Source organism: Gulosibacter hominis, from assembly GCF_904842695.1.
GTDB lineage: Bacteria > Actinomycetota > Actinomycetes > Actinomycetales > Microbacteriaceae > Gulosibacter > Gulosibacter hominis.
This window is the reverse complement of the sequence record NZ_CAJGWQ010000013.1, coordinates 1-57,671: the sequence shown is the minus strand read 5'-3', so window position 1 is coordinate 57,671 and position 57,671 is coordinate 1. Positions and strand designations below refer to the sequence as shown.

Below are 57,671 nucleotides of genomic sequence, written 5' to 3'. Positions count from 1 at the left end.
AGACACCGTTTGCGAGTGCCCACTCACCGATGGCGCGGGTCTCTTCGGGAGTGTAGACGGCGCCGGTGGGGTTCGAAGGCGAGACGAACAGCATGGCCTTCGTGGCCGGGGTGCGAGCGGCTTCGAGCTGCTCGACGGTGACCTTGTAGTCCTGGTCGGCGCCAGCAAACACCTCGACGGTGGTGCCGCCAGCGAGCTTGATGACCTCGGGGTAGCTAGTCCAGGCCGGGGTGGGGAGGAGTACCTCGTCGCCCTCACCAACGATGGCGTTAATGGCCTGGAACACCGACTGCTTACCGCCGTTGGTCACGATGATGCGGTTGATCGGTACCTCAAGACCCGAGTCACGAGCGGTCTTGGCTGCGATCGCTTCGCGCAGCTCGGGCAGGCCGGTGTTCGCGGTGTACTTGTGGTTCTTCGGGTCGCGTACGGCTTCGAGCGCCGCGTCAATCACGTGGGCCGGGGTGGCGAAGTCGGGCTCACCGGCGGCGTACGAGATCACGGGGCGCCCCTCGGCTTTGAGGGCTTTGGCTTTGCCGTCAACTTTCAGGGTTGCGGAGGGGGCAATGGCCGCGATGCGCGGCGAGAGTCGGTTAGCAGACATGCCACCAGATTAACCCCTTATGAATGTGATTCGCAGGGATGCTGCCGGTTAGCCAGACAGTTTTCAGGCCATTGGTAATTGGTGCCTGGATGCGCGGCCGGTCCGTAGCGGCGTGGCCGGCCCGTAATTGCGCGGGCTGGCTCAGAATGGCGAGATTGCCAGAAAGCGACTAAACTAGGCGAGTCGCTGACTGCGTTAAGCTGATCGGCAGACCTAGGGCGGTAGCTCAATTGGCAGAGCAGCGGTCTCCAAAACCGCAGGTTGCAGGTTCGATTCCTGTCCGCCCTGCAGCTGACAAGAACCCCGTGGCAAGTTCCACGGGGTTCTTGTTTTGGTGTCGTGACCGTTTGGTTTCGGTGCGGCCACGCAAGCATCCCGGATGCTCTGCTCAATGCATCCATTGGCGGGAATGAGTAGACGCATTCGTGCCGGTGAAGTAACCTGGTGGAGTTGCCCAACGGCATCATGTGGCGTGCCCAAAAACAATTGCACCCACACCCAACGACAGGGGCATCCAACGACAGGGGGAAATCGCGTGGCTACTGACGAGCGTGATGACGAGCAGATCGACTCGACGAGCGACGAGCTGACGAGCCGTGAAGCCGACGACGCTGCCAGCGAAAAGCCAAGCGACGCTGACGCCGAAACGGCGACCGACGACGCTGCTGACGATGCAGAATCGGGTTCGACCGATGCTGATGACGCCGCTGAGGTGGCCGGGGCAGCCAAAAAAAAGTCGAAAAAGGTGAAGGCTGCGTCGACCGAGCCGAAGGGCAAGCGCACCCCCAAGCGCAGTGAAAAGCGCGACAAAGACGACACCGAGGGTGAGCGTCGCGGCATCAAGAAGTTTTTCCAAGAGGTCGGGGCCGAGCTCAAGAAGGTGGTCACTCCCACCAGAAAAGAGCTGTGGCGCTATGTGGGCGTGGTGCTCGGCTTCCTCGTGGTGATGATGCTGATCGTCACGCTGCTCGACTTTGCCTTCGGTATTGGGTCGAGCTGGCTTTTCGGTAACGGAACACAACTGTTCCCGGAAGCACCAGCAACCCCTGACCCGACCGCTATCCCAACTCCCGCGCCGACGGGACAGTAATTCCGTTCCGCGCTAGCCAACGGTGCTGGTGCGATGACTTCACTTCACAACGATCGAAACGAGAAGAGTTCAAGTGTCTGACCGCAACCTATCCGACCCCAATAACCTGTTTGAGTCGGCCGAAGAGCAGGACTCGGAAGTTCAGGAGGCCCAGGAGGGCGACCGCGTCGACGAGTTTTCGGCTGACGAGGTTGTCGCGGCCATCGATCAGGAAGACGCCGACTTCGACGATGATAGCGACGAGGCCGAGCTCACCAGCGAGCTGAGCGACCCCGAGGTGGACGAGCAGGTTAACGACGTGCTCGATGTCGACAACGACGAAGAGGCAGCCGCCCAGGCTGCCGCTACCACAGACGAAGCTGAGGCTGCCGAGCAGGTTGACCCGCTCGTTGCCTTCAAAAAAGACCTGCGCCGCCGCCCCGGCAAGTGGTACGTCATCCACACCTATGCCGGTTTTGAGCGCAAGGTGCGTGAAAACCTCAACCAGCGCGCCCAGACCATGGATGTTGAAGACGACATCTATGAGATCCAGGTGCCGATGGAAGACGTCGTTGAGATCAAAAAGGGTCAGCGCAAGATGGTCTCGCGCGTACGCATCCCCGGCTATGTCATGGTGCGGATGAACCTCAACGAAGACACCTGGTCGGTTGTGCGCCACACTCCCGGCGTGACCGGGTTCGTTGGCAACGCCCACAACCCCGTGCCGCTGCGCCTGAACGAGGCGTTTGAGATGCTCAAGTCGACCGTCGAGATGCCCTCGGATGCTGCCGGTGCTGCCGCCACCAAGGGTGGTGCTGATAAGCAGCCGATCACCGAGGTTGAGTTCGAGATCGGCGAGACCATCACCATCAAGGAGGGCTCGTTCGAGGGCCTCAACGGTACGATCACCGAAATCAACACCGCCAGCGGCAAGCTCACGGTGCTGGTTTCGCTGTTCGGTCGCGAGACTCCGGTTGAGCTCGCCTTCAACCAGGTCATCAAGCTCTAAATTTCACTGGCGTGCCGTGCTCGAGCGCGGTACCCTGTAAAGGTTGCGCACTCGCCTGGGCGGGTGTGTGAAACAAGCACCGCGCGCGGGATCGGCCCGCGAGGCGGGAGAGGGATGCTTGCGGCATCCACTCGATGAAAGGAAAACACATGGCACCGAAGAAGAAGGTCGCGGGTCTGATCAAGCTGCAGATCCAGGCTGGCGCCGCTAACCCGGCACCCCCGGTTGGTCCGGCTCTGGGTCAGCACGGCGTCAACATCATGGAGTTCTGCAAGGCGTACAACGCCGCCACCGAGTCGCAGCGCGGCAACGTGGTTCCGGTTGAGATCACCGTGTACGAAGACCGTTCGTTCACGTTCACGCTCAAGACTCCGCCGGCAGCTGAACTCATCAAGAAGGCAGCCGGTGTGAAGAAGGGCTCGGGTGTGCCCCACACCAACAAGGTCGGCAAGATGACGCTCGACCAGTGCCGCGAAATCGGCCAGACCAAGATGGCCGACCTCAACGCCAACGACGTTGAAGCCGCTGCGAAGATCATCGCCGGTACTGCCCGTTCGATGGGCATCGAGGTCACCGGCAACTAGCCGCACCCGCGTGGGTTCGCATCCTGCACCGAGTGCACGGGGCATGAACGCCGCGCATCCCAACTTTTAGCGGGAGAGCCAGCCTGGCTCGTTCGACCGCACACTCTCGTAAGGAGCACAACATGGCAAAGAAGTCGAAGGCGTACCGCGCCGCGGCCGAAAAGATCGAAGAGGGCAAGCTCTACACCGTTGATGCGGCTGCCGTGCTTGCTAAAGAAACCGCCTCGCAGAAGTTTGACTCGACCGTCGAGGTTTCGATGCGTCTGGGCGTCGACCCCCGCAAGGCCGACCAGATGGTGCGCGGCACCGTCAACCTGCCGCACGGCACCGGTAAGACCGCTCGCGTGATCGTGTTCGCGCAGGGCCCCGCCGCTGAAGCCGCCCTCGCAGCCGGCGCCGACGAGGTCGGTAGCGACGAGCTCATCGCCAAGGTTGCTGACGGCTGGACCGACTTCGACTCGGCCGTTGCCACCCCCGACATGATGGGTAAGGTCGGTCGTCTCGGTAAGGTTCTCGGTCCCCGTGGCCTCATGCCGAACCCCAAGACCGGCACCGTGACCCCGGATGCAGCGAAGGCTGTTACCGAGATCAAGGGCGGCAAGATCGAGTTCCGCGTTGACAAGCACTCGAACCTCCACTTCATCGTGGGCAAGGCTTCGTTCGACACCGACAAGCTCGAAGCGAACCTGCGCGCCGCGATCGAAGAGGTCGTCCGCCTCAAGCCGTCGTCGTCGAAGGGCCGCTACATCATGAAGGCCAACGTTTCGACCACGTTCGGCCCGAGCATCCCGCTCGACGTTTCGGCACTGTCGTAACCGTCAAAATCAACGACCGGTTCAGAGGGGTTCAGCATTAGCTGAGCCCCTCTGGCGTTTCCTGGTTGCAGATCAAGCGCTGAGCTACGGGCGCAAATCAAACACGAGTTTGCCGCGCGTGTGTCCCTGCTCAATACGCTCGTGTGCGGCAGCAGCCTCGTCGAGACCAAATACCGCATCAACGTGCACGCGCAGATCGCCCTGATCAAACAGCTGCGCGAGCGTACGCAAAATGCGCCCCTCGGGCGAGAGCTTCAACACCGACGCCCGCAGTCCGCGACCGGCCGCCGCGACCTCTTCGTGCATCGTTGGCCACGATCCGGTGGGCACATTGATGATCAGGCCGCCATTGCGCAGCACCGAAAGCGAACGCGTACCAGTGTTGTCGTGCACGTTGCCGATCAAATCAATGACCACATCCACCGGTTCATCAATTGCCTCTTCAAATCGCTCATTGCGATAGTCGATCACCCGGTCGGCACCCAGCTCACGCAGCCACTCATGGTTGCGGGCGGATGCGGTGGTCACCACGTGCGCGCCGTAAAACTTCGCCAGCTGCACCGCAAAATGGCCCACGCCGCCGGCGCCGGCGTGGATGAGCATCCGCTGCCCGCTGTGCACGCGGGCTGCTTCAACAACTGCCCACCACGCGGTGAGTGCCGCCAGGGGCACCGCGCCGGCCGCGGTCCAGTCGAGCGAACGCGGCTTATGGGCCAGCGACATCATCGGCACCGAAACATACTCGGCCTGCGCGCCTTGATAGTGGGGCGTGAGCAGCATCCCCCACACCTCGTCACCCGGCTGAAATTCGGCCAGTTCAAACGGTGCTTTTACGACCACACCGGCAAACTCGCCGCCGAGCACAAACGGGTGATCAACCACCGCGGCCATCCCTGAACCCGCGCGAGTCTTCGTCTCAATCGGGTTGATTCCGGATGCAAACACCCGCACTAGCACATCGCTATGCACCACGATCGGCAGTGGCATCTCGCGTACTTCGAGGCACTCGGTGCCGCCAATCCCGGTGGCAACCAGCGCGCGCATCCGATCGCCGGTGGGAAGCAGTGACGAAACATCCTTGGCAGTTGAGTCGTTCATCCCTCAAGTGTGCCCGAGTCGCGCTTGAGAAACCGTGACCGGGACGGCCGGATGCGGAGCGACAATTTACACAGAGGGGTTAGTTTGGATGCACTTAGTGGAAGGAACTCGTAATGGCCGCAGTGGTTTCGCTCACCCCCGCACCCGTGATCGACCGCACCTACTTTGTGGACGTGTTTGACGCCGGCAAAGTCAACCGTGCAACCGAAATTCAGGAGTTCCTCTCGGGAAAGGGCATCAACGTTTCACGCACGCTGCGTGTTGCGGGTGTGCCAACCTCGGCGGTGCTGCCGATTGGCCGCGAAGACGAACACCTACTTTTCCGCACCCCGCACCCGCAGATTTTGCGCATCCTGCCAATTCCCGGCCGGATGCGTGTAAACACCGCGATTCTCGAAACGAACGGGCGCACCACCAACGTCAACCAGCAGGCGGTGCCGATTCCGCAGCGCGCGTGGGATGACGTGATTGAAATGACGGTCAACGAAATTCAGTCGCTGCGCGCCGACTGGCTGGTGGTTTCGGGATCGATTCCGCGCCACCCCGAAACCGACGAAAAGGTTGATCTGGGTGAGCTGTTCAGCGAGGCGCGACGGCTGGGCACCCGCGTGGCGTTCGATTCATCCGGTTCATCGCTCGAAAAATGGGCGAACTCGGGTCTGGTCGACCTCATTAAGCCCAACGCTGATGAGATCGCCACGCTGGTGGGCCGTCATCTCGAAACCGTCGGTGATGTGCTCGAGGCCGGTCGGGAAGTGGTTGAAAACAGTGGCCTCGAGGTGGCACTGGTGTCGATGGGCGGCGACGGTGCGCTGGCCATCACCCGTGACGAGGCGTGGTGGGGATACGCTCCGGCGCGCGAGGTCGTGAACACTACCGGTGCCGGGGATGCATCGCTCGCCGGATTTGTTGGGCACTCGATTCAGGGGCGCGGCCAGGCAGGCGGCCGGGTTGATTTCGGCACGCTGCCGAAGCTGTCGCTGCAGAAGGGGCTGCGTCACGCGGTGATGTACGGTGCGCTCGCCGTTGAGGTGCCCACCACGATCATCGAATCGATGGATACGCTGCCGCAGGCAACTGTTGAACGGCCCGACCCCGACAAGCCGCTGTCGGAGCCCACCAAGTTTTTTGAGACGCCGTCGGCCTAGAGCCGTTCGGTGCATCCTCGGCGGGGGAGGCCGCCCGAACGAGGATGCGGTGGCACAATGGCCGGCATGGTCTTTTTCCGTCCCACGCAGCCGGAATCGGCCGGGGCGCGGAGTCCAGAACCTGGAGATTTCAGCCCGCTCGCGCTCGCGCTGGCCGAACCCGAGCAGCGCCCTAATGAGCTCGCCGAAACCGCTGCCGTCGATATCGCCAAAGCCAGGCTGCAGCCGGCGAGCTTTGTGGTACCCGAAACCCGGCCGGCCGACTCGGCACTCGCGCCGAGTGTGGGCACGGTCTGGCGCGCGGGAATCCTCGACGAACTCAAACAGCCGCGAGTGAGCGGTGAGCTGGCAGACCGCATCGTGTGTGCCGCCGAAGATACCAACCGCTGGTTGCAGGCGCGGCGTCGGGGAGTGACCGCAACCGATGCGGCACGACTGGCAAGCGCGAAATCGGTGCGTTCAGTGGTGATCGACAAGGTGCAGGGCGGCGGTTTCGTTGGGAATGCCTATACCGAACACGGGCGCAAGCGCGAGCCGCAGATTGTCGAATGGATGCGACAGCGGCACGATATCGCTGGCTGCGGGCTGCTGATTCGCGCGACCGATAATGAACGGCATCTTGCCACGCCCGACGGCTTGGCGCAGTGGGGCGATGAGGTGGTGCTCGCCGAAATTAAGACCACCAATAAAGACTGGAACCGCATCCCACCGAAATATCTGCGGCAGGTGTGGTGGCAGCAATATGTGGTCGGGGTTGAGCGCACGCTTTTTGTGTGGGAGGTGCACCACAATTTTGTGGTGCAGGATGCTGAGCCTCGCGCCGTGTGGATTGAGCGCGACGATGCGCAAATCGAGAAGCTCGTGCGGCTCGCCGACCACGTGCTTGAACAGCTCGACTCGCTGTAGGCAGAGTGCCCGCGGCTTTGCCGTGGATGCGCTGTGCAGGGTCGAGTCAAAATTGCTGTCATGACTGGCCTGGGCAGCGTAAAAGCATCACTTTTGCCCGCTGGTGCACAGTTTGGTTCGGCTAGAGTGTCCACACTCTTCTATCAATGACGCTAGTCGGGGTGAACCATGCCTTTTCGTTTTCGAGCCGCTTCGCTGATTGCAACAGCCGCCTGCACTCTGCTCTTTGTTTCCGCCTGTAGTGCTGGCGACGTTGCCCCGGGAACGACAGCGGCGGAATCCAATGACACCGGAACCGAGGCCGACGCTCGCGAGACTCTCGACCTCGCCCCGGTCGCTGACGGAGTGCTGCACACGTGCCTGACCGGCGACTACCGTCCCTTCAGCTATGCAGCCGGTGGTGCTGATGAGTTTGAAGGAATCGACATTGAGATGGTCGAGGCGTTCGCGGCAGACCTCTCGGAGCAGACGGGCCGTGACATCACAGTTGAGTACGTCAAGACCTCGTGGAAGGAACTCATGCCGACCTTCCTTTCGAGCTGCGACATCGCTGTTGGCGGTATCAGTGTCACCGACGAACGTAAGGAACAGGTGGCGTTTTCAATTCCGGTTATCCACGGCGGCAAGGCTGCGATCACCACGTGCGGCGACGAGGAGGACTTCGACACCATCGCAGAGATCAACCAGCCGACGACAGTGGTGATTACCCCGGTCGGTGGCACCAATGAAGAATTCGCGAATGAGCACTTCAGCGACGCCGAGATCATCCGCTTCGATGACAACAATTCGATTTTCGAAGAGATCGTTTCCGGGAACGCAAACGTGATGGTCACCGACGCCCCCGAGGTGGTTTGGGCCGCACACGAGCACCCCGAACTGTGCCAGGTGAATGCGGATGAACCCTTCAATACACAGGAACTCGCATACATGCTGCCCAAAGACGACGAAGAGTTTCGGGATGCGGTGAACACCTGGCTCGAGCGAGCCTTCGAAGATGGCACCTGGGACGAAGCCACCCGCGACTGGTTCGGCGAAGACTCGGTGTTTTCTTCCGAGAACCGGCCCGCAAGCTAACCAGATTACGGATGCCCGTGGCGTAGGCCGGTGCTGGCTAGTGAACGGTGATGCTCGGCGTCACGCCGAGCAGCCCCTGGCTGGCACCGATTGGTTCGAGCCAGACCTTGCCGGCATAGTCGGGGCCGTCGCCCTGCAAGAGTCCGGCTTTGATGCCGATGAAGGTGACGGTCAGGTGAGCTGCAAGCACCGCATCCGGTTCGATAACTTGGCCGCTATCGGGGTCGAGTCCGCTAGGAATATCCACCGCCACCACGAGCGGGCCGTTGCCGATCGCGGCCTTAACCGAGGCAACCACTTCGCGAGCGTTTCCGCGTAGGGCGGGCGATCCGCCCGAGGCCACGCCGCCCGAACCGATGCCGAGTACGCCGTCAATCACAACATCGGCAGCTGCTGCGCTCTTTGCAGCAGCACTCGGGCTGGCGGGGTCTGCCAGCAGCTGTGCGCCAGCGGCGAGGGCGGCTTCAGATGCGGCCGCGGGGAGTTTGCCCATCGCCGCGACGATCTCGACTGAAACACCAGCGCGTGCCAGCTCGGCCACAGCGTAGAGCGCATCCCCGCCGTTGTCTCCGGCGCCGGCGAGCACGGTGACCCCGGCCGTTTTTGGCGTCGGTAGGAGACTCAACACGTGATCGGCGAGCGCTGCCGATGCGCGCTGCATGAGCGGCACATTGCGTGCGAGCAGGGGCGCTTCGGCGGCGCGGATTTGCGCGGCGGTGTATCCGAGTTTCGGCATGTCACCCAGTATCTCGCGCCAATTCACGACCGAACTCAGACTTGTGCTTGCGCACGCATAACGTCTTTGGCTACTATTGACGACAGCCTTAGACCGCTGGTGACTGGCGTGTGCGCAAGCAGATGTCAGACGAAGGTTTCGATGAGACGGCCCGCGCAGGTGACCACGAGCATTTTCGCATGCGCATTCGCGCGTTCGCGCTCCGGCCATCTGCCGGAGCGTTTTTTCGTGGACTTGGTGCCTCAGAGAAGCGCACCGGCGGTGCGTCCGGCGCATCCGTGTCGGGCGTGCAACAGCATTGAGAGGAGACCCATGGCGAACAAGGACGCAGCTATCGCCGAACTCACGGACAAGTTCCGCGAGTCGTCGGCGATTGTGCTGACCGAGTACCGCGGTCTCACCGTGACGCAGCTGAAGACGCTGCGCCGTTCACTCGGTGAGCACGCAACCTACGCCGTGGCAAAGAACACGCTCGCCAAGATCGCGGCCAAGAACGCCGAGATCGAAGGCATCGACGACTACCTGAGCGGTCCGACCGCAATCACGTTTGTGACCGGTGAAGTTGTCGACGCTGCCAAGGCACTGCGCGACTTTGCCAAGGACAACCCTCTCCTGGTGATCAAGGGCGGCTACTTCGACAGCAAGCCGCTCACCCCGGAAGAGGTCAACAAGCTCGCCGACCTCGAGTCCCGCGAAACGCTGCTCGGCAAGCTTGCCGGCGCGTTCAAGGCCTCGATGTTCGGTGCCGCATACATGTTCACCGCGCCTGCGTCGAAGGCGGTTCGCACTATCGACGCGCTGCGCGAAAAGCAGGAATCCGCGAACTAGTCCAACCGGACCCGCGGCGTAATTTCACCATCTAAGGAGATACAAAATGGCAAAGCTCACCGCTGAAGAGCTCATCGAGCAGTTCAAGGAGCTCACCCTCATCGAGCTCAGCGACTTCGTGAAGCTCTTCGAAGAGACCTTCGACGTTACCGCTGCTGCTCCGGTTGCAGTTGCTGCTGCGGGCGCCCCCGCTGCCGGTGGCGACGCTCCGGCTGCTGAGGAGAAGGACGAGTTCGACGTCATCCTCGAAGCCGCTGGCGACAAGAAGATCGCCGTCATCAAGGAGGTGCGTGGTCTGACCTCGCTCGGCCTGGGTGAGGCTAAGGCTCTCGTTGACGGTGCCCCCAAGGCTGTGCTCGAGGGTGTCAACAAGGAAACCGCCGAGAAGGCCAAGGAAGCCCTCGAGGGCGCTGGTGCAACCGTGACCCTCAAGTAGTCACGTTTTTCTCGCGGCTCAGCCGCAAACCTGGTGCGGGTCCAACTGAAAGGTTGGGCCCGCATCGTTTTTTTCCTGAGCGTGCCGGGCGAGGGGTCAGTCTTTAGGTAGATCTTTAGAGATGCGGTCGGAATTGCCGCACTGTGACGGTAGTATCTCTATCAGATTGTTATTTTTCGTGGCCGGTGGCCTGACTCAGGGGGATGGGGCATGCTTCGCTCACCAGCATCGAGCTGGCACAAGCTGGTCGGCACCTCGCTTGTTGTTGCCGGTCTAGTCCTGGTCGCTCCCGCGCTCACCGCAGCGGCCGACGTTCCCGATAGCACCGACGGCATTTTTTCAGTGGATCAAGACGGCCGCGTCGATCAGCCCGGCGAGCTCGTGACTGACCCACCCCAGCCCGAACCGACCGCAACTGAAATTCACGAACCGCCGGCGGATCCGACGACGACGCCCGAACCGACTGAAACCGGTGCACCGACAGAAACTGCACAGCCCACTCCGACTCAGAAACCCAGTGAAACCGTCGGCGACCCGACGCTCACGTCGGGCGAGACGCCCGAACCGGATGCCACCACCACTGAACCTGCTCCGGATGAGTCTACGACGCCACCCTCGCCGACGGAGCGCCCGGAGGCCACTGAAACTGCGCCCGCGACCGATGAGGACGGCAGTGACAATGCCGGTAGCGGCGGTGGGGCAGTGGTGCCTGCCGAGCCTGGTAATGGCGGTGCTGTGCAGCCGCGGGTGACTTCGACGCATGCTTCTGTTGAGGGGTACGAAAGCGTGCCTGCCGGTGCGTTCGAGGATGCATTAAAGACTTCGGCTGATAAAGCCGGTCAGCAAGAGGATGCAGCCAAAAAACAGAAGATCGTCGGCACCGGTGTTGATGGCAAATTTGGCGTGTTTGGCTGGTTTGCTGTTGCGCTCGGAGTTGCGGGGCTACTGCTGCGGCTGCGTCTGCGTCGCAACGCCTAGTGCACAATTGGCCGATACGGCCCGCTGCCGGCTAGGATGTCAAGATGTGTCCTTGCGGCACCCTGGAGGATTCGCCTAGTGGCCTATGGCGCACGCTTGGAAAGCGTGTTGGGTTAACGCCCTCAGGGGTTCGAATCCCCTATCCTCCGCGTTGGCTTGCTCCCCGGCCTTTTGCCGGGGAGCAAGCCATTTTGGTGGGGTATGAGAACCCCTGGGTTTGGGCCCCCGCTGCCAGAGGCTCGTCGTTTCGTTTGCGGAACGATGAGGGGCAGTAGGGGACTATCCTCCGCGTTGGCTTGTTCCCCGGCCGTGCGCCGGGGAACAAGCCATTTTGGTGGGGTATGAGAACCCCGGGGTTGTGGGCCCCCGCTGCTGGAGGCTCGTCGTCGAATCAACCAGCGTTTTCGATAGCCCTCATCCTCGAGGATGAGGGCCCTCAGCCTGTTAACCGAACTTTTACTAGGAGTAGATGGCGGGGCTGTCTGTGTGGGCTAGGCTCACCGACATGAGCGACCAGATGAACTCAAACCAGCCTCCGGCGAACCAGAATTTCGGAGGCCAGCACCAGGACTTCGGTGCGAATGCTCAGCATCCGCCGCAGGGTGCTCCCGCGCAGCAGCAGTACGGCAATATGAACCCGCAGCAGCCGCACTACGGCGCCCAGCAGCAGCCGCACTATGGTGGCCAGCGGCAGCCGCACCATGGTGGCCAGCAGCAGGGGCAGTTCGGTGCAATGGGTGCCAACCCCTATGCTGCCGCCTCCGGCCACAGCGAGACCAAGCAGCTTCCTCAGCAGCTGCGCAGCATCGGCATGTCAGCCATCGGTATCGGTGTACTGCTCGCGATCTGGAACATTGTCAATGGTCTGAGCCTGCTCCCGTACATGAGCTTCTTTGAAGCCTTTTTCGTTGTCGAAAGCCCGATCCACTTCATTCAGGCCTACGGCAGCATCATCTGCATCGTCGTTGGTATTGGTCTGCTTATTGCGAGCGCATCCATCAAAAAGAAGTAACACCACCAGCCTCTCGCAAACTAGTGCGCGATACCATCGTGGTATCAGTGGACTAGTTTGCGAGAGCACCCAAAACGAAGGGGTTCGATCATGGGTTTTATCCAGGCAGCAGTAGGTGCGATTGGCGGAACGCTCGCGGATCAGTGGGTTGACTTCCTGGCGCCGCCCGAGCAGCTCGCTCCTACGGCCGCGATCTTCCCCGCCGTGGCATACGGCCAGAATCAGGGACGCGGGTCGAACACTCGCGGCTCTGCCAACATCATTACCGATGGCAGCAAAATCATCGTGCCCGAGGGATACGCTCTGCTCACGTTCCAGGAAGGGCGTATTACCGGCATTGTTACCGAGCCGGGTGCCTATGTGTTCGCACCGAACGATGCGAACTCGAAGTCGATTTTCACCGGCGGCGGTTTTGTCGACTCGCTCGTTAAGCAGTCGTGGGATCGTTTTAAGCACGGCGGCCAGCCGGCAGCGCAGCACCTGGCTTTTTACGTGAACCTGAAAGAGATTCCGAACAACCGTTTCGGTACGCAGTCGGAAATTTATTGGGATGACGCTTACCTGGGCGCGCAGGTTGGTGCGCTTACTCGCGGTACCTATTCGCTGCGCATCGTGAACCCCATCCTGTTCACTCAGCAGTTCGTGCCCTACACCTATCTCGGCCCGAACGCTTCAGTGTTTGATTTCTCCGACCTCGACAATGATGCGGCCTCACAGCTGTTCAACGAGGTTGTTTCGAGCCTCGCACCGGCGTTCTCGAACTACACGAATGACCCCAGTAAGGGCAACCGTATGGCCCGCATCCAGGGCGATTCGATCGGGTTCGCCCAGTCGCTTTCGAAGGCTGTCGAGGATGCCTACCAGTGGAATAGTGCTCGCGGTCTCGAAATTGTGAGCGTGGCGATCCAGTCGATCGAGTACGACGAAGACACTCGCGCGCTGCTCAGCGATGCCAAGAAGGCGGATGCACTTTCGGGCAGCCGTGGTCAGTCGTTCTTGCAGCAGTCGATGGCACGCGGCTTTGAAGCTGCCGGCGAGCACGGCGGTAGCGGTATTGCCATGATGGGAATGGGCGTCAACTCGGCCGGGTCGGCAGTGAACTTCCAGCAGCAGGGTCAGAACGCGCCCTACCAGAATCCGTTCCAGCAGCAGGCGCCTCAGCAGCAACAGCAGCAGGCGCCTCAGCAGCAGGCGCCGCAGCAGCAAGCGCCCGAGTCAAACGGTGTGGCGAAGCTCGCCGAGTTTAAGCAGATGCTTGACCAGGGGCTGATCACGCAGGAAGACTACGACGCTGCCAAGCGTCGCGCGCTCGGCCTCGAATAGGAGCGGCCATGTTTCCCGGAGCAAATGAACTGGGACGCTACATACGCCGCTTCGCGCAGGAACAGTTTGAACGTGGTGGGGTGACCAATAATCAGGGGTCACAGCAGCCGTACGGCAACCAGCCTTTACCGCCGTATGGCGTACCCGAGGCCGCGGGCGGGATCCCGCCGCAAGGCGGGCCCGACACTCAGAAGGCAGGTCCTCAACCGTCGCCGTTTGTAGAGGGCGGCGAGGTGAAATACATCGACACCTCGTCCGATAAAGCGCAGGGCATCAGCCGGTGCCCGCGCTGTGGCTCCACTGAAATATCGATGCGCGCTGCCACCGGCAAGCTCATTTGCCACTATTGCCGACACGAATGGCATGAGGGCTCGATGGAGCAGAGCTTTGGCCTCGACACCCCTGTCAGCGAGCTGCGCGGCACGGTGATCGCCTCGGGTGCCTCGAACATTCACGAATCAACCGAAGACGTGTTGACGCTGAAATGCCAGGCCTGCGGCGCCGAGGTGATTGTCAACACGCAAGAAGCACTGCACGCTCGCTGCCACTGGTGCCGCAACACGCTGACCATTAATGCGCAGCTGCCCAATGGTGCGGTGCCCGACGGCATCCTGCCGTTTTCAATCACCCGCCAAGACGCAATTGCCCGCATTACCGAGTTCGTGAAAAAGCGTCGCTTCTTTGCGCATCCGCAATTTACCCGGCAGTTCGCACCTGAAGAAGTGGTGGGTGTGTATCTGCCCTATTTGACGATGGATGCGAACGCCCGCGTCACGGTAGAGGGCGAGGGTGAAATTCAGACCCGCAAATATCAGGTGAAAGTCGGGGACGATTGGGAAACCCGCTATGACGCCGACCGCTACCGCCTCGGCCGCGACTTCAACCTCTATGTGGACGATGTGACCATCGAGTCTTCGGCCGACCGTGCCAATATCGACCCCTCGCGCAACACGAACAACATCATCAACACCATCCTGCCGTTCGATACCAAGAACGCGGTGACCTATAACGCCAACTATCTGCGCGGTTTTACTTCCGAAAAGCGCGACGTAAACCTGGACGGAATTTCCCGGGATGCGTATGAGCGCGTGCTGTCGATCGGCCGGGCGCGCGCGAATGAGCTGATTCGCTCGTACGACCGTGGCGTGCGCTGGCAGTTTGAACGGCTGCGAGTGCGCGGAACGCGCTGGGTTTCGCTCTATCTGCCGGTGTGGCTGTACAGCTACTACGAGGAGCGGACCGGCTTGAAGCACTATGTTGCGGTGAACGGTCGCACGGGAGAGACCATGGGTTCGGTGCCGGTGCGCAAAGCGAAACTGCTGGCGATATCGGGAATTATCGGTGTGGTTGGTCTTGCGCTCAGCTGCGCCGCGATCTGGTTCGTGGTGATGACATGATGTGGCTTGAGGCATACCCAGTGCTGATGAACGCCGCCGCGGTGCTCGCCGACTCGAGCGATAGCGACAGCGATGTGTTCTATCTGCTGGCGATTGGGCCGGCAGCAGCGGTGTTTTTTTACACGACCGTATACATGCGCTACCGCAACACCGACAAGCGGCACGAGTATGAGCGTGAAACGAGTTCTGAAATCGCGGATGTGCAGGGCTACGACACAAAAATCGATCACCTCACCGGGCTGCGAAATCGGCGGATGCGGGGACGTAACGAACACACCCCGATTGAGCGTCTGGGCGCCAATACGACGATCGAACGCGAAGTCGACTAGCCGCGCGGAGCCAGGGTTAGACCCCCGGCGAGAGCTGTACAGGGCTGCAGGGCCCGCTAGTGTGCGGTCGCGAGGTATAAAAAGACCCCTCACGCACCCGCCAGAGCCCGGTTACCCTTGCTTCGTTTCCGACCTGGGGGAGTTGGCCTGGATGGCGCCACGTGAGGGGCCGTCTTTCAGTGTACCCGAGCGCGCGCGTTGCCGCGAAGCGCGCTAGGCGCTGTGTTCTTCAATCCACGACGCCACAAAATCGACGTCCTTGTCACCGCGGCCCGAAAGGTTGGCGACGATGATTGCATCCTGTGGCAGCTTGGGCGCGAGCTCATTGACCCAGGCGAGTGCGTGTGACGATTCGAGCGCGGGCAGGATGCCCTCGGTACGCGCGAGGCGCTGAAAAGCGGCGATGGTTTGGGCGTCGTCGGCCGCCACATATTCCACCCGGCCAATCGAGCGCAGGTAGGCGTGCTGTGGGCCAACGCCGGGGTAGTCGAGGCCTGATGCAATCGAGTGCACCGGTGCCGGCGCACCCTCGGCATCTTGCAGCACCACCGTGCGCATACCGTGCAGCGTGCCCGGTTCACCGAGCGACATGGTTGCCGCGTGGCGCTGGGTGTGCAGCCCCTCACCGGCTGGCTCGACGCCGTAGATTTTCACCGATTCGTCAGCGAGGAACTCGGTGAACAAGCCCATCGCGTTCGAGCCGCCGCCGACCGCGGCGACCAGCGCATCCGGCAGCCGACCCTCGGCCTCGAGGATCTGCTCGCGTGCCTCACGGCCGACCACCGACTGGAAGTCGCGCACCATCGAGGGGAACGGGTCGGGCCCCACCACCGAACCGATCGCGAAAAAGTACTCGTCGTAGTTTTCGGCGTACACGGTGAAGGCCGAGTCGACGGCCTCTTTCAGCGACCGGCCGCCCTCATCGACGGTGACGACCTTGGCGCCCAGCAGCTGCATCCGCACCACATTGGAGTGCTGCTTGGCGACATCGATTGAGCCCATGTGAATTTCACACTTCAGGCCCAGCAGCGCCGCCGCGGTGGCGAGGGCCACACCGTGCTGACCGGCACCGGTTTCGGCGATGAGCGTGGTTTTGCCCATGCGCTTGGCGAGCAGTGCCTCGCCGAGGCAGTGGTTGATCTTGTGCGAACCGGTGTGGTTGAGATCTTCACGCTTGAGATACACCTTGGCGCCGCCGAGCGACCGGGTGAGGTTTTCGGCGAAGTACAGCGGCGAGGGACGCCCCACGTACTTTTTCAGCAGCTGTTCATATTCGCGCAGATACTCGGGGTCGCGCCGCGCCTCAGCATAGGCGCGGCGCACCTCGGCCATGGGTTCAACCAGGAACGGCGGTAGTTCGGCACCACCATACTCACCAAAAAAACCGTTGTCGTCGGCTTCAAATTCAGCTGGGATGGGGGCAAAACCGGTCATTATTCGTTCCTTGTTGACTTGGGTTGGTCATCCGCTGCGCGCGGAGTGTCGCTGGCGCTCGAAGATCCGTGTCGCATCGTTTCTACTTCGAGGCCGGGGCCAACGGTAATGATGTCACCATCTGCGTCAATTACCTTGTTGAAACCCGTGACGGGCTCGTTCTCGTCGAAGCTGGCGATGGGCTTGCGGAACGCGCGGGTGAGTACCAGCAGGTAGATGGCGCCGGCCGCCATCCAGATGAGCCCGCCAATGAGCGCCTCTTCGTGCAGGTTGAGCCACAGCAAAGCGGTCATGATCACACCGATGGCCGGCATCACGATGTAGTTGAACACATCGGCGAATGTCTTGCGGCGACCCTGACGGATCGCAAACCAGGCAATTACCGAGGCATTCACGGCCGTGAAGGCGATCAGCGCACCGAAGTTGATGAAGGCCGAGATGAGTTCAAGCGAGAACGACATTGCGGCCAGCGAGACGACACCGACGAGCACGACGTTGAAGGTGGGGGTGTGGGTGCGGGGGCTGACGTAGCCAAACACGCGCTTGGGCAGCACCGAGTTGCGGCCCATCACCAGCAGCATTCGTGAAACGGATGCGTGCGAGGCGAGACCGGATGCCACGGTGGCGGTAAAGCCTGCCGCGACGAAGATGGTCTGGAACACTTCGCCACCGACGATCAGACCGATCTGGGGGAGCGGGTCGTCAACGTAGTCACCGAACGGGGTGTTGTCGGGGAAGCGCAGCTGAGCGAAGTAGCTGGCGATCAGGAAGATCGCGCCACCGATGATCACCGTGACGAGGATGGCGCGGGGCATGATCTTGGGGCTGCGCACCTCTTCGGAGTACATGGTGATGGCGTCGAAGCCGATGAACGAGAAGCACACCACGGTGGCTGCCATCAGCAGCGATTCGGTGTTCATGTCCTCGTGGATGAACGGGCGCGAGCTAAACACGGTGCCCAGGCCCTCGCCATTAACGAGCTGGTTGCATACGAGCACGATGAACACGATGATCACAGCCACCGAAAAACACAGGAGCAGCGCGTTGACGCGCGAAGTGCCGCGCATCGAGATGTACACCACCGCGGTGACAGCGGCGACGTAGAGCACCACCCAGATCACCGGCGACACATCCGGGAAAATCTGTTCCAAATAGAGCCGGATGATCAGCGCGTTCACCATCGGCAGTAGCAGATAGTCGAGCAGCGAAGTCCAACCAACAAAAAAACCGACGTTCGGGTGGATCGAGCGGTGGGCGTAGGTGTAGGCCGAACCGGCGCTGGGGATGGCGCCGGCCATCTTGCCGTAGCTCACGGCAGTGAACATCATCACGACAAGCGCCACGATGTAGGCCATCGGCACGGCACCGTCGGTGATGCCCGACACGATACCGAAGGTGTCGAATACAACGGTCGGCGTCATGTATCCCAGACCGAGGCCGACTACGGCCCAGAGGCCGAGGTTACGGCTCAGCGAGCCGGATACACGTGGGACTTTGGGTGTGGAGACATTCATTGGCTTGAACCCCTGGTTGGGCCCGCTGCTGCGGGCGGCGTGCAGCGACTTTGCTGTCTTTAGGGAATATAGAGCATGGCGCGCACTTGCGGCCAATCGAGACGGCCGCGACTCTCGCATCCCGTCCATGGGCCGGAGACGATGTAGATCATGAGAACGTCAATGAGCTGTTTGCCTGCAGCCAGTACCATGACTGCGTGACGACCAGCATCTACCTCACGGCATCCGAAGGTTTCTCTGGCAAATCGACCGTTGCGCTTGGCGTGCTCGAAACGCTCACCAAGCGAGTCGGGCGAGTGGGGGTGTTTCGCCCCATCGTGCAGGCACCCGAGCATGACGAACTGCTCGATATTTTGCTCGAACGCGTCGACCCCTCGCTGCAACTCGACACCGCCGAGTGCGCCGGGGTGACCTATGAGGCGGTGCATGAAAACACGGCGGCCGCGCTCGCCGAAATTATTGAGCGCTATGGGCGTCTCGCCCGCAAATGTGAGGCCGTGGTGATCGTTGGTAGCGACTTCACCGACATCGGCAACCCCGCCGAGCTCGGTATTAATGCCCGCATTGCCGCCAATCTCGGCGCCCCGGTCATGTTGGTGATTTCGGGCCGCGGCCACGACCTTTCGGCACGCAACCCCGAACAGCTCGCTTCGGCAGCGGCACTCGCGGTTCCCGAGCTGGTTGCCGAACATGCCGATCTGCTCGCCTGCGTGGTGAACCGAGTTGAGCCCGCGGCGCTGGATGCCGCGGCGAGCGCGGTTGCCGAATCGCTTTCGGAGGTGGGCAGCGAAGTGCCGGTTTGGGCGCTCCCCGAAAACGCGCTGCTTTCGGCACCGACGGTGACTGAATTGATCGGCTCGGTGCAGGGAGAACTGCACTCGGGTGACGAGTCGCTGCTTGAGCGCGAAGTGCTCGGTGTGACGGTTGCGGGCATGGGGATGGAGCACGTCCTTGAGCGCACCTTTGAGTCGGGTGTGGTGGTGGTTGCCGCCGACCGCACCGAGACGCTGCTGGCGCTTTTGCTGGCGCAGCGGGCCGAGTCCTTCCCAACGCTCGCGGCAATCGTGGTGAACGGGCCGTTCGAATTTTCTCCGGTTATTCGCCGTCTGCTTGAGGGCATCGACTCGAACCTGCCGATTTTGCGCACCCAACTGGGCACCTTCGACACGGCGCAGCGCATCCTGGGCGCTCGCGGCGCGTTCACCACCCGCAGCGAACGCAAAATTGCCGCGGCGCTCGTTGACTTCACCACCCACATTGATGCTGATGCGCTCGTTGGCCTGCTCGATGTGCCCGAGCCGACGGCGGTGACGCCGCTGATGTTTGAATACCAGCTGCTCGACCGGGCCCGTGCCGACCGCAAACACATCGTGCTCCCCGAGGGAGATGACGACCGCATCCTCACCGCTGCCGCCACGCTGCTGGCACGCGAGGTTGCCGATCTCACGATTCTCGGCGAGGAGGATGCGGTACGCCGGCGGGCATCCGAACTGGGGCTGGATATTTCAAAGGCTCGGGTGCGTTCGACGAACGACCCCGAGCTGCTGGATGAATTTGCTGCCGAATATGCGCGGCTGCGGGTCCACAAGGGGGTCACGGTCGAGCAGGCTCGCGAAAAAGTGCAGGATGTGTCGTATTTCGGCACGCTGATGGTGCATCTCGGGTATGCCGACGGGATGGTTTCGGGTGCCGCGCACACGACCGCGCACACCATCAAACCGAGCTTTGAAATTGTGAAAACCAAGCCTGGCGTTTCGATCGTGTCGAGCGTGTTTTTGATGGCGCTGTCTGACCGGGTGCTCGTGTATGGCGACTGTGCCGTGAATCCCGACCCAACCGCCGAACAGCTCGCCGATATTGCGGTTTCGTCGGCGGAAACCGCAACCCAGTTCCGCATCGAACCGCGGGTGGCCATGCTGAGCTATTCGACCGGTGAGTCGGGTCACGGCGCTGATGTCGACAAGGTGCGCACCGCGACCGAGCTTGTGCGTGAGCGCGCGCCGCAGCTCGCGGTGGCGGGGCCGATGCAGTACGACGCCGCCACCGACGCCGCCGTTGCCGCAAAAAAGATGCCGGGTAGTGATGTTGCCGGTCGCGCCACCGTGTTTGTGTTCCCCGATCTCAACACCGGAAACAACACGTATAAAGCGGTGCAGCGCTCGGCTGGGGCGGTGGCGATTGGTCCGGTGCTGCAGGGGCTGAACAAGCCGATCAATGATCTGTCGCGCGGTGCACTGGTGAGTGACATCATCAACACCGTGGCGATCACCGCGATTCAGGCGCAGTCGTAGGCGGCGTTATTCTGCGGCTCGTGTTTCTGCGCGGGGATTTTGCGGCTCCAGGAGGGTGGATAGCTCCTCCTGGAGCCGTTTTTCCCTGAAGCAAACACCACCGCTGATGTATGACTTGCCGTAGTTTCAGGTTTGCGGCTACGAATGTGTGGCTAAAATCGGCTCACATGGCTGGCCGCTTCTCGATCGCGCGCGTAACCGTGGTGTTGGCGCTGATCACGGCGCTCGTCGCGGTGCGGCTACTCACCCCCGAGAGCGCCTTCGCCGGCCTCGACGCCCTCACCCGCGATGCGATCACCCTTGGCATCAGCGTCTTCGTCGAGTCGTTCCCCTTCGTGGTGCTCGGCGTGATCGTGTCGACCATCGTCGCGGTGTGGCTGCCGCAGAACGTGCTCGAGCTCATCCTGCCGCGCAACCCGTGGCTGCGGCGCATGGTGATTAGCTGCTTCGGCGTGCTGTTGCCGGTGTGTGAGTGCGGCAATGTGCCGCTATCGCGCGGGTTGCTGCAGCGCGGATTTTCGGTGGGGGATGCGCTCACCTTCCTGTTGGCGGCGCCGATCCTCAACCCCGTCACCATCATCACCACCTATCAGGCGTTCGGTTTCGACGACGGCATCCTGCTCGGCCGCATCATCGGCGGTTTCGTGATCGCCAACCTCGTGGGGTGGCTGTTCGCGAGGCAGTCTGAGTCGACGCTCTTTCTCACGCCGGGGTTTGCGGCGAGCTGTCAGGCCGCGTCCCCGAGCCGCACGACGCGCTGGGGACGCAGCCTCGACCAGTTCGCCACCGAGATGACGGTGATGCTCCCGGCCCTCATGGTCGGCGCCGCGCTCGCCGCCGCGATCCAGACCGGGGTGTCGCGCAACCTCCTCATCGAACTCGGTGCCAACCCGATCTGGTCGGTGCTCGCACTGGCGGCTCTCGCCTTCGTGGTGTCGATTTGCTCGACCGTCGACGCCTTCTTCATCCTCTCGCTCAGCTCGCTCTTCCTACCCGGTGCTACCGTCACCTTCCTGGTGCTCGGCGCGATGATCGACATCAAGATGCTGGCGCTGCTGCGCACCACCTTCCGCGCCCGCACGCTCATCGTGGTGACGGCGGTGGTGGTGCTGGCATCGCTCGTGCTCGGATTCGGGGTGAACCTCATTGTCTAGCCGCTGGCGCCGCTGGTGGAGCGGCCTCGTACTCACCACGATCGCGACGATTGCGGTGCTGATGCTCGCCGCGCGCGGGAAGCTCGAGTACTACGTGCATCCCCGCTATGTCTGGTTTGAGATCGCCCTGGCGGCGATCGCCGGCGTGCTCGCGCTCGCGGCCCTGATCGCACCGGCAACCAGGCAACGCGACCACGGTCATGACGACCACGGCCATGACCACGGCCGCCCGCCGGGTTTCATCGCACAGCTCGGCGGCGTGATCATGGTGGCGGCCCTCGGCGCGACGCTACTGGCGCTGCCTCCGGCGGCCCTCTCATCCGCCACCGCCCAGCAGCGCAGCATCAACTCGAACATCCCCCTGCAAGACGAGGTGGTGTTCGCCAGCGGCGACGATAGCCTGCTCACCATCAAAGACTGGGCCGCGCTGCTGCGGCTGCAGGGCACCGATTTCTTCCTCGATCGCCAGCCGGTGCTCGAGGGCTTCGTGGTCGCCGACCCCGAGCGGGCGGATGTGTTCTATGTCAGCCGCTTTGTGGTCACCTGCTGTGCTGTGGATGCGCAGCCGGTGGGTGTGCCGGTGCGGCTACCGGGATGGGCTGGGGAATATCCCGTTGATAGCTGGGTGCGGGTGACCGGCGATTTCGTGCCGGCCGATGGCGCCCCCGAACCGGTGGTGGTTGAGCCCGAGTCGATTGAGAGGATCGAGCAGCCAGATGCGCCCTACCTCGAATAGCGCTCAGCGGCACGCGGCGGCGCAGACCGTGGCAGTGCGGGGTGAGATGGCTCAGGCCCAGGCCGACCGCCGCGCTGCCCGCGTCGGCATCCGTGCCACCGTCACGATCGCGCTGCTGGCACTGCTGGCCGCGATGCTCGGCGCGGTGTCGGCGGCGTGCGGGCCGCAGCTGCGCGATATCAGCATCGACCTCGCTGCCGCCAGCACATCCCCGCGACAGCGCCTGCTCATCCGCACCGACCAGCTGCTGGCGCCGGTAACCGAAGCCGATGTGCGCATCGAACCGACCGCTGCCGCTCAGGTGAGCGTCGTCGACAACACCGTCGTGGTCGAGTTCTCGCGGGCGCTCGCAAGCGGCACCGAATACCGGGTGAGCTTTGCGGCGGTGGGGGAGCGCACCGGGCACACCACCGAGATAAAGACCTCGTTCACCACACCACCGGCGGCACTCACGATGCTGCGCCGCGACGACAAGGGCTTCGACACCGTGGTGCAGGCCGAGATCGGCGCCGATGGTGCCGCCGAGCAGACGCTGCTGGCCGCCCCACGGCTGCAGGAGTACGCCGTGGCCGGCACGAAGGTCATCGCCGTCTCGCTCGATGCTGCCGGCCGCGGCACGCTCGTCGAGTCGACTGGTGCCGGCGGATTCCAGGCGCGGGCGGATGCGCCGAGGGCACAGCGGTATCGCACCCTGCGTGGCAATCTCGAGGGCACCGCGCTCGGCTTTGTGGCCGATGGCGGTAACGACGACGAGAATGGCCGGCTGTACCTCATCGACGCCGAAACCAATGAGCTGTTCGAGGTCGAGAACCTGGGCGGCACGCACTCGGCGGTGGTCGAGTGGTCGTTCGTGCCGGGCACGCGCGCGGTGCTGGTGCAGGCCGCGAATCGGCAGGTGACGCTCGTCGACCCGATCGGCGGACGGGTGCCGGTACCGCTTGGTGAATACGACACCATCCTGGGCTTTTTCGCCGACGAAACCAGCGTGCTGCTGCAGACCGCCAGCGAATTCACCCGCATCAACCTGCGCACCGGCGAGCGCACGCCCATCGAGGTGCCCGACGCGGTTGCCGACCCCGCGGCATCCGAGGGACAGCTGCTGCCGCTGACGAACGACCTGTATGTGCGGCAATTCCAGACCGTCGATAACGCTGCCGGTGTGCAGCGCACCCAGCTCTACCGGTTGAGCGCCAGCGATGCCACGCTGCTTGCCGCGCCAGAGGACGACTGGATTGGCAATGTGTGCCGCTCGCCGAACGCCGAGTTCCTGGCGCTGCTGCGGGTGCCCGACCACTCCTCGATCGACTCGTATCCGCTGCAGCCGGGGTTTATTGGCAGCCAGCTCGAGATTGTCCGCGTCGATGACGGTTCGAGCGTGGCGACTTTTGATGGGCTGCAGGCCAATTGGTGCGGTTGGTAAGGGCGCGTTGCCGGGGCGCCTGCCAACCCTGTTAACCGTTTACGAGCCGAGCGTGAACGCCAACTAGGCTGAAAGACGCCGTAATTGAAGTCCATCCGCATGTCTGTCGATATTCCCTAACCGAAAGCCACCCAGGTCATGAGTGTTGTTCTCGTAGTCAACTCGGGCTCGTCGTCGCTGAAATATCAGCTCATCGACATGTCGGATGAAACCAAGCTTGCTTCCGGCAAGGTTGAGCGCATCGGTGAGTCGATGGGCATTGTGACCCACCGCACGGCGGATGATCGCCACGAAACTGAAACTCCGGTTGCCGATCACGACGCCGCGTTTGAACAGATGCTGCGCGGTTTTGCCGAGTACGGCCCCTCGCTTGACGAGGTTCCGCCCGCGGTGGTCGGTCACCGCATCGTGCAGGGCGCGCGCCGTTTTTTTGGCCCGACGCTCATCGATGACCGCGTCGAGACCGATATTGAAGAGCTCATCCCGCTGGCACCGCTCCACAACGCCGCCAATCTGGCCGGTATCCGCAGCGCGCGACGGCTGTTTGCCGACACCCCGCATGTGGCCGTTTTTGACACCGCTTTCCACACCACGATGCCGGATGCGACCAGTCTTTATGCCATCGATCGAGAGGTGGCCGATAAATACCGCATCCGCAAATATGGTGCCCACGGCACGAGCCACAAATATGTTGCCGAGCAGGCTGCCGCATATCTCGGGCAGCCGCTTACAGAGCTGCGCATCGTCGTGCTCCATATCGGTAACGGTGCCTCGGCCTGCGCGGTCGAGGGTGGCAAATCGGTCGACACCTCAATGGGGATGACGCCGCTGGAGGGGCTCGTGATGGGCACCCGCTCGGGCAATATTGATCCCGCGGTGCTGTTCCACCTGCATCGCAAGGCCGGCTACACGGTTGATGAGCTCGACACGCTGCTCAATCGGCGCTCGGGGCTGCTCGGGCTGACCGGCACGAACGATATGCGCGATATTGTGGCGCGGGTTGAGGCCGGTGATGAGCGAGCCAGGGTGGGGCTCGACGTATATGTGCAGCGCCTGCGGCACTATCTCGGTGCCTACCTGGTGCAGCTCGGTGGTGGCGATGTCATTGTCTGGACCGCTGGCGTCGGCGAAAACTCGGCCGAGGTGCGCCGCCGCACCTGCGAGCGGCTGGAATGGCTGGGCGTTGAGCTCAACCTTGAAAAAAATGCTGCCGCCGGCGGTGACGAGATCCGGGAGATTTCGACGGCGCGCTCGCGGGTGCGGGTGCTGGTGATCCCCACCAACGAAGAGCTCGAAATTGCTCGCCAGGCGCTTGCCACGGTGGGAGGCGAGTAGTGCCTGGCTGGCGGCGGCTGCTCAGCTGCGCACCGCCTAGGATATGAGGCATGGTCGCAGCTCTCTACCGCCGGTATCGGCCCGAGAATTTCGCCGAGATGATCGGTCAGCAGCAGGTCACCGAACCGCTGATGACCGCGCTGCGAACCGGGCGCATCAACCACGCCTACCTGTTTTCGGGGCCGCGCGGCTGCGGTAAAACCTCATCGGCCCGCATCCTCGCGCGCTGTTTGAACTGCGCGCAGGGCCCCACTCCGATGCCCTGCGGCGAATGTGATTCGTGCCGCGAACTTGGGCGTGATGGCGGCGGATCGCTCGACGTCATCGAAATTGACGCGGCCAGCCACGGTGGTGTGGATGACGCCCGCGAATTGCGCGAACGCGCGGTAACCGCGCCGGCCCGCGACCGCTACAAAATTTTTATTATCGACGAGGCCCACATGGTGACCTCGCAGGGGTTCAACGCGCTGCTCAAGGTGGTGGAGGAACCGCCCGAGCAGGTGCTGTTTATTTTTGCGACGACCGAACCCGAAAAAGTGATCGGCACCATCCGTTCGCGAACGCATCACTACCCGTTCCGGTTGATCGCGCCGGCGACCATGCTCGCCTATCTCGGTGAGATCTGTGAGCACGAAAATGTGGCCGCCGAATCGGGCGTGCTGCCGCTGGTGGTGCGTGCGGGTGGCGGTTCGGCGCGTGACACGCTTTCGCTGCTCGACCAGCTGATCGCCGGCACCGAGGGCAGCCAGATGCAGTACGAGATGGCTTCGCAGCTGCTCGGATTCACCGCATCCGGGCTGCTGGATGCGACGATCACGGCGTTCGCCGATGGTGACGCCGCCGAAGCCTACGGCGCAATTGATGATGTGATTCAGTCGGGTCAAGATCCGCGCCGCTTCGTTGAAGACCTGCTCGAACGGGTGCGCGATCTGATTGTTGCCAAGGCCACCGGCGATAGTGCCGGTTCGGTGCTGCGCGGTGTGTCGGATGCCGATCTCAATCGGTTGCGTGACTCAGCGGCCCGGTTCCAGCCCGCACAGCTGAGTGCAATTGCGGATGCGGTGAACGTGACGCTGACCGAGATGGTCGGGGTGACAGCGCCGCGCCTGCAGCTTGAGCTCATGGTGGCGCGCATCCTGGTGGCACTGCGGGCACGCTTTGCTGATGCCGAGGGCGATGCCGACGTGACGTTGGAGCCCGGCGCGGGATCAAGCGGCCGGGTGGCGGCCGCATCCCGCGAGACGAGCAAGCCCGCAGCCGCACCGCAGCAGCGCGGTGATGGGGCGGCGCCGGCAGCTGCCGCGCCGCAAGCTGAGTCGACGCAGCAGAGTGGGTCAGCACAGCAGGGTGGGGCCGTGCAGCCGCCACAGCCCGCGCCGGCGCAGTCGAGTGAGCCCGCGCGCAAGCCGGCGCCCGCCGAGCCGGCGCCGAAGCTGAACGCCGCCGAGCAGGCGACTTCGGCCTGGGCGGCTGCAGCCACGCCGACAGACACCGCACCCGGCGAAACCTCGCCGCAACAAAACCGACCCACCGAGAGCTCACCACAGGAGTCGACCGATGGCTCGACCCAGCCGACCGCATCCGGTTCACCCGCCGATGTGGATCTGCGCCGCGTGCGTGATGCCTGGCCCGATGTGCTCGAGCGGGTGCTCGAAACCGCGGGGCGTTCGGCGTGGGCCGTTGTCGAACGGGTTGAACCGGTGGCGTGGCAGGGTAACTCGCTGCGGGTAGAGGTGCCCAACCGTGGCCTGTTTGAGCAATTCAAACGTAAGGATGCCAGCGGGATGGCGCCGGGTCACCACCTGAAAGCGGCGCTGAGCCAGACATTTGGTTTTGAGGTGCTCATCTATCCGCGCGTGCTTGCCGATGGAGCACCCCGTCACGACGGGCCCGCCGGTGATAGCTCCGCGGCCGGTCGCGATGATGCGGAGGGCGACCGATCTCGGCCGGTAGCTGAGGGTGCATCCCCGAGCCCGGCACCCGCGTCGAAGCAGCCAGCAAAAGCGCCCCCACGGCAGGCGCCAGAAACGCGGTCCGGTGCGATCACCTGGGATGTGGCCGAAATCCCGTCGGGTGCCGCCGAAGACGGCCCCGGTTCGGGGTGGGATGGCCTGGCTGCCGCAGACGATGGCTCGGCAGCCGAGGCGCCGGTGGCGGAGTCTGGTGCCGAGACTCCCGCACAGAACCCCGCCGAGCCTGCCGTTGTGCCTGCGGGTGAGCCTGTCGCCGAAGCTGAACAGGAGACCGGGCCGGTAGCTGAACCGGAGGCCGAACCGGCAGCTGAACCGACGGCCGAGGAACGCATCCCCGAAGTCATCGCCGCCCGCGAGGCGATCGAAATGGAACGTGCCACCGAACCGCAGGCGCCGGTGATTCCGCCGCCGGCATCCCCCACGTGGGAGGTTGCCGAACTCGGCGGCGAGACCGAGCCGACACCCGAGCCCGAACCCGAAGTCGAGCCCGAGCCGGAGCGCCACCGACACCCGGCGCAGGCCGACCGCTACGGTGAATCGGTAGTTCGCGAATTGCTCAGCGCCCGATTCGTGGGTGAAGAAGCACTGCCCGAGTCGTCACCGTTCGGAGCGGGACCGGCGGCAGCCCCCGACGGGCCCAGCGACGCGGATGCGCCGGATGATTTTGAAGCACCACCTGAGGAGCGATAGTCGTGTACGAGGGCATCGTCCAAGATCTCATTGATGAACTCGGTCGGCTGCCCGGTGTGGGGCCGAAGTCGGCGCAGCGCATCGCTTTTCACATCGTGCAGACCCAAAACTTTGATGTATCGCGGCTGGCAAACGTGCTGTTGCAGGTGCGCGACCGAGTCAAGTTCTGCCAGGTGTGCGGCAATGTTGCCGAGTCAGAACTGTGTCAGCTGTGTGGCGACCCCGACCGCGACCCGAGCTTGATTTGCGTCGTCGAAGAGCCAAAAGATGTGGCTGCGATCGAACGCACCGGTGAGTTCAATGGGCGCTATCACGTGCTGGGTGGCGCAATTTCGCCGATCGACGGTATTGGCCCCGACCAGCTCAATATCCGCTCGCTGATGCCGCGGCTCGAATCGGGGGAGGTGGCCGAGGTGATTATTGCCACCGACCCGAACCTCGAGGGCGACGCCACCGCCAGCTATCTTTCGCGGCTGCTGGTGTCGATGGGTGTGAAAACCTCGCGGTTAGCGTCGGGGCTGCCGGTGGGTGGCGATCTCGAATACGCCGACGAAATTACACTCGGACGAGCCTTTGCGGGCCGCCGCATCATCGGCCAATAGCGCGACTAGCCGTTTTGAGCCATACCTTGACGCACTGCAACGCAGCGAACTTCGACCGCATATTGCGGCGAGACTCTCGCGTGTAGTTAGATTCCCCTGAGTCACAGTTCGCAGTCTTTTCGTAAAGGGTGACAGAATATGGCCGACCTATCGATTTCTGAAGCCGAGCTTCTTGGCACCAGCCGAGTCGTTGGCGATACGGGTGCCGAACTCTCTGGTGCGCGGTTTGCGAGTTGTAGCGAAGCCGAAGCGCTGGCGATGCCTGGTGGGAACGAAACTGATCTTGAAGCGGTCACAATTGAGCTGGAGCGATTTATCCGCACTCTGGCCGAGCGATCTGAAGAGGCAAGTGATGCTTGCCATCGTGCCGCTACCGATTTTGCCGACGCTGATATTGACTATGCCGAAATCTTCAACACGATCCGAACGGGGCAGCCATGACCACTTGGGCTGATCTGCGGCGTTGGAGTGATGCGCCGCTTGAAGATGCGTTCCAGGAAGCGAAGCACCTGCAGGCCAAGCTCGAGGGCGCCGGTGATGATCTCCACAAAGCCATGAAGGGTGTCACCAGTGAGGGTCACACCGCAGATGCGTTACGGGGTGCGCTCTACTCGCTGACCCACGATGCGGACGTCGCCGAGTCTGCATTGACACGGCTCATGCAAGCGCTCAATACCGCCGCAGAGTCGGTTGAGCAGATCGCGCTCGAGGTGGAGGCGACTGATGCACGCATCACCGCGAACTATTTGGTGATCGATGAGATTGGCACCGTTTCGATTAGCCAGTACGCTCGTGATGCGCTCAGTGCCTCGGCACCCACAGACCACGACGTAATGACCCAGAGTGGTCACCCCTACATAGTTGCAGGTGTCACACTTCCCATTCTGCAATCCGATGTAGATCGCATCCTGGCCGCGGCACGTGAGACTCGCCAGACATTGAAGCGCGACCTCGCCACGGTCGTAAGAATCTGCAGTGACCGCACTGTCGACGCTGAAGCTTCGGGAACGAGTGACTCACCTGTCTCGCGGCGTGATGTTGAACAATGGGCGAACAGGGATCCTGCAGCCGTTCGAGCGGCGTGGGAGTCGCTCAGCAAGTCGCAGCAAGATCAGCTGCTCGACAATTACCCAGATCTCATCGGAAATCTAGCTGGCATTCCATTCACAGTCCGAAAACTTGCTAACGATCAGAACATGCAGGCTTTTGTTGATGAAGCCTCTCAGCAGCTGAAGGAGGTCGATGCAGAAATCGCACAAATTAAGGATGATGCAGCTTCCAAGCAGACGAAAGACCCGTCCGGCACAGTCTGGCTACCTCGCTCTGTTCCGGTTTACACACCGGAACAGCAGAATCGGTTATTCGAATTGGAGCGCGCCCGCGAGGATCTGCTTGCCCAGCGCGGAGCTGCCGAGCGACTGCTGGCAGGCGACGGTGCTGTAAAGTTCGACCCCGCCAATGACAGCATCATCGCCGTGAACGGTGATCTCACCAAGAATCCTGACATTGTGATTAGCTACGCTCCCGGAACTGACACAGATTTCGGAAGCTTCGCTAACGGAATTACCGACTTTCCACAGGCAATTGTGGAATGGCTCGAGCGAGCTGATGAATCGGCTCTGGAGTTCACCGTCAAGGACGGACAGTGGTCCACCTGGGGTGGCGAGGGTGCCAATTGGTCGTCAGCTGAAATGGCAGAACGCGGAGCGAAAGTATTCGAGTTCCAAAAACTCATCCAGATGGAGGACTATGCGGGTGATGTCACTACCGTGGCTAAAGGGCATAGCGCCGGTGTAACGAAGCTTACGGCAGCTGAGGCGCAGGGCATGGTGGTTGACAAAATGATTTCTGAGGCTGGGTCATACTTGCACCGTGATTGGATACCAAACCCAGGAACAGACTATACACATATACAATATGAGAACGATGGAATCAATTTTCTTGACAATTTCACACGAACTCCGCACGATAGCGATGCATTTGAGAATATAACCCTCGAACTGCCCGACGAAGACGGTGGGCCTGGAGGGCATAGGCGAATCGCTCAGGGTTCAGAAGCTAATATGCCTGGAATTCGAGCTACCGTTCGGCAGCTTAAAGACTGAATGATGATAGGGCCTCCTTCGTGCTTGTGAAAAATGCCTCTCCAAAATTTCTATTGCCCGTAATTGCACCCCTGTTGGCAGTAGTTTTGCTCGTGGGTTGTGTGAACTCCGCTCATGATTCGCTCCGAGCCAGGCAAGTCGATGATCCGTCTCAGATGAAAGTAAGATCCATTGAGATTCAACAAGCGATCGCTGATATGATCCCCGATCGGTATACACACGCGAACGATCTTGCGGGGCCGTATGATGAGGATCAGAAAGCAAGTCTTCTCAAGTGCAAGCCGATTCTTTCGAGTGATTACTGGAATTTGGAGGATGAGGGGGAGGGAGTGCAGTACGCGGGTGGTTTCGCAGTTCGGTTGGATGAAGGTGCGCCGGCTGAAGATATTGTCGATCAAGTCTATACCGAAATCGTCGACTCGCCTAAGATTGGTATTGATAGACGATCGATACCAGGTAGTTTAACATCTGACACTATACTTTATACGACCGATGGTTATCAGGTCTCCGTTGGTTACTTTCTATCCAAGAAAGGTGGCCAATACCTCGTTGATGTTTATGTCTGGAGTCCTTGTTTTATCCCGGAAACCATGCCGCCGAGCCGTAAAATCTAGAGGTAGTTTTGGCAGTTGTGGATTGTTGGCGAGATGTGCTTGCTTGCTATTTGGTGTCGCGTAATGGTGAACAGTATAGATACTGTGAGTGTGGGCATTCGCGGTAAGTCGTACGAGAGACCGGGAATTGTTGCGACAGTTGACGAGATCAAAGACTAAACCCATGCCCCATCCGACGAATCTTCCATCGCCCCGGCCCGCGCAAGGTTTCAGAAAACTGGTACTCATGGCGCCACTGCTGGTCGCTCTACTGACCGGCTGCGATAGCACTGCGCGCCCTCCAGCGGCGACCACGCCGATCGCTGACGCCTACGACATGAAAGACCGCTCACTGGAAATCCAGCGACAAATCGCCGACCTTTTCCCCAAGGAGTACACCACCAAGAACGAACTCAAGGGCCCAGATGGAAACTTCAAAATGACTCTTCTCAAATGCAAGCCAATTCTTTCCGATGAGTACTGGAAATCAGAAGACAACAACGAAGGGGTTCAGTACACAGGGTATTTTGTGGTGCGACTCGACGAGGGGGCACCTGTCGCGGAAATTGTTGATCAAATCTATCAAGACATCATCCACTCGCCAGATATCGAACTCGTAGAAGACCTCATCCCCGACAATCCCACCGAAGACGTCACCCTCTACACAGCCGACGGGTACGAGATCATGCTGAGTTACGTGCTCCCAGAAAAACGCAACAGGTACGATGTCGGCGTTGATGTCTGGAGCCCCTGCTTCATCCCGGAAACCATGCCACCCAGCCACGAAATCTAGAGGACCGTTTCGGAAGTTGTGGAATGTTTACGAGATGCGCTTTGCTGCCATTTGATGTTGCGCAATGACAACGGCCACAGATGCTGTGAGTATGGGCATTCGTGGTCAGCCGTACGAGAGGCTGGGAATTAGTGTCACCGTTGAAGAGAGCGAGGACTGAGACTGTGCATTGCTATACGAACCTTTCGCCGCGGCGATCGGTGCGAGGGGCAGTGATGTTGGTATTCCTGGTGGCGCTAATGTCGGTGCTGCTCGCGGGTTGTGGGGGTGCTCATGCTCCAGTTGTGACCGCGTCGGTTGCGGATGCACATGAGGTGAAGGCTCGATCGCAACAAATTCAGCGGCAGATTGCTGAACTTTTCCCCGCGGAGTACACGACCAAGAACGAACTTGACGGGCCGGATGAGAGCTTCGAGCGACTTCTGCTGAAATGCAAGCCGATTCTTTCCGACGACTATTGGAACTCAGAAGACAAGCAGGAGGGTGTTCAATACACGGGGTCGTTCGCGGTGCGACTTGATGAGGGGGCACCGGTTGCGTCCATTGTTGATCAAATTTATCAAGACATTATTCATTCGCCGGACATCGATATCGTAGAAGAGTTTATCCCCGAGAATCCCACCGAAGACGACACCCTGTATACAGCCGACGGGTACGAGATCATGCTGAGTTACGTACTCCCAGAAAATCGCAACAGATACAGTGTCAGCGTTTACGTCTGGAGCCCCTGCTTCATCCCAGAAACCATGCCGCCGAGCCGCAAAATCTAGTTAAAGAGTTGCGATGTGATCGTCTCGACCGGCTAACCGTCTCGTGGCTAGCAAGCTGTAGCGACGCGGCTTGCACGGCGCCCGCTGTGTGTAGGTGTTCGAGTGGCAGACCCCTGCGGGCCGCCGCATCATCGGCCAATAGCGCGACTAGAATTGCTGCAGGCACGCAATGCCGTGCGCCGTGACGAAGGGGAGATACGTGGCTCTGATTGTGCAGAAGTACGGTGGCTCATCGGTTGCCGACGCTGACAGCATCCGCCGTGTCGCAAAACGAATTGTCGACACCAAGCGGGCTGGGAACGAGGTAGTTGTCACCGTCTCGGCGATGGGCGACACGACCGACGAACTCATCGACCTCGCCCACGAAATCACCCCCATTCCCGACCCCCGCGAGTTCGACATGCTCGTCACCACCGGCGAACGCGTGTCGATGGCGCTGCTGGCGATGGCCATCAAATCAATGGGGTACGACGCCCGCTCGTACACCGGCAGCCAGGCCGGCATGATCACCACCGCCGCCCACGGTGACGCTCGTATCGTCGACGTCACCCCGGTGCGCGTGCGCGAAGCGCTCGATGAGGGTGCGATCGCGATCGTTGCGGGTTTTCAGGGATTCAACCGCGACACTCGCGACATCACCACCCTCGGCCGCGGCGGCTCAGACACCACCGCAGTGGCGCTCGCTGCCGCGCTGGGAGCGGACAAGTGCGAGATTTACACTGACGTCGACGGTATTTTTACCGCCGACCCGCGCCTGGTGCCGTTGGCCCACAAAATCGATGCGATTTCGAGCGAAGAGATGCTCGAACTGGCCGGATCGGGCGCCAAAGTTGTGCACATTCGCGCCGTCGAATACGCCCGCCGGCAGGGAATGACGCTGGTGGTGCGGTCATCCTTTTCAAACGACCCCGGCACGATCATCTACGACGCCGAATCGGCAGAGGAGTACAACGTGGAAAATGCAATGATCACTGGTGTGGCGCACGACCTCAGCCAGGCAAAAATTACCGTTGTCGGCGTGCCCGATGTGCCCGGATCGGCAGCCAAGCTGTTCGGCATCGTCGCCGAGCAGGGCGCCAACATCGACATGATCGTGCAGAACGTACAAACCCAAAACGACGGCGTCACCGACATTTCGTTCACAATGCCGCAGGTGATGGCAGACGCGGTGCTCACCGCGCTGCACAACGCCGAAGCCGAGCTCGGGTATGAGTCGATCCGCTTCGACGACCAGATTGGCAAGGTGTCGCTCGTTGGTTCGGGGATGCGCACCAACATTGGTGTTTCGGCGACCCTATTCGACGCCCTCAGCAAAGCCGGCATCAATATCGACATGATTTCGACCAGTGAGATTCGCATCTCGATCATTGTTCGCGCCGATGTGGTGCCCGAAGCAACCCGGGCCATCCACAGTGCATTCGGCCTCGACGGCGAATCGGAAGCGGTCGTCTACGCTGGCACCGGACGCTAGCGGTTGCGGCGACTGAATCTCGAGGAGGAAACGTGACCAAGAAGTTCACCATTGCCGTGGTCGGCGCCACCGGACAGGTGGGTGGTGTGATGCTCAACCTGCTGGCCGAACGCAATCTGCCGGTGAGCACGCTGCGCTTGTTTGCGTCAGAACGTTCTGCCGGCAAGCAGATTGAGTTTGCTGGCGAGACGATCACCGTTGAGGATGTGGCCACCGCCGACCTCAGCGGGATTGATGTGGCGCTCTTCTCGGCCGGTGGGGCCACCTCGCGCGCCCAGGCTGAGCGCTTTGCCGCAGCGGGCGCCGTGGTCATCGACAACTCATCGGCCTGGCGACTCGACCCGGACGTGCCGCTGGTGGTGAGCGAGGTCAACCCCGAAGACCTGCGCAACCGTCCCAAAGGCATCATTGCCAACCCCAACTGCACCACTATGGCCGCCATGCCGGTGCTGAAAGTGCTGCACGACGAGGCTGGCCTGAAGCGCCTGATTGTTTCGACCTTCCAGGCGGTTTCAGGTTCTGGGCTCGCCGGTGCCAAAGAACTCTCTAGTCAGGTGATGGCTGCCGCCGAGCAGGGCGAGGATGCGCTGCTCGGGCTCGTTCACGACGGTAATGCCATCAAATTCCCCGAACCGGTGAAATACGTGCATCCGATCGCGTTTAACGTGGTGGCGCAGGCCGGCGACTTTGTGGATGACGGCAGCGGCGAAACCGACGAAGAACAAAAACTGCGCAACGAGTCGCGCAAAATCTTGCACATCCCCGACCTGCTCGTGAGCGGCACCTGCGTGCGCGTACCGGTGTTCACCGGCCACTCGCTCAGCATCCACGCCGAATTTGAGCGCGATATCACTCCCGAGCAGGCCACCGAGCTGCTCTCGCAGGCGCCGGGAGTGGCGCTCGCCGACGTGCCCAGCCCGCAGCTGGCCGCCGGTATCGACCCGAGTATCGTCGGCCGTATCCGCCGCGACCAGGCGGCCCCCGAAGGCAAAGGACTGGTGCTGTTCATCTCGAACGACAATCTGCGTAAGGGCGCGGCGCTCAACACCGTGCAGCTTGCCGAGCTCGTGCTCGATGAGCTCGCCGGCGCCGACCGCTAACGGCACGCGCTAAAGCCAGCGTGGCAGCGCATCCGGTCACCTTAATTGGTCGGATGCGCTGCCGGCTTGCTTGTATGCATCCCATATTGAATTTGGTGCTTATCACAGCGTTTTCATGAAAGCTGTTCATTTTTCGGTGATCTAAGGTTTCGGGCGTAGACTGGAGACATGTCGAACCCGAAGATCTACGACGCCGTACTCATCGGTGGCGGCATTATGTCGGCCACCCTTGCATCGCTCATCCAGCAGCTCGAACCCAGCTGGTCGATCAAGATTATTGAGCGCCTCGATGATGTCGCTCAAGAATCGTCGAACCCCTGGAACAACGCCGGTACCGGTCACTCGGCACTGTGCGAGCTGAACTACACCCCCGAAAAAAACGGGAAGCTCAACGTCACCAAGGCAATTGCCATCAACGAGCAGTTCCAGGTATCACGCCAATACTGGACCTCGCTGCTCGAGCAGGGTCTGCTGAAAGACACAGCCGAGTTCATCAACCCGGTTCCGCACATGACCTTCGTGCGTGGCGAAGAAAACGTCGAATTCCTCCGTCGCCGCTACGAGGCGCTCAAGGATGAACCGCTGTTCGCCACCATGGAGTTCAGCGACGACCCGGCCAAGATTTTTGAATGGGCACCAACCCTGGTGGTTGGCCGCGACAAGAGCGAACCCATCGCCGCCACCTACGTCAAACAGGGAAGCGACGTCGACTTCGGTGCGCTCACCCGTAAGCTCATCCAGTCGAGCATCGACAATGGCGCCGTTGTGCGCCTCGGCACCGAGGTGATCGACCTGCGCCGCCGCCCCGACGGTATCTGGCAGATCGCAACCCGCGTGCGTTCGGGAGCAAACCGCGGCCGCAAGAACGTGACCCAGGCTCGCTTCGTATTCGTCGGGGCCGGTGGTGGCGCACTACCGCTGCTGCAGAAGTCGGGCATCCCCGAAGTCAACGGCTACGGCGGCTTCCCGATCTCGGGTGTGTTCCTGCGCACCGACAACCCCGCCGTTGTCGCCCAGCACCAGGCAAAGGTGTACGGCAAGGCCTCGGTGGGTGCGCCGCCGATGTCGGTGCCGCACCTCGACACCCGCGTGGTCGACGGCAAGAAGTCGCTCATGTTTGGCCCCTACGCCGGGTTCAACACGAAGTACCTCAAAAACGGCACGCTGTTCGACTTTTTCAGCACGCTGCGCCTCGGTAACATCCCCACCTACATCTCGGCCGGGCTTAAGAACCTCGACCTCGTGGTGTACCTCGTTAAAGAGGTTTTCGCCTCGAAGAAGAAGCGCTTCGAACAGCTGCAGCAGTTCTACCCCGAAGCCAAGATGGAAGACTGGCGCCTCATCACCGCTGGCCAGCGCGTGCAGGTGATGAAGCGCGGCCCCGAAGGCAAGGGTGGCGTGCTCGAGATGGGCACCGAGGTTGTGGCCCACTCGGACGGTTCAATCGCTGGTCTGCTCGGTGCTTCACCGGGTGCATCGGTTGCCGTGCCCGTGATGATCGACCTGCTGCAGAAGTGCTTCCCCGAGCAGTACCGCGGTTGGGAACCCAAGCTGAAGGAACTTATCCCCAGCCTTGGTGAAGACCTCAACGCCAGCAGCGATGAGGCCGACAAATCACAGAACACGACTGCTGACGCGCTCGGCCTCGACAAGGTTTCGTAGTCGATTACCAGCCAGCAAAGCTAACCGGATGCGCCGTTTGCCCTCGGGCGGCGGCGCATCCGTTTTACTATCGAATGATGGCGGATGAACGGGTACATTCCGCAACGACGAAAGTGAGTAGCCGTGACGTATGTGGTGGGAATTGCCGGCGGTACCGGAAGTGGCAAAACTGAACTCACCCGCATCCTGCACAGCAAATTTGCACCCGATGCGAGCCGGATGACGCACGACAACTACTACCGCCGCCAAGACAACCTCAGCTACGAAGAACGCTGCCAGGTCAACTACGACCACCCGGATGCGTTCGACAATGACCTGCTGGTTGAGCACCTCGACCAGCTGCTTGCCGGCAATCCGATCGACTCACCGCGATACGACTTCGCCAACCACAACCGCGCCGACGAAGTCGAACGAGTCGAGCCCGCGCCGGTGCTATTCATCGAGGGGCTGCTGCTATTCGCCGACCCGCGCCTGCGCGACCGGTGCCAGCTAAAAATCTATGTCGACACCGACGCCGATGTGCGCATCCTGCGGCGTGCAAAACGTGATGTGATCGAGCGCGGACGCACCTTTGAATCAGTGGAACGGCAGTATCTCGCCACGGTGAAACCAATGCACGAGCAATTTGTTGAAGCCACCAAGCAGTACGCCGACATCATCATCCCCGAAGGCGCGCACAATCTCGCCGCTATCGAAATCGTCGCCGGCGGGCTGGCAAATATGATCGCGCAAAAAACACAGCCGCAGCTGCCGCTGCTCTAGTTTTGTGCGCCGCGTGAGGCGTCATTTCGGGCACGCCGCAACTCGGCGATACCGCGCACCAAAAACCCAGCCCCGAACATCGCAATACCGCCGAGCAGCGACTGCCAGGGGAGCGTAAACACCAGCAGCGCACACAGCACCATCCCCAGCACCTGCATCCAGCGCGGATAGCGACGATTTTCCGACTGCTGCGTGAACGCCGCCAGGTTGGCAACGAAATAGTAGGTCAGTACCCCGGCCGAAGAAAATCCGATGACCTCGCGCACATCACCCACCAAAATAAGCAACGCAACCACCACACCGAGCGCGATCGTGGCGATATGCGGCACCCCAAATTTTGGATGCACCGCAGCCAGCGCCGGCGGCAGGTCATGATTGCGGGCCATCGCCAACGCCGTACGAGTGACGCCGGCAATCCCCGCGAGCAGCGCACCCAGCGCGGCGATAGCGGCCGTAATACGCACCAGCACGGCCGCCCAGGGAACCGTACCCGCCGCATCCGCTGCATCCGCCAGGGGAGCATCACTCACCGCGATACCACCGGCGCCGAGCTTGGCGAGCAGTGTCAGCGCAACGATGGCATAGATCGCACCAACCACGAGCAGCGTGGTGATAATTGCGCGCGGAATATTCCGCTGCGGATCCCGCACCTCCTCACCGAGCGTGGCGATGCGGGCATAGCCGGCGAACGCAAAAAACAACAGGCCCGCCGACTGCAGCACGCCATACCAACCGGATGCGGTGCTCAGGCGGGTGCCAAGGCCCGTGAACATGGCTTGGAAACCCGTGGGTGCGTTGGGGCCGGTCGACAGCCACGCGGCCACCAGCACGACGGCAAGACCGGTGAGCACCAGCGCCACGATGATGCGAGCTGCCTGCGCGGTGCGGGTGACGCCCACAAGGTTCAGTGCCACCATCACCACGAGCGCTGCCAGCGCGACGGGTTTCAGCCAGGCTGCGGGGGCCGCATAGGCCGCGACCGTGAGCGCCATAGCAGCCGCCGAAGCTGACTTACCGACGACGAACCCCCATCCGGCCATAAATCCCCACCACTCGCCGAGCCGTTCGCGCCCGTAAATATACGAACCGCCCGAGGTGGGATACTGGGCGGCCAATTGCGCGGTCGAAGTGGCATTGCAGGCGGCCACCACAAACGCGATCAACAGGCCCACCAGCAGCGCCGAACCGGTGGCTGCGGCAGCCGGGCCAAACGCCGAAAACAAGCCGGCGCCGATCATTGACGAAAGGCCGATCGCGATGGCGCCGCCGAGCGTCAACTCGCGGCGAAGGCTCGGGTTTGACTGAGTGGGTGCGGTCACGGCGCCATGTTAACCAAACGAAGCGACTAGCATCGAAACTCGGTTGCCAATAACAAGCCGAGAGGAAAAATCGCGTGGCCAAGCTGTACTTCCGCTACGGGGCGATGAACTCGGGCAAATCAACCATGCTGCTACAGACCGCTTTCAACTATGAAGAGCGCGGTCACCGGGTGTTGCTGGCCAAGCCCGAGATCGACACCAAGGGCGCCAACCAGGTGTCATCGCGACTGGGCATGTCACGCGAGGTTGATCTGCTGCTGAGTGGCGACGATCATCCCCGCGATGAATTCGCGCGCTGCAATGCCGAGGGAACGGTATCGTGCCTGCTGGTCGACGAGGCGCAGTTTCTCAGCGAAGCGCAGATCGACGAGCTGTTTCAGATCGCCGTGCTCGATGATGTGCCGGTGCTGTGCTACGGCATCCGCACCGACTTTCAAACGGCCGCGTTTCCGGGTTCGCGGCGGCTGCTCGAGATTGCGCACTCGATTGAAGAGCTAAAAACCATTTGCCGGTGTGGGCGCAAGGCGATTTTTAATGGGCGCCGAATCGATGACCGGTTCGTGTTCGACGGCGACCAGGTGGCCATTGACGGTAATTCGGTGACCTACGAATCGATGTGCGGTCGCTGCTATCTGCTCGAATCGGGCGGCAGGCTGGCAAGTCACCTTTAATTTTGGCCGTGATTCACGCGGATGCGGTGGAATAGTCGCATGTCACGCATATCGGGTGCGTGGCCCGGTGAGGGGAGTGGCAAATGGTTGAAGGCTTCGAGCGCGTGAGCGCCGAGAACGTGACAATTGAGGGGCGCACCCTCACGGTGGGGCGCCTGATTCATGCGCCCGCAGAGGACATCTTTGCGCTGCTGGCCGACCCGAATCAGCAGGTGGAAGCCGACGGGATGGACATGGTGCGCGGGCCAGTGGCTGGAACCGAACCGGTGACGAAGGTCGACGACGTGTTCACGATGAATATGTACTCCGAAAAAATGGGTGGCGACTACCAGATGGACAACCACGTCACTCGTTTTGAAGCCGACCGCGCTATCGGGTGGATGCCGGCGCGTCCAGGCAGCGAACCACACGGCGTGCAGTGGACCTGGGTGCTCGAACCCGAGAGCGACGACAGCACCTATGTGTCGCTGGTGTACGACTGGGATGCGGTTACGAACGAGAAGATGCTCGCTGGGAAGTTTCCGCCGTTCCCGGTTGATGCATATCTCGAGTCGCTGCATGCGCTTGCTGACGCGGTGGAAGACTCGGACGACTGGGATGGCGAAGACGACGCGTTTGACGCGCTCGACGACTAGCGCCGTGCTGCCCGGGGGCCGGGCTCGCCCGCCCCGCGCCGCATCCCTTCTGGCTCGGGCCCCCGCCCCGCGCCCGCCCGCCCCTTCCGGCAAGTGACCCTCTAACTACGAAGTGACCCTGTTACAGCAGGGTCATTTGCTGGTAACAGGGTCATTTGGTGGAGGTGCCGGGTTTGGTGGAGGTGCCGGGTTTGGTGGAGGTGCCGGGTTGGGCGCGAGGCGGGGATGCGGGTGCGATGCGGGGATGCAGGTGCGGGGTTGAGTGCAGGCGCGCGGGCAGCAAAAAAGCGCGCGGGCAGCAAAAAGGAGCCACCTCGCGGTGGCTCCTTGCTCAGTCGGGGTGACAGGATTTGAACCTGCGACCTCGTCGTCCCGAACGACGCGCGCTACCAAACTGCGCCACACCCCGTGATGCCTCGAACGGCAACTGAACCACTATATCGCATCCTGTGCCTGCAGTGTGATCAACGACGCCTCCGGGGCACAGAAGGTGCGCACCGGTGCATAAATTGAGGTGCCCAATCCACGCGAAACATGCAGCGGCACACCGCGCCAATCATTGAGCCCGCCGGCATATTCCGGCGGCAGATCACAGTTCGACACAATCGCGCGACCTCCGGGCAAACACACCTGGCCACCGTGCGTGTGTCCGGCGAGCATCAGCGCCATACCGTCGAGCCCGGCGTATGCATCCAGGATGCGCTGGTAGGGGGCGTGCACGAGCCCCAGCACAATATCGGTTGGATGCGCTGGCAGCTCAGTGAAGTGCTCAAGCGCCGTGGCGAGGCGGTCGCGTTTGATGTGGGGATCATCCACCCCGATCGCACGAATCCGATGCCCGGCCGCGGTGACCTCGACCGCGGTGTTGGTGAGGTCATGCCAACCGAATTGATCGAATAGCAGCCAGCGCAGTTCATCCGTGTTGAGTTTCGGCTGTGTCGCGGGTTTGCGCTCGCCCGGGAATATATAGGTGAGCGGATTTTTCAGCACCGGTTCGTAGTAGTCGTTTGACCCGAACACCGAGATTCCTGGCACGTCACGGAAAGGTGCCAGTATTTCAACCAGCTCGGAGAATGCATCCCGATGGCCGTAATTGTCACCGGTGAGCACGACCAGATCGGGTGCGAGATCGGCGAGCTGTCGCACAAAACGGATCTTTTTTCGCTGCCCGGGGGCCAGATGAAAATCGGCCAGGTGCAGGATGCGCAGTGGTTCCGACCCTGCCGGCAGCGCTGGAATCTGATAGTTGCGCAGCACGAAGCGGCGGCGCTCAATACCCGCGGCCCACCCGGTAATGGCGAGGCCGCCACCAAAGATGGCGGCGGCCCCAATGCCGAGTGGACGGATGATCTTATTGACCGACATAGATGGTGATCTTCGCATCCTTTGTGAGCATCGACCCGGCGGGTGGGTCGGTGCGAGTGACCTTACCCGGCTGACCATTGCGGTCGGTGGCCTGGTACCAGTTGTTACCGCCGTTCACAAAGCCAGCGCTGCGGAGCGCCGACTGTGCTTCGTCGAGCGTCATACCGGTGACGTCTGGCATGGAATGGTCGCCGGTCGAGGGCTGTTGCCGCTGGTTGGGTTTGCGGCCGTTCGAGGGCGAAATTGTCACTTCGCTGCCCTTCGGGACGCTGGTGTTGGCGGCGGGGCTGGTTTTTGCCACCGTGTTCGCAGGCTGGCTGGAATCAACCGAGCTGCCAACAGAGACCGCGAATCCGGCCTCTTCGAGCGCCGTGGTGGCGGCCTCGATGCTCATACCGGTGACGTCGGGAACATTCGCCTTCGGGGTCTGCAGCGCCTCGGGGTTTGGTTCGGGCCAGTCTTCCGCGCCGTATTTCGGGATGGCGTAGGCGAGAATGTCGTGCGCGATGTAGTGACGGGCCTGCGTGCCACTCACGCCATTGAAACCAACGTTGTAGAGCGAAACCCAGTCGTAGTGCTTGTCGCCCGCATCATCGGTGTACATGTACTGCTTATCGGTGTTGCCAACCCACACCGCCAGTGAGATCCCGGTGCTGGACATGATGCTCCAGGTGTCGCGGGCGTTGTCGGTGGTACCTGTCTTACCGATGAGCGGGCCCATACCCGGGTTCGATGCGGTACTGAAGCCCGAGGTGGTCACCTGCTTGAGCACGTAGTTAACGGCGTTAGCGACGTCCTTGCTGATGACCTGTTTACACTTCGATTCGGGCGGGTCGATCTCAGTGCCGTCGCGGAGCGAAATCGATTCGATGGCCACTGGCGAGCATGACTCACCCTGGTTCGCGAAACCGGCGTAGGCCGTGGCCATCGACATCGGTGCGATTTCGTTGGTGCCGAGAATATCCGAGGGGTAAGAGCTGCTTTCTTGGCCGTCGGCGCGGTGTGCACCGAGATCGACAGCAATATCGCGCGTCACACACTGGTCGAGCTGCTCGGCCATTGCCGCATAGGCGGTGTTAATCGACTGTGTCGTGGCTTGAACGGCCGTTACCGTGCCAAAACTCTGGTTGCCGTCGTTGTTCACATCCCAGCCGCCGCCATAGGGCGCATCCTTACCGCAGGAATCTTGGAATTTCGACTGGTCAAAAACACGATTTCGCGCGTTCACGGTTTCGTTCACCGAGTGCCCGGATTGAATCCAGTTGGCGAGTGTGAAGACCTTATAGGTTGACCCCGCTGGGAAGCCTCCCGACTGGCCGTACTTCTTGTCGGCGTTGTAGTTCACCGAGGTGGCGTTCGGGTTTTTGGCGGCTTCGCTGGTTTCGTCAAAGTCTTTGTTTTGGGCCATGGCCAGGATGCGGCCGGTTCCCGGCTCGACCGCAGACACTGCGGCCCCGAGTTTCATATAGTCGACCGATTTCGGCACATACTGGTTGAGCACATTCGTGACCTGATCCTGCAGCTCGAGGTCGAGCGTGGTGTGGATCTGGTAGCCCTTCGACTGGAAGTTAAACAGTCGCTCTTCATAAGTCGCACCGAAGGCGGGGTCGTTTTCGATGACCTTGCGCACATAGTCACAGAAGAACTGCGTGTTGTTTGTTGCGTTCATGCAGCCGTGACGGGCGGGTGTGATCTTCGGTTCGATCGCGGAGTCGCGAGCCTGTTCGTACTCGTCCTTTTTGATCTTGCCTTCTTCATACATGCGGCGAAGCACATAGTTGCGGCGGTCGGTTGCAGCCGGGATGTTTTCTTCGTCGTCGATGCGGAAAGCGTTGGGTTCCTGCACCATGCCACCGATCAGCGCGGCTTCGGCCAGGGTCAGATCTTTCGCGGGCTTACCGAAGTAGTACTGGGCCGCCGACTCGACACCGTAGATCTGGCCACCGAAAAGTGCGATGTTCAGATACCCCTCGAGGATCTGGTCTTTTGAGTACTGCTTCTCAACACCGATGGCCAGGCGCATCTCCTGCAGCTTACGGCCAGCCGACCGTTCGGTCGCTTCGTTGAACGCCTGCTGGCGCTCCACTGGGTCGAGGATTGCTTCGGCTGCCTGCACGCGCTGGTTACGCACGTACTGCATCGTGATGGTCGATGCACCGCTACCGCTATCGCTCACAACCGACTCGAGCACCGCACGCGTCGCCGACATCACATCCACACCACCGTGCTCATAAAAGCGCGGGTCTTCGGTGGCGATGACCGCATCCTGTAGGTAGGGCGACATCTGGTCGAGCGGAACCTCAACGCGGTTCTGTGAGTAGAACTCGGCGATCTTCTCTTCCTTGTCGCCACGCTTCGCGTACAGCTCAGTTTTTTGCTGCAGCGGCGTGATTTCAAGGTAGTCGGGAAGCGATTCGAACAACGTGATCGTAGAGTTCGCGGTCACACCAGCGACGGCCAGAATTGGCGTCATCATCGCGGCCACGAGTACACCGGCGATCCCGCTCATGCCGAGCAGCCCAAGCACTGAGGCAAGGACATTGCGCTTCGGCGCAGTTGATGAGTTGGAAGGCATGACCTCTAGAGTAGTGGGGAACCGGTGTTTCGGACAGAAATCTTTGCTATCTCCATCCAGAGGCTGGCCAGCGAAGGCCCAGTTTGGGTGTCGTGAACCGCTGTAAAGACCGCGTCCACCAGCAGAAAAGGAATGACATGCAGAAGTGGGAGTACTTCATCACACCGCTGCCGCTGCACACTCCCGGAGCGATCCTCAATAACTGGGGAGCCAAGGGCTGGGAGCTCGTGCAGATCATCGTGAACGAGCAGGGAGGCACTGTCGCCTACCTGAAGCGTCCGCTAAGTGACGAGAGTGAGCAAAACGCATGAGCAAGATCGAAACCCGTCTCGCCGAACTCGGCATGGAGCTTCCCCAGGTAGCCGCTCCAGTTGCCGCCTATGTGCCGGCGATCGCAAAAAACGGCCGCGCCATCACATCCGGCCAGCTACCGTTCGTTGCCGGGCAACTGCCGGCAACCGGCAAGCTCGGTGCTGAAATTTCGCTCGAGCAAGCACAGGAATTTGCCGCCACCTCGGTGCTCAACGCGCTCGCTGCCATCAAAGCGGAAATCGGTGATCTCGACCGCATTACCCGCGTGGTGAAAGTGGTGGTGTTTGTCGCATCCGACCCGCAGTTCATCCAGCAGCCACTGGTGGCGAACGGTGCCAGCGAACTGCTCGGCAAAATTTTTGGTGATCGCGGCCAGCATGTACGTTCGGCCGTCGGCGTGGCGGTGCTGCCACTGGATGCGCCGGTCGAGCTCGAGCTCGAGGTCGACTACCACTAGAGCTTGCGTCGTCAAAGAATTAGCTCTTAAAAAAGGTGCGCGCCCACGGCAGAGCCGGGCGCGCACCGTTTTCTGCGGCTCTGGCTATGCTTTCGCGCGATCGTCCGCAACCAGTTGCACGATCGCATCCATTACCGATGCATCCGTCAGCGTTGAAGTGTCGCCAACCGGCTCATTGTCGGCGGCGTTGCGCAGCAGTCGGCGCATGATTTTTCCAGAGCGTGTCTTTGGCAGCTCATCAACAACGTAGAGGTTGCGCGGGCGGGCGATTTTGCCGATGCGCTTGGCCACATATTCGCGCAGCTCTTGCGGTACATCCACACCGCTCGCGGCTTCGAGCTGCGACTGTTTGAGCACAACAAAAGCCACCACGGCCTGCCCGGTGGTTTCATCGTTGGCCCCGACCACGGCAGCCTCAGCGGTGAGCGGATGCTCGACCAGCACGCCCTCAATTTCGGTGGTCGACAGTCGGTGCCCTGAAACGTTCATGACGTCATCGACGCGGCCGAGCAGCCACAGGTCACCGTCCAGGTCGACTCCGGCGCCGTCGCCCGCAAAATAGCGGCCCGGGAACTGCGACCAGTAGGTTTCGATGAATCGCTCATCATCGCCCCAAATGCCGCGCGCCATCGACGGCCACGGCTCGGTGATGGTGAGCAGCCCCATCTCACCCGGGTCGACTCGCTCGCCCTGCTCGTTCACAACCTCAATCTCCACGCCGGGAACGGGGCGCTGGGCAGAGCCGGCCTTGAGCGCATCCTGGGTGGGGATTGGGGCGATCATGTGTGCGCCGGTTTCGGTCTGCCACCAGGTGTCGGCAATCGGACAGCGCCCGCCGCCGATGACCTCGTGATACCACTGCCAGGCCTCGGGGTTGATTGGCTCGCCAACCGATCCGAGCAGGCGCAGGCTCGATAGGTCGTGGCGAGCGGGGATGGCGCGTCCGGCGCGCATGAATCCGCGGATTGCGGTGGGCGCGGCATAAAAAATGGTGACGCCGTACTCTTCAATGATTTCGAACCAGCGGTCGAGGGAGGGGTAGTCGTGCGAGCCCTCGTACATCACCTGGGTGGCGCCGTTGAGCAGCGGGCCGTACACGAGGTAGCTGTGGCCGGTGATCCACCCGACATCAGCGGTGGCCCAGTACACATCGTCGTCGCGCAGGTCGAAGCTGGTGCGGGTGGTAAAGGCGACCTGGGTGAGGTAGCCACCGGTTGAGTGCCACAGGCCCTTCGCTTTGCCGGTGGTGCCGGAGGTGTACAGGATGAATAACGGATGCTCGGCAGGGAACGCTTCGGGGGTGTGCTCGGGGGTGGCCTTGGCGAACTCATCGTGCCACCACACATCGCGGCCCTCGACCATGTTGACCTCGTGGTCGGGGCGGCGCAGCACCAGCACGCGCTCAACCGAGTGTCCGGGCGTCTCGAGGGCGGTGTCGACGGCCTCTTTGAGCGGGAAAACCCGGCCCTTGCGGTTAGAGCCGTTGGCGGTGATCACAAATTTGACGTCGGCATCATCGAGGCGCTGGCGGATTGCTTCGGGTGAAAAACCACCGAAAATCACCGAGTGGGTGGCACCGATTCGCGCGCAGGCGAGCATCGCCACCACCGTTTCGGGCACCATCGGTAGGTAGAGGGCGACGACATCGCCGGCTCGTACTCCCAGGTTCAGCAGCATATTGGCGGCCTGCTGCACATCGCGGTGGAGGTCGGCGTAGGTGATCGTGCGGGTGTCGCCAGGCTCACCGATCCAGTGAATCGCGACCCGGTCGCCGTTGCCGGCGGCGACGTGGCGGTCAACACAGTTCACGCTGGCGTTCAGGGTCCCATCGGCAAACCATTTCGCAAACGGTGGATTTGTCCAGTCGAGTGTCTCGGTGAAGGATGTTTCCCACTCGAGTTCGCGTGCGCGCTCGGCCCAGAATTCGAGTCGATCGGCCTGCGCCTGGTTGCGGATATCACCGGGGATGCGGGTGCCGGCGATGAATTCATCCGCGGGCGGGTGCGATGCAATCGGGTTGGTGAGTTTTGCAATGCGCTCTTCAGCTTTTGTCAACTTCGGCTCCTTTGGCGAGATCGTGCGACCGAGTGTATACCCGCACTTTTGATGGCGGATGATCGTGTCTCGAAATTACGGCGGCAGCGATTGGGGTGCGGGGCGCTGTATGGGATGCGCGGGCTGGATGCGCGCGCTGGTTGGGTGGGCCGATGCCAGGTGCGCGGTGGCCGCCCGGGAGGGCTGGGGAAAGCTGTTATCCACAGAGACCTCGGAGTCCGGGGCGGGTGGGGGACAGCTGCCGCTACCTTTGCCGCCATGAACGCCACAGTCGCAACACTTGACCGCTTCGTTGTCCAGCCCGCCGCCGACCGCCCAGCCAGCGTCGATCTGGCGCCGATACCGGGACGCAGCGCCGACGAGCGCCCGCGCCGCCAGCTCACCCGCGGGCAGGCCGAGGCGTTCGGTCCGCTGGCCGGCTTTATCTCGGATGCAGAGATAACCGACCTGTTCGTGAACGCAATGGATGGGCTGTGGATTGACCGCGGTGCCGGTGCGGTGCGAGTGGAGGGCTGGCAGGCGCCGCACGAGCGAGCAATTCGCGAATTGGCGGTTCGGTTAGTGGCGCTGGGCGGGCGGCACCTTGACGACGCCAATCCGGCGGTTGATGTGCGGGTGGGGGATGGCATCCGCGTGCACGCCGTGCTGCCGCCGGTGTCGGTGCGTGGCACGCTGCTGTCAATCCGGGCGCCGGGCGCCACCCGTCCAGATCTGCAGCAGCTCATCCGTTCGGGATATTTTTACGAGGGCGCGGCTGAGATCGTGCAGCGGGCAGTTGCCGACCGGGCAAATATTCTCATCACCGGCGCCGGCGGTTCGGGTAAAACCACGCTGCTGGGAGCGGTGCTGGCATCAGCTCCGGCGAGTGAACGCATCGTGGTGATCGAAGATGTCGCCGAGCTGCGCATCAACCACCCGCATGTGGTGAGTCTCGAGGCCCGCCAGGCCAATATTGAGGGCGCGGGAGAGGTGACGCTCGCCAGACTGGTGCGGGAATCACTACGGATGCGCCCCGACCGGCTGGTACTGGGAGAGTGCCGCGGGGCTGAGCTGCGCGAACTATTGGCCGCGTTGAACACCGGTCACGACGGCGGTGCCGGCACCCTACACGCCAACTCACTGGCGGATGTGCCGGCTCGACTCGAGGCACTCGGCGCGCTGGCAAATATGTCGGCAACCGCGGTGGCGCGGCAAACGGTTTCGGCCATCGACCTGGTGATGCACGTGGAGCGCCGCGACGGACTGCGGCAGCTGGTGGATATGGGCGAGTTTTGGGTCGACGATGCCGGGCGGCTGCGGATCACCAGCGTGCGCAGCGGCAGCCGGATGGAGCGGGGCTGATGACGGTCGCGCGATACCCGGCCGAACAGGTGGCGGTGGTGGTTGAGCGGCTGGCGGCGCTATTGGCCGGCGGTGGTCCACCGGCGGATGCGTGGGCACGGCTCGCGGTATTCACCGAACACGAGCCCGAACCCCGCCCGCGACGTCGGCGCGCTGCCGCCACCGTGCCGATGGAGCAGCGGCTCGCGCGAGCCGTTGCCCAGGGCGAAGACCCGGCAAGTTTTCTGCGACAGGACGACCACGAGGCGTGGCGGGCACTGGGTGCGCTATGGCAGCTCACCGAACGAACCGGTGCACCGCTGGGCGCATCGCTACGACAGCTGGCCGCAGGATTTCGCGACCTCGGTGCATCCGAGCGCGAAATTGCCGTCGCCCTGGCGGGGCCCGCAGCCACCGCGCGGCTGGTGATGGTGCTGCCGTTCATTGGGATCGCCCTCGGGGGCGTGCTGGGGTTTGACACCTTCGGCGTGCTTTTTGGCGGGATCGTCGGTTGGGTGCTGTTGACGATAGGGCTGTTGCTGCTACTGGCAGCCTGGTGGTGGAACCGAGTGCTCGTGGGTCGAGCCTCGCGGCATCCACGCACTCCCGGCTTCGGCCTCGATCTTGTCGCAACCGGGATGAGCTCGGGAAACGATGCCCGACAGGTGCTGACTGAAACGGCACACACGCTGCGAGATTTTCAATTGGAGCGCTCGGGGCTTGAACGGGCGCAGCCAATCATTGAACTCGCCGCAGCGGCCGGGGTCGCCGCGGGCGAACTGCTGCGCGGTGAAGCCGCGCTCGAGCGGCGGCAGGCACGCACCGAAGCCGCGCAATCGGCGGCGCGGCTGGGAACCGCGCTGATGCTGCCGCTTGGTGCCTGCATCCTGCCCGCATTTTTGGCGCTGGGAGTGGCGCCGGTGCTCATCGCGGTGCTGCAGCACTCGATGGCCAAATAACTGCTCACCAAAGTCGTGCCGTGTCGTGATTCAGAAAGGAACCAAATGAACACCCGAATCAATTTCGAAACCAACAATGTCGAAACCGCCAACGGGTCAACCACCACGCCCGCTGCCGCGCGCTTGCTGGGGCGGCTGCAACGACTGCGGCACGAAGAAGACGGTGCCGCCACCGCCGAGTACGCCATCGTGATCACCGCCGCGGTGGCGCTCGCCTCGGTGTTGGTGCTCGTGGCGCAGTCGGAGCCGGTGAAACAAATCATCGAAGACCTGCTGATCGGAGCATTCGGCGGTTAGGGGCTGTGTGCCAACACGGCGCAAAACCGGCGAATTAAGGAGGTAGCGAGGTGGGGCGAGTGCGGCAGCGGCGGTGGCCAACGTCGGTTCGCTGGTGCGCGTGGCGGGATGCGTTGCGGCACCAGAGGGGTTCGGTTTCAGCCGAGTTCGCGGTGGCGATGCCGGCTGTCGCGCTCGTACTCACCCTCTGCGCCGGTGCGGTCGTGGCGGTGGCGACACAGGTGGCGGTGCAGGATGCAGCCGGGGAAGCTGCCCGGCTGGCGGCGCGCGGTGACGAACCCGCGCTCGCGGTCGACCAGCTTGATGGCGGGGCACTGGATGTATGGGATAGCGGCGAGCTTCGCTGCGCCCGAGTCAGTGTGGCGATCACGCTCGCGGGTATTCCCACTGCCGCGCGGGCGCAGGCGCAATCGTGCGCGCTGCGCGATATTGAATAGGCAGCGCAAGATGAGCAGTGCAGATCATGCGCTCGGTGCGGGCAGGCGTGTGCTGCTGCGCCGGTGGTATCGCGCTGAACGCGGCAGCGGCACAGTGCTCGCGCTGGCGATTATTGGCGTTGTGATGACGATCACTCTCAGCGCGGTGCTGGTCGGGCAATCGCTGGTGTCACTGGCCCGTGCTCGAGTGGCGGCGGATGCGGCCGCGCTCGCGGCAGCCGATACCGTGTCGGGGCGAGTGCAGGGATCGGACCCGTGTCAGCGGGCGGCGCAGGTGGCGCAGGCTCATGACGTAGTGCTTGAAGACTGCGAGGCGGCCGCCGCCCGAACACGCGTGGTTGTTCGGGCGAATGATCCCCTGCTCGAGATCCGGGTCGAATCGGTTGCGGGTCCGCCGCCTTAGGGGCTGGCCAGTGCTATTGCCAGTACTGCTTGTCGGGGTTTACTGGACGAAAAAATGCGCCGGCAGTAACGCGGACGGCCCAGCTGCCCTGAGGCAGTCTGAGCCGTCCGAATTCAGTGCCGGGCGCTACCGACCTAGTTTGCGCGTCGACGAGTCAGAGTGAGCCCAAACCCGAGTGCGATGCTGACTGCAGCAACCCAAATCCACGGGCTACCATCCGCACCGGTTGCTGAAAGCTCAGTCCGGGAGGGATGCGTCGTGCCAGTCGGGGCTGGCATCGGGGTTTCTGTACCCGGTGGCACCGGAGTCTCCGAAGGCGTCTCGGGCGGTGTTGGTGTTGGTGTCGGTGTCGGCGGAACGAATGTGTTCTCAATCCGGATTGCGAAGCCGTCGGCAGTCGCATCCACGGGGTTCACTGGCCTGACACTCGCGGTGAAGTCGTCGAGCTCCTTTTCAGTCACGCTGTACTCCACAGGGCGACCGTCAATGGTCACGGGCAAATCGGTGAAAGTGGTTTGCCACTGTCCGTTTTCATCCGGGCTGACCTTCACCGGCATCCCCACGGGCACCGTAGTGCCATCATCCAAGAACTTCGCCGTGAGCTGAAGCTCGATTTGCCCGGGGAGGTTGTCGGTCAGCGGCGCACCGGCCTCGTCAACCCATGTCTTTTTCGCCGGGACGTCGACATCATCGGTGCCGATTACCACAGCGCCATTCGAGCCGATACCAGCACCCCGATAGGCGGTGTTGCCCTGAATCAAGAGCTCGTGTTTTTGGCGAACCCCTTCCTGCGCTGCATCCCAAGCCGCAAGGCTTGTTTCATCAGTTCCGCTTGCGTAGGCTTTTAGGCCACTGTTAACGAGTGCGCGGCCCTTGAAAATCTGTGCTTCGCCAGGGTTATCCGGAGCGAAGCGGGGCTGCGCATTGTCCCAGTAGTACGAGACATTGCCCAGCCCGAGCATCCGCTCGGCCAGATAGAGCTCGTAGGCGCCGGCTGAACCGTAGTTGTCGTGGGCAATGTCGTCGCCGTACGACTCTGCAGCGTTCGCGAAGATACCGCCGCCCTCGTTCACGTGCGTCTCGACCGAACCGGTTGGGCACACCCACAAGCCACCGCCAATGTACGTGGCGGTGTTGCCAGTAACCATCACCGATTCGAGACGTACGGTGTATGACTTCGTAGCCACATACACGCCACCGCCCTGGTGATCGGCCTTGTTATCGGTGATTTTGCCGCCGGTCAGTAGCACCCGGTTAGAAACTACATTCACGCCGCCACCGGTGCGAGTGGCGTGATTGCCGGTGATTTCACCACCGGTCATGGTGAAAGCTGCGGGAGAAAGTTCAGCCCACTCATCCGGTGAAAGCCCAGAGTTTTTACCGGTGGAAGCGTTTTCAGAGAAATTAGGACCGCCCGAGACATAGTCATCGAACGTGGCAACTCCCGCGCCGTAAGGTGATGTATTGCCGACAACTTTGCCGCCAGTCATAGTCGCTTCCGAGTTACCCCAGATAAAGACTCCGCCACCCGAGAACGAAGAATGGTTGTTGGCGATGCTGCCATTGTTCAGGGTGAAGTGGTTGCGTTTCGCATCTTTATCGGCACGTGCTTCGTCGAGCGACCAGGGCCAGCTCCACAGCAAGACGCCGTTACCACCCCAGCCGATGTTGTCGCTGATTTCACCGCCGTTCATCTCGAGGGTGCCGCCGTTGTACAGACCAACTCCGCCGGTTTCACCGTAGGCTCCCGGTGATTGATCGGCGCGGCCATCGGTGATACTGCCGCCGTTGAGCACCATCTTCGCGCCGTCGGTGACTGCTACCTGGGCAGCGCCGCGCTGCGTTGTGCCAGGGCTGCCAAGGCGACGCTGGTTGTCGGTGATACTGCCGCCGTTCATGATGAACTGTGCGTTCGCGCCGTGGACCGTCACCGCGCCAGTGTGCGATGTAGACATATTTCGGGCGCCGGTGATACTGCCCGCGTCCATGATGAGTGTTCCTTGCACATCGAAGAGGTGGGTGGTTGCATCAGGAATCCATTGGCCCCGGCCACCAAACTCAACATCACCGCCGCCAGAGTTGGAGCCGAGTGTGAGCGTCGCACCTTCTTCAACGCTCACCATTACTCCGGTGAAACCATCTTCGCGGTAGAGCAAGTCGCCCTTTGTTTGCGGATAGTTGACTAGTTCAATGTCGCTGCCCGAGGGAATGATTAGCGTTTGGGTGAGTCCATCATTCACAAGGCCGAGAACGATTCGTGTGGGGGTTGCGCCTGCGTTTGCGATCAGATTGCGAAGCATCGATTCTTCACATATCAGGCTGTTCTCGGTGAAGCACTCGACTTCGGTGCGCTCAGATGCCTGTGCGGAGCTTTGCTGGCCCAGCGGCGTGGTGACCATCCAGCCAAACGCGAGTAGTGCCGCGGCGAGTAGCGCGATGATTCGAGATGGAATGTTTGAACGTTGTGAACTGGGCATATCATTCCCCCAACAGCGTGGTTGTGGCGGCAGGCGCTGGCCGTCGACCCTACATCTCCCAGAGTACTATCAGTATTTTTTCAGGCAATAGTTGGATTGCGGCGAGATGCATCTCAATACGGGTGAAAATCGGACAGTTGGCTGAGTATTTCTTCGCTGTTGACTCGACGAGTTGGTTTGAGCTGAGGCGCGCCACGCGTTCGCGGCTCGCGGGATCAGATTGCGAGCGGCTGGCTCCAGTGCCGAGCCCAATTAATACGCGCATCCCAAACCGCCTCGTTGCGATCGGCGGTAGCGGCCTCGCCGTCCAAAAAAGCAACCACGAGGTCGCCGCAGTGCCGGCCGTACTCATAGGGCATGAGATCAAACGCGGTGATGTGTGGTGACGAGAGCTCGGTGATGGGGTCGCCGGCGGTTGACACCAGCCAGGGCACGGATGAATCGGGCTCACCAAGCTGCAGATAAAGATTGGCAATACCGGCCCAGCGCTCGCCGGTGGAAACCAAAAGATCCGGCTGCTCGCGGTCGATGAGCGACTTGATCGCCGCGGCCACCTCATTGGCGGGGGTCCCGATCGCCAGATCAACGTGCGCGAGCGGTATGCCGTGGGCGGTGCAGGCAGCCTCGAGGGTCGTGTGTACGTCTCGCTGCCAGGCGACTCCGGGTAGCGAGCTCGACGACAGTAGCGCGGCTTTGTGCGCCCCCTTAGAAATCGCCCGCTCGGCGATTTCGACCGTGAGGGCGGCATAGTTCGTCGAAATAACCTTCGTTGCCGGCGCATCCGGTGAAGGGATGCCGTCAACGGCAAAGATTGGGATGCCCGCCCTGGCAAGCTGGCTGGGCGTGCGAAGATCGCTGCTCCAGTCGACAACGATGGCCGCATCCACCAGCGTGAGCGGGTTGGCGCGTGAGTGTTCGTGGTCGAGCAGGACGTCATAGCCTTCGCGGGCGACGACCGAACTCAATCCGAATGCGAAGTTCATATAGAACTGCAGGTCGGAAGTGTTCGCTGGCAGATGAAGGCTGAGGATGCCGGTGCGACCTCGGCGCAGCGCGGCGGCCGAGCGGTTGTGGAGATACCCGAGACGTGCGGCAGCCTCGTGGACGCGCGTGCGAGTGGCCTCGGCGACGGACGGTTTATTGTTCAACGCGCTCGAAACGGTGCCCACAGACAGGCCGAGTTCTGCGGCCAGCTGTGGAATCGTCACCCGTGATTGCGGCATGGGGTCCATCTAAGCAGGTGTCACCTTGACTGGCATAGCGACACGTGGCAGCATGTTGAAACGTTTCAAATCTGTACGGGTTGCAAAGCTGCGGAATGAGGTCAACGTTGACAAACACAGTGGAAACCACATCGGATCGGGCGGTTATCTACCGCGCGGCTACGGTGCTGCACGACGGGTTGCAAGAAGCCACCGGGATGCTCGTGCGCGACGGCCAAGTTGCCGAGGTGGGCGATGCGGCAGCGCTCGCCACACAGCACGGCGACGCTCAGGTGGTCGACTTTGGTGACGCCACCATTACCCCGGGCCTGATTGACGGCCACATCCACGCCATCTGGGGTGTTGCGCTCGCGCGCGGTGCCAATCTCGCCAATTGCACCTCCCTCGAGGAAGTGAAGGATGCGCTCCGCGCCGAAGCTGAGCGGGTCGGTGCAGATGAATGGGTGTTCGGTTACGGCTTTGAACCGCACCTGCTGGGCGATGCCCCGGTGACCAACGACTTCATCCACGACGCGGTCGGCGCCGAACGGCCCGTGTACATCACGCTGTTCGATGCCCACTCGGCACTACTTTCGGGCGCCGCACTCGCCGCCTGCCAGGTCACCGAATCAGCAACCTTCATCGACGGGGGAGGTTTCACCGAGCGGCCCGATGCCGACGAGCGCCAGCTCACTGGGGCAGCCCGTCTCACCGGGCACGTGCTCGAATGGATCGCCCTCGACCACGTGCAACGGCACGTGCCGCGCATCCCGGTGGCCGAACAGGCTGACACGCTCTACAACAACCTGTCTGAAATGGCACACACCGGACTCGTCGGCGGCTACACACCAGACCTGCAAAATCCAGACACCTTCGCGGTGCTCGAAGCCATCGAAGCCGATCGAGAGCTGCCGGTACGCATCCGCATCTCGCCATGGTGCACGCCAGAAATGTCGGCGGAAGAGGTCGACGCCCTCGCAGATATGAAACAGCATCGCGGCCGGCGCTGGGAGGTGGAGGGCGTGAAGCTTTTCATCGATGGCACGATCGACGGCGGCACGGCCTGGCTCGAAGAACCGGACGCGTTCGGTGAGGGAACCCGCGGATTCTGGCACGACCCCGAACAGTATGCGCGCAACCTTCGTCGCCTCAACGAACTCGGCGTGCCAACCATCACTCACGCGATCGGTGACCGCGGGGTGCGTTTTGTGGCCGAGACCATCGCCAGCCTGCCCAATAACGGCACTCGCCACCGCATCGACCACCTCGAACTCGTGGCCGATGAGGTCATCGAATTTATTGGCGAACACGACATCAGCGTCTGTGTGCAGCCAAACCACTGCACGCTGTTCATGCACGCCGACGGCACCGACACCTGGTCGAAGCGCCTGGGTGAGCCCCGCAATAAGCAGGGCTGGAAGACCCGCAGCTACCTCGAACACGGAATCACCGAAGCGCTCGCGAGTGACTGGCCGGTGGCGCCGTTCGACCCGCGCACGATCATCGCCGATGCTCAGCTGCGTCACCCGCACGACCGCAACACCCCGCCCATCCACCCCGAACAGGCACTCACCGCCAGCGAAGCATTGACGGGCTACACCGAATCAGTACCCGCATCGGTGGGGCGAAGCGGTGCCGCGCTGCGCGTTGGTGAACCGGCCGACTTTACTGTTTGGGCTTGCAACCCACTCGAAACCCCCGCATCCGAGCTGGCCGATGTTGCCATCGTGGCAACCGCCATCGACGGATCACTCGTATTCAACGATCAGCGCTGATCGCTTTACACGAACGGAAAATCACAATGCCAACCCCTCAAGGAATTGCCTCGCCCCGACTGCAGCGCGTGCTGGGAGTGCCCTCGCTGCTGTTTTTCGGGCTCGCCTACATGGTGCCGCTCACGGTGTTCAGCACCTACGGCATCGTTACCGATGTGACCGGCGGGCACCTCGCCGGTGCCTATGTCATCACCACCATCGCAATGCTGTTCACGGCGCTCAGCTACGCGAGTATCGTGCGTGCCGAACCCACCGCCGGTAGCGCCTACGCCTACGCCAAAAAGGCCTTCGGCCCCGGCGTCGGTTTCACCACCGGTTGGGCGCTGATGATCGACTACGCGCTACTGCCGATGATCAACTACATGCTGCTCGGGCTCTATATCAACGCGCAGTTCCCGGCCATCCCGGCCTGGATTGTGATTCTGGCGGCAATCATCATCGTCACCGCACTCAACCTTTTCGGCATTTCGGTGGTGAAAAACGCCAACGCATTCCTGGTGGTGTTCCAGCTCGTTTTTGTCGTCGCCTTCCTGGTGGCGGCGTTCGGCAAGATGCAGCCGGAGGTGGCCGTCACCGACCCGTTCTGGTCGGAAAGCGCCAGCCTGGGCGGGCTGATGGCCGGCGCCTCAATTTTGGCGCTGTCGTTCCTCGGCTTTGATGCAGTTTCGGCGATGGCTGAAGAAGCGAAAGACCCGCGCCGCACCGTGCCGCGCGCGGTGGTACTCACCGTGCTTGTGGGCGGCACGCTGTTCATGATTATCAGCTGGGCCGGTCAGCGAGTGTGGCCCGACTTCAGCACTTATACGTCGCTCGACACCGCATCCCTCGAACTCATCAGCCACCTCGGCGGCGCCTTCTTTGAGGCTTTCTTCCTCACTGCCTATCTGGTCGGCTGCACCGCGAGCGCGCTCACCTCGCAGGCTGCCACCGCGCGCGTGCTCTACTCGATGGGGCGCGATGAGCTGCTGCCCAAGCGGGTGTTTGGCGTGCTGAGCCCGCGGTTCAAGACACCGCGCAACGCGATCCTCGTGATTGCCGCGATCTCGCTGCTGGCACTCGTGCTGCCGCTGGATGTCGTCGTCTCAATCATTAGTTTTGGTGCGCTCGCGGCGTTCTCGATGGTGAACCTTGCGGTGATCAAATACTTCATCATCGACCAGCGCAAGCGTGAGCCGCTCGAACTGCTGCGCTACGGGCTGCTGCCGGGCATCGGTCTGGCGCTGTGCGTGTGGCTGTGGTTCTCGCTGCACTGGACCGCGCTCGCGGTGGGCCTTGGTTGGGTGCTCATCGGCATTGTTTACCTGGCTTTTATCAGCCGCGGGTTCTCGAAGATGCCCAAGACCATGGTGATCAACCTGGACGACGTCGAGTAATTAATAGGGAGCGGATGCGGGGCTGCGGCCTCGCATCCGCGTTCTGTGCTCTGCTGCCTGTAGCATCCTGCATCCTGGTGTGCGGATTTTTGTTTCCTGAAATCAGAAAATTGGCTGCAATTTGCTGTTTTTCGGGGGTTCTGGCACCCAAAAACGCTGTTTTGCAGCCAGGAAACAATTCTCAGCAGCGAACCGATGTCAGGAAACAATTTTCTGAGGGAAGGCGAGGCCGGTCGGGAAGGCGGGGCCGGTCGGGAAGGCGGGGCAAGCCGGGACGCGGGGCCGGGA

General features: G+C 61.9%; 52 protein-coding genes, 3 tRNA genes and 1 other RNA gene (1 of these 56 running past the window's edge). 43 read left to right on the top strand and 13 right to left on the bottom strand.

The window, feature by feature from the left end; translation table 11 throughout:
• Positions 1-604, bottom strand: partial view of a pyridoxal phosphate-dependent aminotransferase gene (locus tag JMV54_RS08745; protein WP_201518527.1) — the 5' portion only. Its footprint begins 593 nt before the window's first position; only the first 604 of its 1,197 coding nucleotides appear in the window; it begins with the start codon at positions 602-604; its stop codon lies beyond the left edge, outside the window.
• A gap of 215 nt (positions 605-819) precedes the next feature.
• Here JMV54_RS08745 and JMV54_RS08740 point away from each other — a divergent pair.
• The 5 genes from JMV54_RS08740 to rplA all read left to right on the top strand — a co-directional run bounded on the left by JMV54_RS08740 (position 820) and on the right by rplA (position 4,081).
• Positions 820-892, top strand: a tRNA-Trp gene (locus JMV54_RS08740).
• Positions 893-1,139: 247 nt separating this feature from the next.
• Positions 1,140-1,694, top strand: coding sequence for a preprotein translocase subunit SecE (gene secE, locus JMV54_RS10800; protein ID WP_338085379.1), 555 nt, complete (start codon positions 1,140-1,142; stop codon positions 1,692-1,694).
• Positions 1,695-1,767: 73 nt separating this feature from the next.
• Positions 1,768-2,682, top strand: a complete 915-nt coding sequence (gene nusG / locus JMV54_RS08730) for a transcription termination/antitermination protein NusG (RefSeq protein WP_201518525.1) — start codon at positions 1,768-1,770, stop codon at positions 2,680-2,682.
• Positions 2,683-2,831: 149 nt separating this feature from the next.
• Complete coding sequence (gene rplK / locus JMV54_RS08725) at positions 2,832-3,266, top strand: 50S ribosomal protein L11 (protein ID WP_201518524.1); 435 nt, start codon at positions 2,832-2,834, stop codon at positions 3,264-3,266.
• A 122-nt stretch (positions 3,267-3,388) separates the two neighbouring features.
• Positions 3,389-4,081, top strand: coding sequence for a 50S ribosomal protein L1 (gene rplA / locus JMV54_RS08720; protein ID WP_201518523.1), 693 nt, complete (start codon positions 3,389-3,391; stop codon positions 4,079-4,081).
• Positions 4,082-4,165: 84 nt separating this feature from the next.
• Here rplA and JMV54_RS08715 read toward each other — a convergent pair whose 3' ends face one another.
• Complete coding sequence (locus JMV54_RS08715) at positions 4,166-5,179, bottom strand: NADP-dependent oxidoreductase (protein ID WP_230972885.1); 1,014 nt, start codon at positions 5,177-5,179, stop codon at positions 4,166-4,168.
• A 113-nt stretch (positions 5,180-5,292) separates the two neighbouring features.
• On the opposite strand from JMV54_RS08715, the gene JMV54_RS08710 reads away from it, so the two are divergent.
• From JMV54_RS08710 to JMV54_RS08700, 3 genes are all read left to right on the top strand, one after another.
• Positions 5,293-6,327, top strand: coding sequence for a 1-phosphofructokinase family hexose kinase (locus JMV54_RS08710; protein ID WP_201518522.1), 1,035 nt, complete (start codon positions 5,293-5,295; stop codon positions 6,325-6,327).
• 57 nt (positions 6,328-6,384) lie between these two features.
• A complete protein-coding gene (locus JMV54_RS08705) occupies positions 6,385-7,233 on the top strand; it encodes a YqaJ viral recombinase family protein (protein ID WP_230972587.1) in 849 nt (282 codons plus the stop codon).
• Positions 7,234-7,401: 168 nt separating this feature from the next.
• Positions 7,402-8,307, top strand: coding sequence for a transporter substrate-binding domain-containing protein (locus tag JMV54_RS08700; RefSeq protein ID WP_201518521.1), 906 nt, complete (start codon positions 7,402-7,404; stop codon positions 8,305-8,307).
• Between the two features lie 37 nt (positions 8,308-8,344).
• Here JMV54_RS08700 and JMV54_RS08695 read toward each other — a convergent pair whose 3' ends face one another.
• Entirely contained in the window at positions 8,345-9,043 is a 699-nt protein-coding gene (locus JMV54_RS08695; protein WP_201518520.1) for an NAD(P)H-hydrate epimerase, read from the bottom strand.
• Positions 9,044-9,355: 312 nt separating this feature from the next.
• Here JMV54_RS08695 and rplJ point away from each other — a divergent pair, with 312 nt between their 5' ends.
• The 8 genes from rplJ to JMV54_RS08655 all read left to right on the top strand — a co-directional run bounded on the left by rplJ (position 9,356) and on the right by JMV54_RS08655 (position 15,346).
• The gene (gene rplJ, locus JMV54_RS08690; protein WP_201518519.1) at positions 9,356-9,871 is read left to right on the top strand and encodes a 50S ribosomal protein L10; all 516 of its coding nucleotides are present in this window, start codon (positions 9,356-9,358) and stop codon (positions 9,869-9,871) included.
• A 46-nt stretch (positions 9,872-9,917) separates the two neighbouring features.
• Entirely contained in the window at positions 9,918-10,307 is a 390-nt protein-coding gene (rplL, locus tag JMV54_RS08685; RefSeq protein WP_201518518.1) for a 50S ribosomal protein L7/L12, read from the top strand.
• 210 nt (positions 10,308-10,517) lie between these two features.
• A complete protein-coding gene (locus JMV54_RS08680; protein ID WP_201518517.1) occupies positions 10,518-11,285 on the top strand; it encodes a hypothetical protein in 768 nt (255 codons plus the stop codon).
• Between the two features lie 64 nt (positions 11,286-11,349).
• Positions 11,350-11,434: transfer RNA gene (locus JMV54_RS08675), tRNA-Ser, on the top strand.
• Between the two features lie 356 nt (positions 11,435-11,790).
• The gene (locus tag JMV54_RS08670) at positions 11,791-12,297 is read left to right on the top strand and encodes a hypothetical protein (RefSeq protein WP_201518516.1); all 507 of its coding nucleotides are present in this window, start codon (positions 11,791-11,793) and stop codon (positions 12,295-12,297) included.
• A 90-nt stretch (positions 12,298-12,387) separates the two neighbouring features.
• The gene (locus JMV54_RS08665; protein ID WP_201518515.1) at positions 12,388-13,620 is read left to right on the top strand and encodes an SHOCT domain-containing protein; all 1,233 of its coding nucleotides are present in this window, start codon (positions 12,388-12,390) and stop codon (positions 13,618-13,620) included.
• An 8-nt stretch (positions 13,621-13,628) separates the two neighbouring features.
• On the top strand, positions 13,629-15,017 hold the full coding sequence (locus JMV54_RS08660) for a TFIIB-type zinc ribbon-containing protein (RefSeq protein ID WP_230972884.1): 1,389 nt from the start codon (positions 13,629-13,631) through the stop codon (positions 15,015-15,017).
• Positions 15,014-15,346, top strand: coding sequence for a hypothetical protein (locus JMV54_RS08655; RefSeq protein ID WP_201518514.1), 333 nt, complete (start codon positions 15,014-15,016; stop codon positions 15,344-15,346). Before JMV54_RS08660 ends, JMV54_RS08655 begins: the two co-directional genes overlap by 4 nt.
• A 77-nt stretch (positions 15,347-15,423) precedes the next feature.
• Here JMV54_RS08655 and ffs read toward each other — a convergent pair.
• The 3 genes from ffs to JMV54_RS08640 form a co-directional block, all read right to left on the bottom strand.
• An RNA gene (ffs, locus tag JMV54_RS08650) (signal recognition particle sRNA small type) lies at positions 15,424-15,520 on the bottom strand.
• 39 nt (positions 15,521-15,559) lie between these two features.
• Positions 15,560-16,780 (bottom strand): tryptophan synthase subunit beta, encoded by a 1,221-nt coding sequence (gene trpB / locus JMV54_RS08645; RefSeq protein WP_201518513.1) that lies wholly within the window; start codon positions 16,778-16,780, stop codon positions 15,560-15,562.
• Positions 16,780-18,294 (bottom strand): APC family permease, encoded by a 1,515-nt coding sequence (locus JMV54_RS08640; RefSeq protein WP_201518512.1) that lies wholly within the window; start codon positions 18,292-18,294, stop codon positions 16,780-16,782. Before JMV54_RS08640 ends, trpB begins: the two co-directional genes overlap by 1 nt.
• A 197-nt stretch (positions 18,295-18,491) precedes the next feature.
• Between JMV54_RS08640 and pta the strand changes: the two genes are divergently transcribed.
• The 16 genes from pta to udk all read left to right on the top strand — a co-directional run bounded on the left by pta (position 18,492) and on the right by udk (position 37,751).
• On the top strand, positions 18,492-20,585 hold the full coding sequence (pta, locus tag JMV54_RS08635; protein ID WP_201518511.1) for a phosphate acetyltransferase: 2,094 nt from the start codon (positions 18,492-18,494) through the stop codon (positions 20,583-20,585).
• A gap of 167 nt (positions 20,586-20,752) precedes the next feature.
• Positions 20,753-21,739 (top strand): permease, encoded by a 987-nt coding sequence (locus JMV54_RS08630; protein WP_201518510.1) that lies wholly within the window; start codon positions 20,753-20,755, stop codon positions 21,737-21,739.
• Positions 21,732-22,475 carry a TIGR03943 family putative permease subunit gene (locus JMV54_RS08625; RefSeq protein ID WP_201518509.1) on the top strand — a complete coding sequence of 248 codons (744 nt, stop codon included), beginning with the start codon at positions 21,732-21,734 and terminating at the stop codon, positions 22,473-22,475. Before JMV54_RS08630 ends, JMV54_RS08625 begins: the two co-directional genes overlap by 8 nt.
• A 46-nt stretch (positions 22,476-22,521) precedes the next feature.
• Complete coding sequence (locus tag JMV54_RS08620; RefSeq protein ID WP_201518508.1) at positions 22,522-23,895, top strand: hypothetical protein; 1,374 nt, start codon at positions 22,522-22,524, stop codon at positions 23,893-23,895.
• Positions 23,896-24,033: 138 nt separating this feature from the next.
• Positions 24,034-25,230: an acetate/propionate family kinase gene (locus JMV54_RS08615; RefSeq protein ID WP_201518507.1), complete on the top strand. Its 1,197-nt coding sequence runs from the start codon at positions 24,034-24,036 to the stop codon at positions 25,228-25,230.
• A gap of 50 nt (positions 25,231-25,280) precedes the next feature.
• Complete coding sequence (locus JMV54_RS08610; protein ID WP_201518506.1) at positions 25,281-27,893, top strand: DNA polymerase III subunit gamma and tau; 2,613 nt, start codon at positions 25,281-25,283, stop codon at positions 27,891-27,893.
• Positions 27,894-27,895: 2 nt separating this feature from the next.
• Positions 27,896-28,495, top strand: a complete 600-nt coding sequence (gene recR / locus JMV54_RS08605; RefSeq protein ID WP_201518505.1) for a recombination mediator RecR — start codon at positions 27,896-27,898, stop codon at positions 28,493-28,495.
• A gap of 138 nt (positions 28,496-28,633) precedes the next feature.
• Positions 28,634-28,936: a hypothetical protein gene (locus JMV54_RS08600; protein ID WP_201518504.1), complete on the top strand. Its 303-nt coding sequence runs from the start codon at positions 28,634-28,636 to the stop codon at positions 28,934-28,936.
• Positions 28,937-29,049: 113 nt separating this feature from the next.
• Positions 29,050-30,600 carry a hypothetical protein gene (locus JMV54_RS08595; protein ID WP_201518503.1) on the top strand — a complete coding sequence of 517 codons (1,551 nt, stop codon included), beginning with the start codon at positions 29,050-29,052 and terminating at the stop codon, positions 30,598-30,600.
• 20 nt (positions 30,601-30,620) lie between these two features.
• Positions 30,621-31,214: a hypothetical protein gene (locus tag JMV54_RS08590; RefSeq protein ID WP_201518502.1), complete on the top strand. Its 594-nt coding sequence runs from the start codon at positions 30,621-30,623 to the stop codon at positions 31,212-31,214.
• 226 nt (positions 31,215-31,440) lie between these two features.
• Positions 31,441-31,986, top strand: coding sequence for a hypothetical protein (locus JMV54_RS08585; RefSeq protein WP_201518501.1), 546 nt, complete (start codon positions 31,441-31,443; stop codon positions 31,984-31,986).
• A gap of 212 nt (positions 31,987-32,198) precedes the next feature.
• On the top strand, positions 32,199-32,756 hold the full coding sequence (locus tag JMV54_RS08580; protein ID WP_201518500.1) for a hypothetical protein: 558 nt from the start codon (positions 32,199-32,201) through the stop codon (positions 32,754-32,756).
• Positions 32,757-32,955: 199 nt separating this feature from the next.
• Complete coding sequence (locus JMV54_RS08575; RefSeq protein ID WP_201518499.1) at positions 32,956-34,227, top strand: aspartate kinase; 1,272 nt, start codon at positions 32,956-32,958, stop codon at positions 34,225-34,227.
• A 32-nt stretch (positions 34,228-34,259) separates the two neighbouring features.
• Positions 34,260-35,327, top strand: coding sequence for an aspartate-semialdehyde dehydrogenase (locus JMV54_RS08570; protein WP_201518498.1), 1,068 nt, complete (start codon positions 34,260-34,262; stop codon positions 35,325-35,327).
• A 168-nt stretch (positions 35,328-35,495) separates the two neighbouring features.
• On the top strand, positions 35,496-36,989 hold the full coding sequence (locus JMV54_RS08565) for a malate:quinone oxidoreductase (RefSeq protein ID WP_201518497.1): 1,494 nt from the start codon (positions 35,496-35,498) through the stop codon (positions 36,987-36,989).
• Positions 36,990-37,112: 123 nt separating this feature from the next.
• Positions 37,113-37,751, top strand: a complete 639-nt coding sequence (gene udk / locus JMV54_RS08560; protein ID WP_230972589.1) for a uridine kinase — start codon at positions 37,113-37,115, stop codon at positions 37,749-37,751.
• Here udk and JMV54_RS08555 read toward each other — a convergent pair.
• Positions 37,748-39,070, bottom strand: a complete 1,323-nt coding sequence (locus tag JMV54_RS08555) for an APC family permease (RefSeq protein ID WP_230972883.1) — start codon at positions 39,068-39,070, stop codon at positions 37,748-37,750. The genes udk and JMV54_RS08555 overlap by 4 nt on opposite strands.
• Before the next feature lie 74 nt (positions 39,071-39,144).
• On the opposite strand from JMV54_RS08555, the gene JMV54_RS08550 reads away from it, so the two are divergent.
• Together JMV54_RS08550 and JMV54_RS08545 are read left to right on the top strand one after the other, a co-directional pair.
• Entirely contained in the window at positions 39,145-39,741 is a 597-nt protein-coding gene (locus JMV54_RS08550) for a thymidine kinase (protein ID WP_201518496.1), read from the top strand.
• 83 nt (positions 39,742-39,824) lie between these two features.
• Positions 39,825-40,376 carry an SRPBCC family protein gene (locus tag JMV54_RS08545; RefSeq protein ID WP_201518495.1) on the top strand — a complete coding sequence of 184 codons (552 nt, stop codon included), beginning with the start codon at positions 39,825-39,827 and terminating at the stop codon, positions 40,374-40,376.
• Positions 40,377-40,711: 335 nt separating this feature from the next.
• On the opposite strand, the gene JMV54_RS08540 is transcribed toward JMV54_RS08545, so the two are convergent.
• From JMV54_RS08540 to JMV54_RS08530, 3 genes are all read right to left on the bottom strand, one after another.
• Positions 40,712-40,785 (bottom strand) — tRNA-Pro (locus tag JMV54_RS08540).
• Positions 40,786-40,811: 26 nt separating this feature from the next.
• On the bottom strand, positions 40,812-41,741 hold the full coding sequence (locus JMV54_RS08535; RefSeq protein ID WP_201518494.1) for a metallophosphoesterase: 930 nt from the start codon (positions 41,739-41,741) through the stop codon (positions 40,812-40,814).
• The gene (locus JMV54_RS08530) at positions 41,728-44,316 is read right to left on the bottom strand and encodes a transglycosylase domain-containing protein (protein WP_201518493.1); all 2,589 of its coding nucleotides are present in this window, start codon (positions 44,314-44,316) and stop codon (positions 41,728-41,730) included. The genes JMV54_RS08535 and JMV54_RS08530 overlap by 14 nt, the downstream gene beginning before the upstream one ends.
• Before the next feature lie 137 nt (positions 44,317-44,453).
• Here JMV54_RS08530 and JMV54_RS08525 point away from each other — a divergent pair, with 137 nt between their 5' ends.
• Both JMV54_RS08525 and JMV54_RS08520 read left to right on the top strand, forming a co-directional pair.
• Positions 44,454-44,627 carry a Sp36 family protein gene (locus JMV54_RS08525; RefSeq protein ID WP_201518492.1) on the top strand — a complete coding sequence of 58 codons (174 nt, stop codon included), beginning with the start codon at positions 44,454-44,456 and terminating at the stop codon, positions 44,625-44,627.
• Positions 44,624-45,085, top strand: coding sequence for a RidA family protein (locus JMV54_RS08520; protein WP_201518491.1), 462 nt, complete (start codon positions 44,624-44,626; stop codon positions 45,083-45,085). Before JMV54_RS08525 ends, JMV54_RS08520 begins: the two co-directional genes overlap by 4 nt.
• Positions 45,086-45,169: 84 nt before the next feature.
• On the opposite strand, the gene acs is transcribed toward JMV54_RS08520, so the two are convergent.
• Complete coding sequence (gene acs / locus JMV54_RS08515; protein WP_420842090.1) at positions 45,170-47,140, bottom strand: acetate--CoA ligase; 1,971 nt, start codon at positions 47,138-47,140, stop codon at positions 45,170-45,172.
• Between the two features lie 258 nt (positions 47,141-47,398).
• On the opposite strand from acs, the gene JMV54_RS08510 reads away from it, so the two are divergent.
• From JMV54_RS08510 to JMV54_RS08490, 5 genes are all read left to right on the top strand, one after another.
• Entirely contained in the window at positions 47,399-48,481 is a 1,083-nt protein-coding gene (locus JMV54_RS08510; protein ID WP_201518490.1) for a TadA family conjugal transfer-associated ATPase, read from the top strand.
• A complete protein-coding gene (locus JMV54_RS08505) occupies positions 48,481-49,419 on the top strand; it encodes a type II secretion system F family protein (protein WP_201518489.1) in 939 nt (312 codons plus the stop codon). Before JMV54_RS08510 ends, JMV54_RS08505 begins: the two co-directional genes overlap by 1 nt.
• Before the next feature lie 45 nt (positions 49,420-49,464).
• Positions 49,465-49,716, top strand: coding sequence for a DUF4244 domain-containing protein (locus JMV54_RS08500; RefSeq protein ID WP_201518488.1), 252 nt, complete (start codon positions 49,465-49,467; stop codon positions 49,714-49,716).
• A gap of 113 nt (positions 49,717-49,829) precedes the next feature.
• Positions 49,830-50,153 (top strand): TadE family type IV pilus minor pilin, encoded by a 324-nt coding sequence (locus JMV54_RS08495; RefSeq protein WP_201518487.1) that lies wholly within the window; start codon positions 49,830-49,832, stop codon positions 50,151-50,153.
• 10 nt (positions 50,154-50,163) lie between these two features.
• Positions 50,164-50,556: an Rv3654c family TadE-like protein gene (locus tag JMV54_RS08490; RefSeq protein WP_201518486.1), complete on the top strand. Its 393-nt coding sequence runs from the start codon at positions 50,164-50,166 to the stop codon at positions 50,554-50,556.
• A 134-nt stretch (positions 50,557-50,690) separates the two neighbouring features.
• Here the strand turns inward: JMV54_RS08490 and JMV54_RS08485 are convergent, their stop codons facing one another.
• Positions 50,691-53,033 (bottom strand): Cna B-type domain-containing protein, encoded by a 2,343-nt coding sequence (locus JMV54_RS08485; RefSeq protein ID WP_201518485.1) that lies wholly within the window; start codon positions 53,031-53,033, stop codon positions 50,691-50,693.
• 215 nt (positions 53,034-53,248) lie between these two features.
• Positions 53,249-54,256 carry a LacI family DNA-binding transcriptional regulator gene (locus JMV54_RS08480; RefSeq protein ID WP_201518484.1) on the bottom strand — a complete coding sequence of 336 codons (1,008 nt, stop codon included), beginning with the start codon at positions 54,254-54,256 and terminating at the stop codon, positions 53,249-53,251.
• A 119-nt stretch (positions 54,257-54,375) separates the two neighbouring features.
• Between JMV54_RS08480 and JMV54_RS08475 the strand changes: the two genes are divergently transcribed.
• Complete coding sequence (locus JMV54_RS08475) at positions 54,376-56,010, top strand: amidohydrolase (protein ID WP_201518483.1); 1,635 nt, start codon at positions 54,376-54,378, stop codon at positions 56,008-56,010.
• Positions 56,011-56,036: 26 nt separating this feature from the next.
• Positions 56,037-57,383 (top strand): APC family permease, encoded by a 1,347-nt coding sequence (locus tag JMV54_RS08470; RefSeq protein WP_201518482.1) that lies wholly within the window; start codon positions 56,037-56,039, stop codon positions 57,381-57,383.
• The last annotated feature ends 288 nt before the right edge of the window (positions 57,384-57,671 follow it).

What these genes read in the sequence shown, in the direction of transcription:
- rplK (WP_201518524.1), top strand. Translation starts at nt 2,832, where the DNA reads ATGGCACCGAAGAAGAAGGTCGCGGGTCTGATCAAGCTGCAGATCCAG.
- rplA (WP_201518523.1), top strand. Translation starts at nt 3,389, where the DNA reads ATGGCAAAGAAGTCGAAGGCGTACCGCGCCGCGGCCGAAAAGATCGAA.
- JMV54_RS08715 (WP_230972885.1), bottom strand. Translation starts at nt 5,179, where the DNA reads ATGAACGACTCAACTGCCAAGGATGTTTCGTCACTGCTTCCCACCGGC.
- JMV54_RS08710 (WP_201518522.1), top strand. Translation starts at nt 5,293, where the DNA reads ATGGCCGCAGTGGTTTCGCTCACCCCCGCACCCGTGATCGACCGCACC.
- JMV54_RS08705 (WP_230972587.1), top strand. Translation starts at nt 6,385, where the DNA reads ATGGCCGGCATGGTCTTTTTCCGTCCCACGCAGCCGGAATCGGCCGGG.
- JMV54_RS08700 (WP_201518521.1), top strand. Translation starts at nt 7,402, where the DNA reads ATGCCTTTTCGTTTTCGAGCCGCTTCGCTGATTGCAACAGCCGCCTGC.
- JMV54_RS08695 (WP_201518520.1), bottom strand. Translation starts at nt 9,043, where the DNA reads ATGCCGAAACTCGGATACACCGCCGCGCAAATCCGCGCCGCCGAAGCG.
- rplJ (WP_201518519.1), top strand. Translation starts at nt 9,356, where the DNA reads ATGGCGAACAAGGACGCAGCTATCGCCGAACTCACGGACAAGTTCCGC.
- rplL (WP_201518518.1), top strand. Translation starts at nt 9,918, where the DNA reads ATGGCAAAGCTCACCGCTGAAGAGCTCATCGAGCAGTTCAAGGAGCTC.
- JMV54_RS08680 (WP_201518517.1), top strand. Translation starts at nt 10,518, where the DNA reads ATGCTTCGCTCACCAGCATCGAGCTGGCACAAGCTGGTCGGCACCTCG.
- JMV54_RS08670 (WP_201518516.1), top strand. Translation starts at nt 11,791, where the DNA reads ATGAGCGACCAGATGAACTCAAACCAGCCTCCGGCGAACCAGAATTTC.
- JMV54_RS08665 (WP_201518515.1), top strand. Translation starts at nt 12,388, where the DNA reads ATGGGTTTTATCCAGGCAGCAGTAGGTGCGATTGGCGGAACGCTCGCG.
- JMV54_RS08660 (WP_230972884.1), top strand. Translation starts at nt 13,629, where the DNA reads ATGTTTCCCGGAGCAAATGAACTGGGACGCTACATACGCCGCTTCGCG.
- JMV54_RS08655 (WP_201518514.1), top strand. Translation starts at nt 15,014, where the DNA reads ATGATGTGGCTTGAGGCATACCCAGTGCTGATGAACGCCGCCGCGGTG.
- trpB (WP_201518513.1), bottom strand. Translation starts at nt 16,780, where the DNA reads ATGACCGGTTTTGCCCCCATCCCAGCTGAATTTGAAGCCGACGACAAC.
- JMV54_RS08640 (WP_201518512.1), bottom strand. Translation starts at nt 18,294, where the DNA reads ATGAATGTCTCCACACCCAAAGTCCCACGTGTATCCGGCTCGCTGAGC.
- JMV54_RS08630 (WP_201518510.1), top strand. Translation starts at nt 20,753, where the DNA reads ATGGCTGGCCGCTTCTCGATCGCGCGCGTAACCGTGGTGTTGGCGCTG.
- JMV54_RS08620 (WP_201518508.1), top strand. Translation starts at nt 22,522, where the DNA reads ATGGCTCAGGCCCAGGCCGACCGCCGCGCTGCCCGCGTCGGCATCCGT.
- JMV54_RS08615 (WP_201518507.1), top strand. Translation starts at nt 24,034, where the DNA reads ATGAGTGTTGTTCTCGTAGTCAACTCGGGCTCGTCGTCGCTGAAATAT.
- JMV54_RS08610 (WP_201518506.1), top strand. Translation starts at nt 25,281, where the DNA reads ATGGTCGCAGCTCTCTACCGCCGGTATCGGCCCGAGAATTTCGCCGAG.
- JMV54_RS08600 (WP_201518504.1), top strand. Translation starts at nt 28,634, where the DNA reads ATGGCCGACCTATCGATTTCTGAAGCCGAGCTTCTTGGCACCAGCCGA.
- JMV54_RS08595 (WP_201518503.1), top strand. Translation starts at nt 29,050, where the DNA reads ATGAAGGGTGTCACCAGTGAGGGTCACACCGCAGATGCGTTACGGGGT.
- JMV54_RS08585 (WP_201518501.1), top strand. Translation starts at nt 31,441, where the DNA reads ATGGCGCCACTGCTGGTCGCTCTACTGACCGGCTGCGATAGCACTGCG.
- JMV54_RS08565 (WP_201518497.1), top strand. Translation starts at nt 35,496, where the DNA reads ATGTCGAACCCGAAGATCTACGACGCCGTACTCATCGGTGGCGGCATT.
- JMV54_RS08545 (WP_201518495.1), top strand. Translation starts at nt 39,825, where the DNA reads ATGGTTGAAGGCTTCGAGCGCGTGAGCGCCGAGAACGTGACAATTGAG.
- JMV54_RS08535 (WP_201518494.1), bottom strand. Translation starts at nt 41,741, where the DNA reads ATGTCGGTCAATAAGATCATCCGTCCACTCGGCATTGGGGCCGCCGCC.
- JMV54_RS08530 (WP_201518493.1), bottom strand. Translation starts at nt 44,316, where the DNA reads ATGCCTTCCAACTCATCAACTGCGCCGAAGCGCAATGTCCTTGCCTCA.
- JMV54_RS08525 (WP_201518492.1), top strand. Translation starts at nt 44,454, where the DNA reads ATGCAGAAGTGGGAGTACTTCATCACACCGCTGCCGCTGCACACTCCC.
- JMV54_RS08520 (WP_201518491.1), top strand. Translation starts at nt 44,624, where the DNA reads ATGAGCAAGATCGAAACCCGTCTCGCCGAACTCGGCATGGAGCTTCCC.
- JMV54_RS08510 (WP_201518490.1), top strand. Translation starts at nt 47,399, where the DNA reads ATGAACGCCACAGTCGCAACACTTGACCGCTTCGTTGTCCAGCCCGCC.
- JMV54_RS08505 (WP_201518489.1), top strand. Translation starts at nt 48,481, where the DNA reads ATGACGGTCGCGCGATACCCGGCCGAACAGGTGGCGGTGGTGGTTGAG.
- JMV54_RS08500 (WP_201518488.1), top strand. Translation starts at nt 49,465, where the DNA reads ATGAACACCCGAATCAATTTCGAAACCAACAATGTCGAAACCGCCAAC.
- JMV54_RS08490 (WP_201518486.1), top strand. Translation starts at nt 50,164, where the DNA reads ATGAGCAGTGCAGATCATGCGCTCGGTGCGGGCAGGCGTGTGCTGCTG.
- JMV54_RS08485 (WP_201518485.1), bottom strand. Translation starts at nt 53,033, where the DNA reads ATGCCCAGTTCACAACGTTCAAACATTCCATCTCGAATCATCGCGCTA.
- JMV54_RS08480 (WP_201518484.1), bottom strand. Translation starts at nt 54,256, where the DNA reads ATGCCGCAATCACGGGTGACGATTCCACAGCTGGCCGCAGAACTCGGC.
- JMV54_RS08470 (WP_201518482.1), top strand. Translation starts at nt 56,037, where the DNA reads ATGCCAACCCCTCAAGGAATTGCCTCGCCCCGACTGCAGCGCGTGCTG.